Annotated in this window: 62 protein-coding genes, 4 tRNA genes and 1 pseudogene (1 of these 67 running past the window's edge); 48 read left to right on the top strand and 19 right to left on the bottom strand. The window is 65.3% G+C overall.

Annotated features, from left to right (window positions below):
* A protein-coding gene (locus RCF13_RS08330; protein ID WP_134969166.1) for a sulfatase-like hydrolase/transferase crosses the window boundary here: on the bottom strand, positions 1-605 show its beginning. It extends 1,273 nt beyond the left edge of the window; the window shows 605 of its 1,878 coding nt (coding positions 1-605); it begins with the start codon at positions 603-605; the stop codon falls past the left edge of the window.
* A 149-nt stretch (positions 606-754) separates the two neighbouring features.
* On the opposite strand from RCF13_RS08330, the gene RCF13_RS08325 reads away from it, so the two are divergent.
* From RCF13_RS08325 to pnp, 27 genes are all read left to right on the top strand, one after another.
* Positions 755-1,732 (top strand): 2-oxoglutarate and iron-dependent oxygenase domain-containing protein, encoded by a 978-nt coding sequence (locus RCF13_RS08325; RefSeq protein WP_134969167.1) that lies wholly within the window; start codon positions 755-757, stop codon positions 1,730-1,732.
* A gap of 371 nt (positions 1,733-2,103) precedes the next feature.
* The gene (tpiA, locus tag RCF13_RS08320) at positions 2,104-2,859 is read left to right on the top strand and encodes a triose-phosphate isomerase (RefSeq protein WP_019660587.1); all 756 of its coding nucleotides are present in this window, start codon (positions 2,104-2,106) and stop codon (positions 2,857-2,859) included.
* Positions 2,860-2,890: 31 nt separating this feature from the next.
* The gene (gene secG / locus RCF13_RS08315; RefSeq protein WP_049415231.1) at positions 2,891-3,328 is read left to right on the top strand and encodes a preprotein translocase subunit SecG; all 438 of its coding nucleotides are present in this window, start codon (positions 2,891-2,893) and stop codon (positions 3,326-3,328) included.
* 51 nt (positions 3,329-3,379) lie between these two features.
* Positions 3,380-3,464: transfer RNA gene (locus RCF13_RS08310), tRNA-Leu, on the top strand.
* A 111-nt stretch (positions 3,465-3,575) separates the two neighbouring features.
* Positions 3,576-3,932: an NADH-quinone oxidoreductase subunit A gene (locus RCF13_RS08305; RefSeq protein ID WP_005417937.1), complete on the top strand. Its 357-nt coding sequence runs from the start codon at positions 3,576-3,578 to the stop codon at positions 3,930-3,932.
* Positions 3,923-4,477 carry an NADH-quinone oxidoreductase subunit B gene (locus RCF13_RS08300; protein WP_005417936.1) on the top strand — a complete coding sequence of 185 codons (555 nt, stop codon included), beginning with the start codon at positions 3,923-3,925 and terminating at the stop codon, positions 4,475-4,477. Before RCF13_RS08305 ends, RCF13_RS08300 begins: the two co-directional genes overlap by 10 nt.
* Before the next feature lie 33 nt (positions 4,478-4,510).
* On the top strand, positions 4,511-5,260 hold the full coding sequence (locus RCF13_RS08295) for an NADH-quinone oxidoreductase subunit C (protein WP_010486428.1): 750 nt from the start codon (positions 4,511-4,513) through the stop codon (positions 5,258-5,260).
* A complete protein-coding gene (locus tag RCF13_RS08290) occupies positions 5,257-6,564 on the top strand; it encodes an NADH-quinone oxidoreductase subunit D (RefSeq protein ID WP_005417935.1) in 1,308 nt (435 codons plus the stop codon). Before RCF13_RS08295 ends, RCF13_RS08290 begins: the two co-directional genes overlap by 4 nt.
* Positions 6,565-6,661: 97 nt before the next feature.
* Entirely contained in the window at positions 6,662-7,189 is a 528-nt protein-coding gene (gene nuoE / locus RCF13_RS08285; protein ID WP_005410460.1) for an NADH-quinone oxidoreductase subunit NuoE, read from the top strand.
* A 4-nt stretch (positions 7,190-7,193) separates the two neighbouring features.
* Complete coding sequence (nuoF, locus tag RCF13_RS08280) at positions 7,194-8,534, top strand: NADH-quinone oxidoreductase subunit NuoF (protein WP_005417934.1); 1,341 nt, start codon at positions 7,194-7,196, stop codon at positions 8,532-8,534.
* Positions 8,531-10,765, top strand: a complete 2,235-nt coding sequence (gene nuoG, locus RCF13_RS08275; protein WP_231352225.1) for an NADH-quinone oxidoreductase subunit NuoG — start codon at positions 8,531-8,533, stop codon at positions 10,763-10,765. Before nuoF ends, nuoG begins: the two co-directional genes overlap by 4 nt.
* Positions 10,762-11,856: an NADH-quinone oxidoreductase subunit NuoH gene (gene nuoH / locus RCF13_RS08270; protein WP_061478097.1), complete on the top strand. Its 1,095-nt coding sequence runs from the start codon at positions 10,762-10,764 to the stop codon at positions 11,854-11,856. The genes nuoG and nuoH overlap by 4 nt, the downstream gene beginning before the upstream one ends.
* Before the next feature lie 3 nt (positions 11,857-11,859).
* The gene (gene nuoI, locus RCF13_RS08265) at positions 11,860-12,348 is read left to right on the top strand and encodes an NADH-quinone oxidoreductase subunit NuoI (RefSeq protein ID WP_005417924.1); all 489 of its coding nucleotides are present in this window, start codon (positions 11,860-11,862) and stop codon (positions 12,346-12,348) included.
* Positions 12,349-12,357: 9 nt separating this feature from the next.
* On the top strand, positions 12,358-13,014 hold the full coding sequence (locus RCF13_RS08260) for an NADH-quinone oxidoreductase subunit J (RefSeq protein ID WP_005417923.1): 657 nt from the start codon (positions 12,358-12,360) through the stop codon (positions 13,012-13,014).
* On the top strand, positions 13,011-13,316 hold the full coding sequence (gene nuoK, locus RCF13_RS08255) for an NADH-quinone oxidoreductase subunit NuoK (protein WP_005417921.1): 306 nt from the start codon (positions 13,011-13,013) through the stop codon (positions 13,314-13,316). Before RCF13_RS08260 ends, nuoK begins: the two co-directional genes overlap by 4 nt.
* A 7-nt stretch (positions 13,317-13,323) precedes the next feature.
* Positions 13,324-15,489 (top strand): NADH-quinone oxidoreductase subunit L, encoded by a 2,166-nt coding sequence (gene nuoL, locus RCF13_RS08250; protein ID WP_134969020.1) that lies wholly within the window; start codon positions 13,324-13,326, stop codon positions 15,487-15,489.
* A 23-nt stretch (positions 15,490-15,512) separates the two neighbouring features.
* Entirely contained in the window at positions 15,513-17,021 is a 1,509-nt protein-coding gene (locus RCF13_RS08245) for an NADH-quinone oxidoreductase subunit M (RefSeq protein ID WP_005410452.1), read from the top strand.
* A gap of 15 nt (positions 17,022-17,036) precedes the next feature.
* The gene (gene nuoN, locus RCF13_RS08240; RefSeq protein ID WP_049415243.1) at positions 17,037-18,497 is read left to right on the top strand and encodes an NADH-quinone oxidoreductase subunit NuoN; all 1,461 of its coding nucleotides are present in this window, start codon (positions 17,037-17,039) and stop codon (positions 18,495-18,497) included.
* 127 nt (positions 18,498-18,624) lie between these two features.
* A tRNA-Met gene (locus RCF13_RS08235) sits at positions 18,625-18,701 on the top strand.
* An 82-nt stretch (positions 18,702-18,783) separates the two neighbouring features.
* Positions 18,784-18,860 (top strand) — tRNA-Met (locus RCF13_RS08230).
* A 380-nt stretch (positions 18,861-19,240) separates the two neighbouring features.
* Positions 19,241-19,831, top strand: a complete 591-nt coding sequence (rimP, locus tag RCF13_RS08225; protein WP_005417913.1) for a ribosome maturation factor RimP — start codon at positions 19,241-19,243, stop codon at positions 19,829-19,831.
* A 4-nt stretch (positions 19,832-19,835) separates the two neighbouring features.
* Positions 19,836-21,347 (top strand): transcription termination factor NusA, encoded by a 1,512-nt coding sequence (gene nusA / locus RCF13_RS08220; RefSeq protein WP_005417911.1) that lies wholly within the window; start codon positions 19,836-19,838, stop codon positions 21,345-21,347.
* 92 nt (positions 21,348-21,439) lie between these two features.
* Positions 21,440-24,088 carry a translation initiation factor IF-2 gene (gene infB, locus RCF13_RS08215; protein WP_053499259.1) on the top strand — a complete coding sequence of 883 codons (2,649 nt, stop codon included), beginning with the start codon at positions 21,440-21,442 and terminating at the stop codon, positions 24,086-24,088.
* Between the two features lie 132 nt (positions 24,089-24,220).
* On the top strand, positions 24,221-24,604 hold the full coding sequence (gene rbfA / locus RCF13_RS08210; RefSeq protein WP_005410447.1) for a 30S ribosome-binding factor RbfA: 384 nt from the start codon (positions 24,221-24,223) through the stop codon (positions 24,602-24,604).
* A 108-nt stretch (positions 24,605-24,712) separates the two neighbouring features.
* Positions 24,713-25,621, top strand: coding sequence for a tRNA pseudouridine(55) synthase TruB (gene truB / locus RCF13_RS08205; RefSeq protein ID WP_134969082.1), 909 nt, complete (start codon positions 24,713-24,715; stop codon positions 25,619-25,621).
* A gap of 173 nt (positions 25,622-25,794) precedes the next feature.
* A complete protein-coding gene (rpsO, locus tag RCF13_RS08200) occupies positions 25,795-26,055 on the top strand; it encodes a 30S ribosomal protein S15 (protein WP_005417886.1) in 261 nt (86 codons plus the stop codon).
* Positions 26,056-26,206: 151 nt separating this feature from the next.
* A complete protein-coding gene (pnp, locus tag RCF13_RS08195; protein WP_005417884.1) occupies positions 26,207-28,315 on the top strand; it encodes a polyribonucleotide nucleotidyltransferase in 2,109 nt (702 codons plus the stop codon).
* Between the two features lie 121 nt (positions 28,316-28,436).
* Here the strand turns inward: pnp and RCF13_RS08190 are convergent, their stop codons facing one another.
* A complete protein-coding gene (locus tag RCF13_RS08190; protein WP_231352223.1) occupies positions 28,437-29,429 on the bottom strand; it encodes a hypothetical protein in 993 nt (330 codons plus the stop codon).
* A 216-nt stretch (positions 29,430-29,645) separates the two neighbouring features.
* On the opposite strand from RCF13_RS08190, the gene RCF13_RS08185 reads away from it, so the two are divergent.
* Positions 29,646-30,836, top strand: a complete 1,191-nt coding sequence (locus tag RCF13_RS08185) for a glycoside hydrolase family 18 protein (protein WP_134969084.1) — start codon at positions 29,646-29,648, stop codon at positions 30,834-30,836.
* Between the two features lie 36 nt (positions 30,837-30,872).
* On the opposite strand, the gene RCF13_RS08180 is transcribed toward RCF13_RS08185, so the two are convergent.
* From RCF13_RS08180 to RCF13_RS08170, 3 genes are read right to left on the bottom strand one after another with little or no spacing between them, the layout of a single operon-like run.
* Positions 30,873-32,432 (bottom strand): PepSY-associated TM helix domain-containing protein, encoded by a 1,560-nt coding sequence (locus RCF13_RS08180; protein ID WP_231352222.1) that lies wholly within the window; start codon positions 32,430-32,432, stop codon positions 30,873-30,875.
* Positions 32,433-32,442: 10 nt separating this feature from the next.
* The gene (locus RCF13_RS08175; protein WP_061478092.1) at positions 32,443-32,706 is read right to left on the bottom strand and encodes a hypothetical protein; all 264 of its coding nucleotides are present in this window, start codon (positions 32,704-32,706) and stop codon (positions 32,443-32,445) included.
* Positions 32,706-33,002 carry a hypothetical protein gene (locus RCF13_RS08170; protein ID WP_005410439.1) on the bottom strand — a complete coding sequence of 99 codons (297 nt, stop codon included), beginning with the start codon at positions 33,000-33,002 and terminating at the stop codon, positions 32,706-32,708. The genes RCF13_RS08175 and RCF13_RS08170 overlap by 1 nt, the downstream gene beginning before the upstream one ends.
* 427 nt (positions 33,003-33,429) lie before the next feature.
* Here RCF13_RS08170 and thrS point away from each other — a divergent pair, with 427 nt between their 5' ends.
* The 11 genes from thrS to RCF13_RS08115 all read left to right on the top strand — a co-directional run bounded on the left by thrS (position 33,430) and on the right by RCF13_RS08115 (position 41,879).
* Positions 33,430-35,331, top strand: a complete 1,902-nt coding sequence (gene thrS, locus RCF13_RS08165; RefSeq protein WP_134968480.1) for a threonine--tRNA ligase — start codon at positions 33,430-33,432, stop codon at positions 35,329-35,331.
* A gap of 63 nt (positions 35,332-35,394) precedes the next feature.
* A complete protein-coding gene (infC, locus tag RCF13_RS08160; RefSeq protein WP_072169143.1) occupies positions 35,395-35,922 on the top strand; it encodes a translation initiation factor IF-3 in 528 nt (175 codons plus the stop codon).
* A gap of 265 nt (positions 35,923-36,187) precedes the next feature.
* Positions 36,188-36,385: a 50S ribosomal protein L35 gene (gene rpmI / locus RCF13_RS08155; protein WP_005410436.1), complete on the top strand. Its 198-nt coding sequence runs from the start codon at positions 36,188-36,190 to the stop codon at positions 36,383-36,385.
* Positions 36,386-36,396: 11 nt separating this feature from the next.
* Positions 36,397-36,756, top strand: coding sequence for a 50S ribosomal protein L20 (gene rplT / locus RCF13_RS08150; RefSeq protein WP_005410435.1), 360 nt, complete (start codon positions 36,397-36,399; stop codon positions 36,754-36,756).
* Between the two features lie 193 nt (positions 36,757-36,949).
* Complete coding sequence (locus tag RCF13_RS08145; RefSeq protein WP_072169124.1) at positions 36,950-37,945, top strand: phenylalanine--tRNA ligase subunit alpha; 996 nt, start codon at positions 36,950-36,952, stop codon at positions 37,943-37,945.
* Positions 37,946-38,032: 87 nt separating this feature from the next.
* Positions 38,033-40,414 (top strand): phenylalanine--tRNA ligase subunit beta, encoded by a 2,382-nt coding sequence (pheT, locus tag RCF13_RS08140; protein WP_231352221.1) that lies wholly within the window; start codon positions 38,033-38,035, stop codon positions 40,412-40,414.
* A 27-nt stretch (positions 40,415-40,441) separates the two neighbouring features.
* A complete protein-coding gene (locus RCF13_RS08135; RefSeq protein WP_005410432.1) occupies positions 40,442-40,741 on the top strand; it encodes an integration host factor subunit alpha in 300 nt (99 codons plus the stop codon).
* Positions 40,722-41,078 carry a MerR family transcriptional regulator gene (locus RCF13_RS08130; protein WP_053518690.1) on the top strand — a complete coding sequence of 119 codons (357 nt, stop codon included), beginning with the start codon at positions 40,722-40,724 and terminating at the stop codon, positions 41,076-41,078. Before RCF13_RS08135 ends, RCF13_RS08130 begins: the two co-directional genes overlap by 20 nt.
* 68 nt (positions 41,079-41,146) lie before the next feature.
* Positions 41,147-41,223, top strand: a tRNA-Pro gene (locus RCF13_RS08125).
* A gap of 117 nt (positions 41,224-41,340) precedes the next feature.
* Entirely contained in the window at positions 41,341-41,541 is a 201-nt protein-coding gene (locus RCF13_RS08120) for a hypothetical protein (protein ID WP_088496157.1), read from the top strand.
* Complete coding sequence (locus tag RCF13_RS08115; protein ID WP_061478090.1) at positions 41,538-41,879, top strand: phosphotyrosine protein phosphatase; 342 nt, start codon at positions 41,538-41,540, stop codon at positions 41,877-41,879. The genes RCF13_RS08120 and RCF13_RS08115 overlap by 4 nt, the downstream gene beginning before the upstream one ends.
* 201 nt (positions 41,880-42,080) lie before the next feature.
* On the opposite strand, the gene RCF13_RS08110 is transcribed toward RCF13_RS08115, so the two are convergent.
* Positions 42,081-42,596 carry a DUF3011 domain-containing protein gene (locus RCF13_RS08110; RefSeq protein ID WP_134968478.1) on the bottom strand — a complete coding sequence of 172 codons (516 nt, stop codon included), beginning with the start codon at positions 42,594-42,596 and terminating at the stop codon, positions 42,081-42,083.
* Between the two features lie 242 nt (positions 42,597-42,838).
* On the opposite strand from RCF13_RS08110, the gene RCF13_RS08105 reads away from it, so the two are divergent.
* Positions 42,839-43,234 carry a hypothetical protein gene (locus RCF13_RS08105; protein WP_061478088.1) on the top strand — a complete coding sequence of 132 codons (396 nt, stop codon included), beginning with the start codon at positions 42,839-42,841 and terminating at the stop codon, positions 43,232-43,234.
* Between the two features lie 12 nt (positions 43,235-43,246).
* Here RCF13_RS08105 and RCF13_RS08100 read toward each other — a convergent pair whose 3' ends face one another.
* Positions 43,247-43,939: an aspartate/glutamate racemase family protein gene (locus RCF13_RS08100; RefSeq protein ID WP_134968477.1), complete on the bottom strand. Its 693-nt coding sequence runs from the start codon at positions 43,937-43,939 to the stop codon at positions 43,247-43,249.
* An 86-nt stretch (positions 43,940-44,025) separates the two neighbouring features.
* Between RCF13_RS08100 and RCF13_RS08095 the strand changes: the two genes are divergently transcribed.
* The 5 genes from RCF13_RS08095 (at position 44,026) to RCF13_RS08075 (ending at position 46,341) form a co-directional block, all read left to right on the top strand.
* Complete coding sequence (locus tag RCF13_RS08095) at positions 44,026-44,337, top strand: metalloregulator ArsR/SmtB family transcription factor (protein ID WP_005417843.1); 312 nt, start codon at positions 44,026-44,028, stop codon at positions 44,335-44,337.
* Positions 44,337-44,687 (top strand): polyketide cyclase, encoded by a 351-nt coding sequence (locus tag RCF13_RS08090; RefSeq protein ID WP_049413658.1) that lies wholly within the window; start codon positions 44,337-44,339, stop codon positions 44,685-44,687. The genes RCF13_RS08095 and RCF13_RS08090 overlap by 1 nt, the downstream gene beginning before the upstream one ends.
* 37 nt (positions 44,688-44,724) lie before the next feature.
* Positions 44,725-45,333 (top strand): ATP-dependent Clp protease proteolytic subunit, encoded by a 609-nt coding sequence (locus RCF13_RS08085; protein WP_005417839.1) that lies wholly within the window; start codon positions 44,725-44,727, stop codon positions 45,331-45,333.
* A 98-nt stretch (positions 45,334-45,431) separates the two neighbouring features.
* Positions 45,432-46,073 (top strand): LysE family translocator, encoded by a 642-nt coding sequence (locus tag RCF13_RS08080; protein WP_134968476.1) that lies wholly within the window; start codon positions 45,432-45,434, stop codon positions 46,071-46,073.
* Between the two features lie 94 nt (positions 46,074-46,167).
* On the top strand, positions 46,168-46,341 hold the full coding sequence (locus RCF13_RS08075) for a DUF1328 domain-containing protein (RefSeq protein ID WP_005417836.1): 174 nt from the start codon (positions 46,168-46,170) through the stop codon (positions 46,339-46,341).
* Positions 46,342-46,363: 22 nt separating this feature from the next.
* Here RCF13_RS08075 and RCF13_RS08070 read toward each other — a convergent pair whose 3' ends face one another.
* Genes RCF13_RS08070 through RCF13_RS08060 form a run of 3 tightly spaced genes read right to left on the bottom strand, consistent with a single transcriptional unit; the run spans position 46,364 to position 47,260 of the window.
* Complete coding sequence (locus RCF13_RS08070; RefSeq protein ID WP_134968475.1) at positions 46,364-46,696, bottom strand: SMR family transporter; 333 nt, start codon at positions 46,694-46,696, stop codon at positions 46,364-46,366.
* 33 nt (positions 46,697-46,729) lie between these two features.
* Positions 46,730-46,963: a DUF1653 domain-containing protein gene (locus RCF13_RS08065; RefSeq protein WP_134968474.1), complete on the bottom strand. Its 234-nt coding sequence runs from the start codon at positions 46,961-46,963 to the stop codon at positions 46,730-46,732.
* Positions 46,964-46,975: 12 nt separating this feature from the next.
* Positions 46,976-47,260, bottom strand: a complete 285-nt coding sequence (locus RCF13_RS08060; RefSeq protein WP_134968473.1) for a hypothetical protein — start codon at positions 47,258-47,260, stop codon at positions 46,976-46,978.
* 394 nt (positions 47,261-47,654) lie between these two features.
* Between RCF13_RS08060 and RCF13_RS08055 the strand changes: the two genes are divergently transcribed.
* Entirely contained in the window at positions 47,655-47,912 is a 258-nt protein-coding gene (locus RCF13_RS08055; RefSeq protein ID WP_061478083.1) for a hypothetical protein, read from the top strand.
* Here the strand turns inward: RCF13_RS08055 and RCF13_RS08050 are convergent.
* The 8 genes from RCF13_RS08050 to RCF13_RS08015 all read right to left on the bottom strand — a co-directional run bounded on the left by RCF13_RS08050 (position 47,881) and on the right by RCF13_RS08015 (position 52,131).
* Complete coding sequence (locus RCF13_RS08050; protein WP_308141060.1) at positions 47,881-48,129, bottom strand: hypothetical protein; 249 nt, start codon at positions 48,127-48,129, stop codon at positions 47,881-47,883. The two genes, RCF13_RS08055 and RCF13_RS08050, sit on opposite strands and share 32 nt — an antisense overlap.
* 249 nt (positions 48,130-48,378) lie before the next feature.
* Positions 48,379-48,861: a pilin gene (locus RCF13_RS08045; RefSeq protein ID WP_134968471.1), complete on the bottom strand. Its 483-nt coding sequence runs from the start codon at positions 48,859-48,861 to the stop codon at positions 48,379-48,381.
* Between the two features lie 60 nt (positions 48,862-48,921).
* The gene (locus RCF13_RS08040) at positions 48,922-49,377 is read right to left on the bottom strand and encodes a pilin (protein ID WP_134968470.1); all 456 of its coding nucleotides are present in this window, start codon (positions 49,375-49,377) and stop codon (positions 48,922-48,924) included.
* Between the two features lie 153 nt (positions 49,378-49,530).
* A complete protein-coding gene (locus tag RCF13_RS08035; protein ID WP_134968469.1) occupies positions 49,531-49,977 on the bottom strand; it encodes a pilin in 447 nt (148 codons plus the stop codon).
* A gap of 109 nt (positions 49,978-50,086) precedes the next feature.
* Positions 50,087-50,413, bottom strand: coding sequence for a hypothetical protein (locus RCF13_RS08030; RefSeq protein ID WP_197467660.1), 327 nt, complete (start codon positions 50,411-50,413; stop codon positions 50,087-50,089).
* Between the two features lie 98 nt (positions 50,414-50,511).
* Positions 50,512-50,883 (bottom strand): roadblock/LC7 domain-containing protein, encoded by a 372-nt coding sequence (locus RCF13_RS08025; RefSeq protein WP_049413644.1) that lies wholly within the window; start codon positions 50,881-50,883, stop codon positions 50,512-50,514.
* On the bottom strand, positions 50,876-51,427 hold the full coding sequence (locus RCF13_RS08020) for a GTP-binding protein (RefSeq protein WP_134968468.1): 552 nt from the start codon (positions 51,425-51,427) through the stop codon (positions 50,876-50,878). The genes RCF13_RS08025 and RCF13_RS08020 overlap by 8 nt, the downstream gene beginning before the upstream one ends.
* Positions 51,424-52,131: a hypothetical protein gene (locus RCF13_RS08015; RefSeq protein ID WP_134968467.1), complete on the bottom strand. Its 708-nt coding sequence runs from the start codon at positions 52,129-52,131 to the stop codon at positions 51,424-51,426. Before RCF13_RS08015 ends, RCF13_RS08020 begins: the two co-directional genes overlap by 4 nt.
* A 250-nt stretch (positions 52,132-52,381) precedes the next feature.
* Between RCF13_RS08015 and RCF13_RS08010 the strand changes: the two genes are divergently transcribed.
* A complete protein-coding gene (locus RCF13_RS08010; protein WP_049413639.1) occupies positions 52,382-53,053 on the top strand; it encodes a response regulator transcription factor in 672 nt (223 codons plus the stop codon).
* 128 nt (positions 53,054-53,181) lie between these two features.
* Positions 53,182-53,613, top strand: a pseudogene (locus RCF13_RS08005) (DUF3011 domain-containing protein); the annotation flags it as partial.
* Positions 53,614-53,645: 32 nt separating this feature from the next.
* Here the strand turns inward: RCF13_RS08005 and RCF13_RS08000 are convergent.
* Positions 53,646-53,807, bottom strand: a 162-nt coding sequence (locus tag RCF13_RS08000) for an IS3 family transposase (protein WP_308141063.1), incomplete at its 5' end; no start/stop codon positions are given.

Genomic DNA, 53,807 nt, shown 5'->3' with positions numbered 1-53,807 from the left:
CCGCGGGCGTCGTAGTAGGCGGTGGCCACCTGGCCGCCGGCCATCAGAAGCGCGACCGCTGCCCACGCCTGCAGCACCCGTCGCCGGCGCGGCACGGCCGGCAGCAGCTTCCAGCACGCCCAGGCCAGCAGGCCTTCGGCGGCGAAGACCGCGGCGACCAGCAGCGCGACCTGCAGCCAGGTCTTCCAGGACAGGGCGACCTGGTCCTGCAGGGCGCCGCCGAACACCATGTTCACGACCATGGCGTTGAGGTGGAAGCGATACAGGGTGAACACCTTGGCGTCGACCAGCAGCAGGCACAGCCACAGGCCCTGCAGGAGAACGGCGCTGATGCTCAGCGTACGGGCAGTGCGTGGCCACAGCCCCAGCAACAACGGCAGCAGGCCGGCCAGCGCGCCGAACGCGAGCAGGTGGCCGGGCAGGGCGATCGCGAGGTAGGCCAGGCCCGCGCTGCCGCCTGGATTGTCCCGCAGCGGCACGTTGCCCAGTGCGATCGCCGCAGCCAGGACCGCATTGCCGGCGACGAACAGCGACCACCAGGCCAGCCGGCGCCAACGCCGGGTGGAGCCTTCAAGGGCGAGTGCGGCAGGGGCGGCTGCAGACATGGCGAAGCGGATTCAGGGAGCGGGGAAAGGTCGGGCGCCACGTGACGGAAGCGTTAATCCGCGCGCGGGTCGCGCATTGTATCGGTTTGTTTCTTCGTATCGAGTGGCGTCCCCCGGGCGATCTGTCACAATGTTCAGGCGGGCCATGAATGCGCTGGCCCCCCAGACCCAATGACAAGCCAGGAACCGCTGTGAGCCAGATCCCCACCCTCGACATCACCCGTTTCGACAGCGACCGCGAGGCCTTCGTGGCCGAGCTGGGCGCGGCCTATCGCCAATGGGGATTCGCGGGCATCCGCAACCACGGCATCCCGCAGGCCGACATCGACGCGGCCTACGATGCCTTCAAGGCCTTCTTCGCCCTGCCGGAAGAGGTCAAGCGCAAGTACCACGTGCCTGGCAGCGGCGGCGCCCGCGGCTATACCCCCTTCGGCGTGGAGACCGCCAAGGGCTCCAAGCACTTCGACCTGAAGGAGTTCTGGCACATCGGCCGCGAGATCGCCGACGACTCCAAGTACCGTGACGTGATGGCGCCGAACCTGTGGCCGACCGAAGTCGCGGGCTTCCGCGAGCGGGGGTACGGCCTGTACCAGGCGCTGGACAACCTGGGGTCGCGCGTACTGTCGGCGCTCGCCCTGCACATCGGCCTGCCGGAGAATTTCTTCGCCGACAAGACCAACTTCGGCAATTCGATCCTGCGCCCGATCCACTACCCGCCGATCACCACCGACGACATCCCGAACGTGCGTGCCGGCGCTCATGGCGACATCAACTTCATCACCCTGCTGGTGGGTGCCAGTGCCGCGGGCCTGGAAGTGCAGTCGCACGACGGCGAGTGGGTGCCGTTCACCTCGGACGCGGACACCATCGTGGTCAACATCGGCGACATGCTGCAGCGCCTGACCAACCATGTGTATCCGTCGACCATCCACCGCGTGGTCAATCCTCCGGGCGAACTGGCGCGCCAGCCGCGCTACTCGGTACCGTTCTTCCTGCACCCGAACCCGGACTTCCTGATCGACGTGCTGCCCTCGTGCATCACCCCGGAGAACCCGAGCCGGTACCCGGAGCCGATCACCGCCCACGGCTTCCTCGAGGAACGCCTGCGCGAGATCAAGCTGAAGTAAAGAGAAGTGAGGCCGCCGAAAGGCGGCCTTTTTCTTTGCAGGGCTGCACCCTGCACCCGCAGAGGCCAAAGCCAAAGCCAAAGCCAAAGCCAAAGCCAAAGCCAAAGCGGCTCTGGGGTGTTCCGTGGGGAGGCGGGGAGGTGTCGGATGGCGGGGACGCCGTGGACCCATCCATGAGGCGTCCCCCGCCATCCCCACCCGCCCGGCCAAGCCCGCCAATCCAACCGGGCTTTCCGCGACCAACCCAACCAAACTCCCGCCACGAGGGGCTGCGCCGTTGGCTGAAAATCCATGTAACCGCTTACACGGAAACGGATTTTTGCCGTAACGGGTATCATGACCGGCTGACTTCACACAGGAGCCACCCGCTCATGCGCCGCAAGATCGTCGCCGGAAACTGGAAGCTGCACGGCAGCCGTCAATTCGCCAATGAACTGCTGGGGCAGGTGGCCGCCGGGCTGCCACTGGAGGGCGTGGACGTGGTGATCCTTCCCCCGCTGCCGTATCTGGGCGAGCTGGTCGAGGACTTCGGCGCGACCGGCCTGGCCTTTGGTGCACAGGACGTCAGCAGCAACGAGAAGGGTGCCTACACCGGCGAGGTCTGCGCAGCCATGCTGGTCGAGGTCGGGGCCCGCTATGGCCTGGTCGGCCACTCCGAGCGCCGCCAGTATCACCATGAAAGCAGCGAGCTGGTCGCGCGCAAGTTCGCCGCCGCCCAGCATGCCGGCCTGGTCCCGGTGTTGTGCGTGGGTGAGACCCTGGAACAGCGGGAGGCCGGGCAGACCGAAGCGGTCATCGCCAGCCAGCTGGCGCCGGTGCTGGAACTGGTCGGTGCGGCCGGTTTCGCCAACGCCGTGGTCGCCTACGAGCCGGTCTGGGCCATCGGCACCGGCCGTACCGCCAGCAAGGAGCAGGCACAGCAGGTGCACGCGTTCATCCGTGGCGAAGTCGCGCGTATCGATGCTAGAATCGCCGATTCACTGCCCATTGTTTACGGCGGTAGCGTGAAGCCCGACAATGCCGGGGAACTGTTCGCGCAGCCGGATGTCGATGGTGGGCTGGTCGGCGGTGCCTCCCTGGTGGCCGCGGACTTCCTGGCCATCGCACGGGCGGCGGCCGCGAACTAATCCTAGAAGTATTGTCCGAGGGCGGTTTCCAATGCTGATGTTGATCCTCAATGTCGTCTACGTGCTGGTCGCTGTGGCCATGATCGCGCTGATCCTGATGCAGCGTGGCTCGGGTGCGGCGGCAGGTTCGGGCTTTGGTGCCGGTGCCTCGGGCACGGTGTTCGGTGCGCGTGGCGCCTCGAACTTCCTGTCCAAGTCGACCAAGTGGCTGGCTGTCGTGTTCTTTGGCATCAGCCTCTTCATGGCCTGGTATGCCGGTCACGGCACCCGTCCGGCGGCCGACCAGGACCTGGGTCTGATGTCCGCCCCGGCAGCGACCGCTCCGGCGGCTCCGGCGGGCGAGCTGCCGGCCGTCCCGAAGGCCGATGCGGTCCCGGCAGCCCCGGTTCCGGCCGCCAATGTGCCGGCTCAGGCGGAATCTTCGGTTTCTGGTGAAGAAAAGCCTTCGGAAGGCTCCCAGAAAGACTGAAGCCGGTTACAATACGCGGCGCATCGGAAAGATAGTCTGATGTGATCGTTTGCCCAGGTGGCGGAATTGGTAGACGCACTACCTTGAGGTGGTAGCGACGCAAGTCGTAGGGGTTCGAGTCCCCTCTTGGGCACCATTTGTAAGTAAAGCGGGTTCGTCTGGCGCGCAAGGCGCCAGGCAGGTTCCCGTCCACTCCCCCATGCCAAAGCGCCTGCAGGCGCAGCGGCAGAGGCAAGAGAGAATCGCTGTGCTGGCCGAATATTTGCCGTCTCTGCTGTTTCTGATCGTTGCCACCGGTATCGGCGTTACGCTGATGCTGGTTGGTCGATTCCTCGGTCCCCGCCGCCCCGATCTGGAAAAGCTGTCGCCGTATGAGTGCGGCTTCGAAGCCTTCGAAGACGCGCGCATGAAGTTCGACGTGCGCTATTACCTGATCGCGATCCAGTTCATCGTCTTCGACCTGGAAATCATCTTCATCGTGCCGTGGACCCAGGTCTTCATGGAACTGGGCGCCCGTTCGCTGGTCACCATGGGCCTGTTCGTCGGCATGCTGTTCCTCGGTTTCATTTACGTCTGGAAGAAGGGAGCGCTGGAATGGGAGTGATTCAGACTCTCGATGGCCTCATGAACAATCCGTCGCCGGAAGGCCGGGTTGATGACATCCTGCGGCCGGAAGGCGACAACCCGCTGCTGGAAAAGGGCTTCGTCACCACCAGCGTCGACGCACTGCTGAACTGGGCGCGCACCGGCTCGATGTGGCCGATGACCTTTGGCCTGGCCTGCTGCGCCGTCGAGATGATGCACGCCGGCGCCGCGCGCCTGGACCTGGATCGCTACGGCGTAGTGTTCCGCCCTTCGCCGCGTCAGTCCGACGTGATGATCGTGGCCGGTACCCTGGTCAACAAGATGGCCCCGGCGCTGCGCAAGGTCTACGACCAAATGCCGGACCCGAAGTGGGTCATCTCGATGGGTAGCTGCGCCAACGGTGGCGGCTACTACCACTACTCCTATTCTGTGGTGCGCGGCTGTGATCGCGTGGTGCCGGTGGACGTCTACGTCCCGGGCTGCCCGCCGACTGCCGAGGCGCTGGTGTACGGGATCCTGCAGCTGCAGAAGAAGATCTGGCGTACACAGACCATCGCCCGCTGACCCCTTCACCTGACTAGAGCGCGCCAAGCCCCCATGGCAGAGCAAGCATCCTTCATCGACCGACTCTCCGCACGTTTCGCTGGTGCGAAGGTCATCGTGGTCGAACCCCGCGGCGAAGTGACGCTGGAAGTGCCTGCCGCCGAGTGGCACGCCACCGCCCTGGCGCTGCGTGACGAGTTTGGTTTCGAGCAGGCCGTGGATCTGTGCGGCGTCGACTACCTCGGTTATGGCTCCGACGAATGGGACACCGCTGACGTGTCCTCGCAGGGGTTCAGCCGAGGCGTCGAAGGCAAGGCCCAGGGCCGCTTCGCGTGGGGCGAGTTCCCCACCGAGGAAAACGGTGCCGACGGTGCCCGCCCGCAGCACATGCCGACCCAGCGCTTCGCCGTGGTCGCGCAGCTGCGTTCCTACCAGCACAACCTGATGATGCACCTGCGCTGCTTCGCTCCTGACGAAGCGCTGCCGGTGGTGTCCTCGCTGACCAGTATCTGGCCGGGTCTGAACTGGTTCGAGCGCGAGGCGTTCGACCTGTACGGCGTGATCTTCGAAGGCCACCCGGACCTGCGCCGGATCCTGACCGACTACGGTTTCGTCGGCCATCCGTTCCGCAAGGACTTCCCGCTGATCGGCAATGTCGAAGTCCGCTACGACGAAGAGAAGAAGCGCGTGATCTACGAACCGGTCACCTCGGTGGAGCCGCGTGTCGGCGTGCCGCGCGTGATCCGCGACGACGCCCGTCTGCAGACCGCAGAAGGTGAGCGCGCGCAGGAGGCAGTGAAGTGAGCCACGTACACCAGGCCGGCGAAGCATTCGCCAGCAACGCCGCCGAGAGCCGGCAGGAAATCCGCAACTACACCATGAACTTCGGCCCGCAGCATCCGGCCGCTCACGGTGTGCTGCGCCTGATCCTGGAAATGGACGGCGAAACCATCATGCGCGCCGACCCGCACGTGGGTCTGCTGCACCGTGGTACCGAAAAGCTGGCCGAGTCCAAGCCGTTCAACCAGTCGATCGGCTACATGGATCGACTGGACTACGTGTCGATGATGTGCAACGAGCACGCCTACGTGCGCGCGATCGAGACCCTGATGGGCATCGAGGCGCCGGAGCGTGCCCAGTACATCCGCACCATGTACGATGAAATCACCCGCATCCTCAACCACCTGATGTGGCTGGGCTCCAACGCGCTCGACCTGGGCGCGATGGCGGTGATGTTGTACGCCTTCCGCGAACGCGAAGAGCTGATGGACTGCTACGAAGCGGTTTCCGGCGCGCGCATGCACGCGGCGTACTACCGTCCGGGCGGTGTCTACCGCGACCTGCCGGACCACATGCCGAAGTACAAGGAATCGCGCTGGCACAAGGGCAAGGCGCTGAAGCAGCTCAATGCTTCGCGCGAGGGTTCGCTGCTGGACTTCCTGGAGAACTTCACCGTCGAGTTCCCCAAGCGCATCGACGAATACGAAACCCTGCTGACCGACAACCGCATCTGGAAGCAGCGTACCGTCGGCATCGGCGTGGTCACGCCCGAACTGGCCCACCAGTGGGGCATGACCGGCGTGATGCTGCGCGGTTCGGGCATTGCCTGGGACCTGCGCAAGAAGCGTCCGTACGCCAAGTACGATGCCGTCGATTTCGACATCCCGCTGGGCAAGGAAGGCGACTGCTACGACCGCTATCTGGTCCGCGTTGCCGAAATGCGCGAATCCAACCGCATCATCAAGCAGTGCGTGGCGTGGCTGAAGGCCAACCCGGGCCCGGTGATGGTGAAGAACTTCAAGGTCGCTCCGCCCAGGCGCGAGGACATGAAGGACGACATGGAAGCGCTGATCCACCACTTCAAGCTGTTCAGCGAAGGCTACTGCGTGCCGGCCGGCGAGACCTACTCGGCGGTGGAAGCCCCGAAGGGCGAATTCGGCTGCTACCTGGTCTCCGATGGCGCCAACAAGCCGTTCCGCGTGCACCTGCGTGCGCCGGGCTTCGCCCACCTGTCCTCGATCGATTCGGTCGTGCGCGGCCACATGCTGGCTGACGTGGTGGCGATGATCGGCACCTACGACCTGGTGTTCGGCGAGGTTGACCGGTAATGCCGTCCGCCACGCCAACGCCCGCTGCAGGCAGCCGGCGCAAGCCGGCGCCGCAGTTTCTGGAATTTCACGTTATGCATTTCGCTGAGGTCGGCCGATGAAGGCGACAGGTAATTTCGAGGCGGCGCGCGACGTCGACCCGATGGTGGTGCTGAGCGACAAGACCCGCGCTCACATCGATCACTGGCTGTCCAAGTTCCCGCCGGACCGCAAGCGCTCTGCCGTGCTGCAGGGCCTGCATGCGGCCCAGGAGCAGAACCAGGGCTGGCTGACCGACGAACTGATCGCCGGCGTGGCCAAGTACCTGGACCTGCCGCCGGTGTGGGCCTACGAGGTCGCCAGCTTCTACTCGATGTTCGAGACCGAGAAGGTGGGCCGCAACAACGTGGCCATCTGCACCAACATCAGCTGCTGGCTCAATGGCGCCGAGGACATCGTGCGCCATTGCGAGAAGAAGCTGGGCATCAAGCACGGTGAATCGACCCCTGACGGCCGCGTCTACCTCAAGCGCGAGGAAGAGTGCCTGGCCGGCTGCGGTGGCGCGCCGATGATGGTCATCAACGGTCACTACCATGAGCGTCTGACCCTGGAAAAGGTCGACGAGCTGCTGGACGGGCTGGAGTAAGGGCATGGCACATCACCACGAATCCAAGGGTCCGGTCGGCCCCGCGCCGCTGCCGCACCAGGTGGTCTATACCACCTTGCATTACGACACCCCGTGGTCGTACGAAAGCTACCTGAAGACCGGTGGCTACGCTGCCCTGCGCAAGATCCTCGAAGAGAAGATCCCGCCGGAGCAGGTCATCGAGATGGTCAAGGCCTCGGGCCTGCGCGGCCGCGGTGGCGCAGGCTTCCCGACCGGCCTGAAGTGGTCCTTCATGCCCAAGGGCAACATGCAGAAGTACATCCTCTGCAACTCGGACGAATCCGAGCCGGGCACCTGCAAGGATCGCGACATCCTGCGCTACAACCCGCATTCGGTGGTGGAAGGCATGGCGATCGCCTGCTACGCCACCGGTTCGACCGTGGGCTACAACTACCTGCGCGGTGAATTCCACCACGAGCCGTTCGAGCACTTCGAGCAGGCCCTGGCCGACGCCTATGCGAACGGCTGGCTGGGCAAGAACATCCTCGGCAGCGGCGTGGACATCGACATCTACGGCGCGCTGGGCGCCGGCGCGTACATCTGCGGCGAAGAAACCGCGCTGATGGAATCGCTGGAAGGCAAGAAGGGCCAGCCGCGTTACAAGCCGCCATTCCCGGCCAACTTCGGCCTGTACGGCAAGCCGTCGACGATCAACAACACCGAAACCTACGGTTCGGTGCCGGCGATCATCCGCAACGGCCCGGAGTGGTTCAAGGGCCTGAGCCTGACCGCCAACGGCGGCCCGAAGTGCTTCTCGGTGTCCGGCTGCGTGCAGAACGGCGGCAACTTCGAAGTACCGCTGGGCACCACCTTCGACGACCTGCTGGAAATGGCCGGTGGCCTGCGTCCGGGCCGCAAGCTCAAGGGCGCGATCCCGGGCGGCGTGTCGATGCCGGTGCTGACCGCGGCCGAGCTGAAGGGCCTGCCGATGGACTACGACACCATCCGTGCGCTGGGCTCCGGCCTGGGCTCGGGTGCGATCGTCGTGCTCGACGACAGCGTCTGCTGCGTCAAGTTCGCCTGCCGCATCAGCCAGTTCTTCCACAAGGAATCCTGCGGCCAGTGCACCCCGTGCCGTGAAGGCACCGGCTGGATGCACCGCGTGCTGGAGCGCATCGTCGCCGGCAAGGCCACGATGGAAGACCTGCACCAGCTGAAGGCAGTGGCCGGGCAGATCGAAGGCCACACCATCTGTGCGTTCGGCGAAGCGGCTGCATGGCCCATCCAGGGCTTCCTGCGCCAGTTCTGGGACGAGTTCGAGTACTACATCGTCAACGGTCATTCGATGGTTGACGGCAAGAAGGTGGAGGCAGCCGCTGCATGAGCGCGCAACCCGTAAATCCGAGCGTCCCACCCGATCACGTCACCATCGAGATCGATGGCAAGTCGCTGGTCGTGCCCAAGGGCTCGATGATCATCCAGGCGGCCGACAAGGCCGGCATTCCGATTCCGCGCTTCTGCTATCACGAGAAGCTGCCGATCGCCGCCAACTGCCGCATGTGCCTGGTGGACGTGGAGAAGTCGCCGAAGCCGGCGCCGGCCTGTGCCACCCCGGTGATGGACGGCATGAAGGTCGCCACCCGCAGCGAGAAGGCGCTGAAGTTCCAGCGCTCGGTGATGGAGTTCCTGCTCATCAACCACCCGCTGGACTGCCCGATCTGCGATCAGGGCGGCGAGTGCGAGCTGCAGGACGTGTCGCTGGGCTATGGCCGTTCGGTCAGCCGCTTCAACGAGCGCAAGCGCGTGGTGCCTGACGAGGACATGGGGCCGCTGGTCGCCACCGAGATGACCCGCTGCATCCAGTGCACCCGCTGCGTCCGCTTCACCGCCGACGTTGCCGGTACCTACGAACTGGGTGGCATGTACCGCGGTGAGAACCTGCAGATCGGTACCTTCGACGGCAAGCCGCTGACCACCGAGCTGTCCGGCAACGTCGTCGACGTCTGCCCGGTCGGCGCGCTGACCAACAAGGTGTTCCAGTTCCGCGCCCGCCCGTGGGAACTGACCGCGCGCGAGTCGCTGGGCTATCACGACGCGATGGGTTCGAACCTGTTCCTGCACGTGCGTCGCGGCGAAGTGCTGCGCACCGTGCCGCGCGACAACGAAGCCGTGAACGAGTGCTGGCTGTCCGACCGTGACCGCTACTCGCACCAGGGCCTGTACAGCGAAGACCGTGCGGTCAAGCCGCTGCGCAAGGTCAACGGCGAGTGGAAGGAAGTGAGCTGGGCCGAAGGCCTGGCCGCGGCCGCCGAAATCCTCAAGGCCAACGAGGGCGACAACCTGGGCGTGCTGGTGCACCCGTCGACCTCGAACGAGGAAGGCGCGCTGCTGGCCCGCCTGGCCAAGGGCCTGGGCTCGAGCAACATCGATCACCGCATCAACAACCGCGATTTCTCCGACGCCGCAACCGCCGAAGTGTTCGGCCTGCCGCTGGCCGAGATCGAAGGCGCCGACCGCATCGTGGTTCTGGGCAGCAACATCCGCCACGAACTGCCGCTGCTGCACGCCCGCCTGCGCAAGGCGCAGACCACCAAGGGCGCGAAGATCCACGTCGTCAACCCGGTGGACTTCGACTTCGCCTTCAGTGTCGCCGGCAAGCAGATCGTTGCCCCGTCGAAGTTCGTCGACGCGCTGGCCAACGCCGAGCTGCGTTCGGCCGTGCAGGGCGGCAACAACACCGTGCTGATCGTTGGTGGCATCGCCGAGAACCACCCGCAGGCTGCCGCGATCCGCGCTGCCGCGCGTGACTTCGCTGCCGCTACCGGTGCCAAGCTGTGCCGCATCCCGCAGGGCGCCAACGCCGTTGGCCTGACCCGCGCCGGCGTGCTGCCGGCCGGCAAGGACGTCGCCGCGATGCTGGCGCAGCCGCGCCAGGCCTACGTGGTGTACGGCCTCGAGCCGGGCCTGGACTTCGCCGACGCCCCGGCCGCCCGCAAGGCGCTGGCCGGTGCCCAGGTGGTGGCCTTCAGCCAGTTCGCCTGCGCCTCGACCCGCGACGTTGCCGACGTGATCCTGCCGATCGGTGCGCTGCCGGAAATCGATGCCACCCTGACCAACCTCGATGGTCGCGAGCAGTCGGCCCGTGCCGGCGGCAAGCTGCCGGGCGAGGCCCGCGAAGGCTGGCGCGTGCTGCGCGCACTGGGCGGCGACATGGCGCTGGCCGGCTTCGACTTCACCGACCTGGCCGGCCTGCGTGCCAGCCTGGCCCCGGTGTCGGTCACCGTCGCTGCTTCGGCGCAGCCGGCGGTTGCCGGCGAAGGCCTGGAAGTGGCTTCGACCGCCGCGATCTACCGCACCGATGCGGTGGTCCGTCGCGCGCCGGCGCTGCAGTCGCATCCGCTCAACAACGCCCCGCGCATCGTGCTGAACGCTGAAGATGCCGCTCGCCTGCAACTGCAGGAAGGGCAGATGGCCAAGGTCGGCACCGATGCCGGCAAGGCCACCCTGCCGGTGGTGGTCGACGCCCGCGTCGCTGCGGGTTCGGTCTGGATTGAATCGGGCCACGGCGCGACCGCGCCGCTGGGTGCCGCTCGCGTATCGGTGGTGGCTGCATGAACGAATTGCTGTTGAACGCGGTCGACCCGCTGCACCAGTGGCTGCTGGGCCTCGGTGACATCGGCGCACTGATCTGGATCATCCTGAAGATCCTGGTGATCACCGTGCCGGTGATCATCTCGGTGGCCTTCTATGTGGTCTGGGAACGCAAGCTGATCGGCTGGATGCACGTCCGCCACGGCCCGATGTACGTGGGCATGGGCATCTTCCAGGCCTTCGCCGACGTCTTCAAGCTGCTGTTCAAGGAAGTGGTCCAGCCGAGCAGCGCCAACAAGGCGATCTATCTGCTGGCACCGCTGATCACCCTGGCCCCGGCCTTCGCGGCCTGGTCGGTGGTCCCCTTCGATTCGCAGATCGTACTGTCCAACGCCAACGCCGGCCTGCTGTACCTGCTGGCGATGACCTCGCTGGGCATCTACGGCATCATCCTGGCCGGTTGGGCATCGAACTCTAAGTACGCGTTCCTGGGTGCCATGCGCGCCTCGGCGCAGATGATCAGCTACGAAATCGCCATGGGCTTCGCCCTGGTCGGCGTGATGATCGCCTCGGGCAGCCTGAACCTGAGCAACATCGTCGCTGCGCAGGCCGGCAGCTCCGGTTTCTTCGACTGGTTCCTGCTCCCGCTGTTCCCGCTGTTCGTCATCTACTGGGTGTCGGGCGTGGCCGAAACCAACCGCGCGCCGTTCGACGTGGTGGAAGGCGAGTCGGAAATCGTTGCCGGCCACATGGTCGAGTACTCCGGCGGTGCGTTCGCCCTGTTCTTCCTGGCCGAATACGCGAACATGATCCTGATCAGCTTCCTGATCTCGATCTTCTTCCTCGGCGGCTGGCTGAGCCCGGTCCAGGGCTGGGTTGATCTGGGTAACGTCTCGCCGCTGGTCGACTGGATCTGGAAGGGCGGTGCACCGTGGCTGTTCGTCAAGGTGTTCTTCTTCGCCAGTGCCTACATCTGGTTCCGTGCCAGCTTCCCGCGCTTCCGCTATGACCAGATCATGCGCCTGGGCTGGAAGGTCTTCATCCCGCTGGCCATTCTGTGGATCGCGGTTACCGCCGTCATGGTGTTCTTCGGCGTGATTCAAAAGGGCGTCTAAGTGATGAACAGGATTACCCATTACTTCAAGAGCCTGCTGCTGCTCGAACTGCTGGCCGGCCTCTGGCTGACGCTGAAGTACAGCTTCAAGCCGAAGTACACGATGATGTACCCGATGGAGAAGTTCCCGCAGTCGCCGCGCTTCCGTGGCCTGCACGCCCTGCGCCGTTATCCCAACGGCGAAGAGCGCTGCATTGCCTGCAAGCTGTGTGAAGCGGTGTGCCCGGCGCTGGCCATCACCATCGACTCGGCCAAGCGCGAGGACGGCACCCGCCGCACCACCCGCTACGACATCGACCTGTTCAAGTGCATCTTCTGCGGCTTCTGCGAAGAAAGCTGCCCGGTGGACTCGATCGTCGAAACCCACATCCTCGAGTACCACTTCGAGAACCGTGGCGAAAACATCGTTACCAAGCCGCAGCTGCTGGCCCTTGGCGACCGTCTCGAGTCCGAGATCGCCGAGCGTCGTGCCGCCGATGCCGCTTACCGCTGAGGTCGAGAGATGGATTGGGTAAATATCGCTTTCTGGGTGTTCGCCATCGCGGCAACGGTTTCGGCCGGTGCGGTGATCAGCGTGCGCAACCCGGTTCACGCCGTGCTCTGCCTGGTGCTGACCTTCTTCTCCATTGCCTGCGTGTGGCTGCTGGTGGGTGCCGAGTTCCTCGGCGTGGCCCTGGTGCTGGTCTATGTCGGCGCGGTGATGGTGCTGTTCCTGTTCGTGGTGATGATGCTGGACATCGACCCCACCAAGCTGCGTGAGGGCTGGGTGCGCTACCTGCCGGTCGGCCTCATCGTCGCGGTGGCGATGCTGGCGCAGATGCTGATCCTGATCGGCGTCAAGGCACGCTCGGTCACGCCGTTCCCGGCCGACAACGCCGCTGCGGTCGCCGCCGACAGTTCCAACATCACCTGGCTGGCACGCACGCTGTTCACCGAGTACCTGCTGCCGTTCGAGTTCGCCGCCGTCATCCTGACTGTGGCCGTGGTTGCCGCCGTCATGCTGACCCTGCGCCGCCGTACCGGCGTCAAGAGCCAGAACCCGGGCGAGCAGACCATGGTCAAGGCCGGCCAGCGCCTGCGCATGGTCAAGATGGGTGCCGAAGCACCGGTCGTGCACAGCAACAGCAAGCCGGCCACCGGCGAGGAGACCCAGCCGTGATTACCCTTGGCCACATCCTTGCGCTTGGCGCGGTGCTGTTCGCCATCAGCCTGGCCGGCATCTTCCTCAACCGGAAGAACGTCATCGTCCTGCTGATGTCGATCGAACTGATGCTGCTGTCGGTGAACATCAACTTCGTCGGCTTCTCGCGCCAGCTGGGCGATCCGTCCGGCCAGCTGTTCGTGTTCTTCATCCTGACCGTCGCCGCCGCGGAAGCCGCCATCGGCCTGGCGATCCTGGTGACCCTGTTCCGTACCCGCCGCACGATCAATGTCGGCGAAGTCGATTCGTTGAAGGGCTGATCCACAGATGGAAATCACTCTCTCCAAGAGTCTGTTGATCGCAGTGGTGCTCGCACCGCTGTTCGGCAGCATCATCGCCGGCCTGTTCGGTCGCCAGGTCAAGCGCTTCGGCGCGCAGACCATCACCATCCTCGGCGTCGCGGTGGCCTGCGGCCTGTCGATGTACACGTTCTACCAGTTGATGTGGGGCGGCGCGCAGCCGTTCAACCAGAACATCTATACGTTCTTCGAAGTCGGCCAGTACTCGGCCCACGTCGGCTTCATGGTCGACAAGCTGACCGCGATGATGATGGTGGTGGTGACCTTCGTGTCGCTGCTGGTCCACATCTACACGATCGGCTACATGCAGGACGATCCGGGTTACCAGCGGTTCTTCAGCTATATCTCGCTGTTCACCTTCTCGATGCTCACCCTGGTGATGAGCAACAACTTCCTGCAGCTGTTCTTCGGCTGGGAAGCGGTGGGCCTGGTGTCGTACCTGCTGATCGGCTTCTGGTTCAAGCGCCCGACCGCGATCTTCGCCAACATGAAGGCGTTCCTGGTCAACCGCGTCGGTGACTTCGGCTTCCTGCTCGGCATCGCCGGCGTGCTTTGGGTGTTCGGCACCCTGGACTACTCGCAGGTGTTCTCGCAGGCCGGCATGCTGGCCGACCCGCGCGCCCAGCTGCAGATCTGGGACGGCACCCTCCTGGGCATGCAGCTGCTGAACGAGCCGGTGATCTGGTCGATCGCCACCGTCATCTGCATCTGCCTGTTCATCGGTGCCATGGGCAAGTCGGCCCAGGTCCCGCTGCACGTGTGGCTGCCCGACTCGATGGAAGGCCCGACCCCGATCTCGGCACTGATCCACGCTGCGACGATGGTGACCGCCGGTATCTTCATGGTCACCCGCATGTCGCCGCTGTTCGAGCTGTCGCAGACCGCGCTGAACTTCGTGCTGTTCATCGGTGCCACCACCGCGTTCTTCACCGGCCTGATCGGCATCGTGCAGAACGACATCAAGCGCGTCGTCGCGTACTCCACGCTGTCGCAGCTGGGGTACATGACGGTTGCACTGGGCGTGTCGGCCTACTCGGCAGCCGTGTTCCACCTGATGACCCACGCCTTCTTCAAGGCGCTGCTGTTCCTGGGTGCTGGTTCGGTCATCATTGCCATGCACCACGAGCAGGACATGCGCAAGATGGGTGGCCTGCGCAAGTACATGCCGATCACCTTCATCACCATGTGGATCGGTACGCTGGCACTGGTGGGTACGCCGTTCTTCTCCGGCTTCTACTCGAAGGACACCATCATCGAGGCCGCCGAGCTGCACGCGCACCTGTCCAACAACTGGGTGGCCACCTACGGCTACTGGGCAGTGCTGGGTGGCGTGATCGTCACCAGCTTCTACAGCTTCCGCCTGCTGTTCCTGACCTTCCACGGCAAGGAGCGTTTCCGCGACGTGCATCATGACGATCATGGTCACGGCCATGACGATCACCAGGCCGCCGACGCCCACCACGGCGATGCGCATCACGATGACCACGGCCATGGCCACGGTCCGCATGAACCGCACGAAACCCCGTGGGTGGTGACCCTGCCGCTGATCCTGCTGGCCATCCCGTCGATCGCCATCGGTTTCTTCAGCATCGGTCCGATGCTGTACGGCACCGACTGGGCCGGCCACCATGCCCACGATGCCATCAAGGGCCAGGCGCATACGTTCTTCACCGGCATCGTCGACTTCTACGATCCGGCCAAGAACACCATCGGCTTCCTGGGTGAGGAGTTCCACGGCCCGGTCGCCTTCGCGCTGCACGGCATGATGGCTCCGGCGTTCATGCTGACCGTCGCGGGCTTCCTGCTGGCCGCACTGTTCTACCTGTGGAAGCCGGGCCTGTCGGGCAAGGCGCGCAAGGCCTTCGCTCCGCTGGTGTCGGTGCTGGAAAACAAGTACGGCTTCGACAAGCTGTGGATCGATGGCTTTGCCGGTGGCAGCGTCAAGCTGGGCAAGGTCTCGCGCTGGATCGACAGCAACATCGTCGACGGCGTGGTCAATCTCTCGGCACGTGTTGTGGACGTCGCAGCCGGCGTGCTGCGTCGTACCCAATCCGGTTTCCTCTATCACTACGCCTTCGCGATGATCATCGGCCTGATTGCCCTGCTGGGCGTGCTGATGCATTACCTGCGTTGATGACCTGTACGGAATAAGAAGACGTGTCGAACTGGCCTCTACTCAGTGTCCTCATCTGGCTGCCGATCATCGGTGGTGCCCTGATCCTTGCGATCCGTGATGCGCAGACCGCCCGCTGGGCGTCGCTGGGCGTCGCGGTGCTCACCTTCGTTGCAAGCCTCTCGCTGCTGAGCGGCTACAACGCGGGCATCGACGGCCTGCAGTTCGTCGAGACCCATGCGTGGATCCCGGCGTACAAGATCGGCTACAACCTGGGCGTGGACGGCATTGCCGTGGCGCTGATCCTGCTGACCACCCTGGTCAGCGTGCTTGCCCTGATCGGCGCCTGGAGCGCCATCGACAAGCGCGTGAACCAGTACGTGGCGGCCTTCCTGATCCTGGAAGGCGTCACGGTCGGTATCTTCGCGGCGACGGACGCGATGCTGTTCTACGTGTTCTTCGAAGCCATGCTGATCCCGATGTTCCTGATCATCGGTGTCTGGGGCGGCCCGCGCCGCATCTACGCTGCGCTGAAGTTCTTCCTGTACACCTTCCTCGGCTCGGTGCTGATGCTGGTGGCGTTGATCTACCTGTACATGAAGGGCGGCAGCTTCCAGCTGGCCGACCTGTATGCACTGCCGCTGTCGGCCAAGGAACAGACCTGGATCTTCTTCGCGTTCCTGATCGCCTTCGCGGTCAAGGTGCCGATGTTCCCGGTCCATACCTGGTTGCCGGACGCCCACGTGGAAGCGCCGACCGCCGGTTCGGTGATCCTGGCCGCCATCGCCCTGAAGATCGGTGGCTATGGCTTCCTGCGCTTCAACCTGCCGATCGTCCCGGACGCTTCGCAGGAATGGGCCTGGCTGGTGATCGCGCTGTCGTTGATCGCGGTGATCTACGTTGGCCTGGTCGCCCTGGTGCAGGACGACATGAAGAAGCTGATCGCCTATTCGTCGATCGCGCATATGGGCTTCGTCACCCTGGGCACCTTCATCGCCCTGTGGCTGGTGCGTGAAGCCGGCAACGCCGATGCCGCCCGCCTGGGCCTGCAGGGCGCCATGGTGCAGATGATCTCGCACGGCTTCGTGTCCGGCGCGATGTTCTCCTGCGTCGGCGTGCTGTACGACCGCATGCACAGCCGCCGCATCGCCGATTACGGCGGCGTGGTCAACGTGATGCCGTGGTTCGCCACCTTCGCCATGCTGTTCTTCATGGCCAACGCGGGCCTGCCCGGTACCAGCGGTTTCGTCGGCGAGTTCATGGTCATCCTCTCGGCCTTCCAGCGTAATCCGTGGATCGCGCTGGGCGCGGCCACCACCCTGATCATCGGCGCCGCCTACACCCTGTGGCTGTACAAGCGCATCTTCTTCGGTGAAGTGGCCAACAGCCATGTTGCCGAACTGAAGGACATCAACGGCCGCGAATGGCTGGTGCTGGGCGTGTTCGCCATCGGCGTGCTGGCCCTGGGCATCTATCCCAAGCCGCTGACCGACCTGATGGAGCCCTCGATCGCGAAGCTGGCGATGCAGATCGCATCCAGCAAGCTGCTGTAATTCCAGGATTTGATGATGACCACCTCGCCGCTGCTGCCATTGACCGCCGCTGACCTGCCACCGCTCGCTCCCGAGCTGGTGCTGATCGGCAGCGCCTTCGCCCTGATGATCCTCGACCTGTTCGTCAGCAACCGGAACAAGATCGTCACCCACCTGTTCTCGCTCGCTGCGCTGGCCGTGGTGCTGTTCATGCTGGCCACCGGCGTGGGCGGGCAGGGCGAGGTCTTCCATGGCATGTTCGTGCGCGATACCGCCGCGGACGTGATGAAGACCGGGATCGTGCTGCTCAGCGGCCTGACCCTGGTCTATGGCTGGCGTTATCTGCGTGACCGCAACCTGTTCCAGGGCGAGATCCCGGTGCTGATCCTGTTCGGCACCGCCGGCATGATGATCCTGGTGTCGGCCGGCAGCCTGCTGATGGTCTACCTGGGCCTGGAACTGCTGGCGCTGTGCTCCTACGCCCTGGTCGCCAGCAACCGCGAAAACGGCCTGGCCTCGGAAGCGGCGATGAAGTACATCGTGCTCGGCTCGCTGGCCTCGGGCCTGCTGCTGTACGGCATGTCGCTGATCTACGGCGCCACCGGCAGCCTGCACCTGGACGTCATCCGTGACGCCATCCCGCACTCGGAAGAGCGCGTGCTGCTGATCACCGGTGCGGTGTTCATGATCGCCGGCGTCGCCTTCAAGCTGGGTGCGGCACCGTTCCACATGTGGCTGCCGGACGTGTACCAGGGTGCCCCGGCACCGATCGCGCTGTTCATCAGCTCGGCGCCGAAGCTGGCCGCCTTCGGCATGGCCTACCGCCTGCTGGAAATGGGCGTGGGCCCGCTGTCGACGGAACTGCAGCTGCTGATCGCCGGCCTGGCCGCAGTCTCGTTGGTCATCGGCAACCTGATGGCCATCGCGCAGAGCAATCTCAAGCGCATGCTGGCGTTCTCCACCGTCTCGCACATCGGCTTCCTGCTGATGGGCATCGCCGGTGGTGGCGCGCAGGGCTATGCCGCTGCGCTGTTCTACGCACTGGCCTACGCCATCATGTCGACCGCCGCCTTTGGCGCGATCATCGCGCTGTCGCGTGCCGGCTTTGAAGCCGAGAACATCGAGGACTTCAAGGGCCTCAATGCCCGCAACCCGTGGATGGCAGGCCTGGTGCTGTGCATCATGGCGTCGCTGGCCGGCATCCCGCCGTTCCTGGGCTTCTGGACCAAGCTGGCGGTGCTGGGCGCGGCCGTCAACGGCGGCCTGCTGTGGCTGGCCATCCTGGGCGTGCTGTGCGCCGTGGTCGGCTGCTTCTACTACCTGCGCGTCATCAAGGTCATGTACTTCGATGAGCCGGTGGGCGAGGCCATGCCGCGCAACAACGACCGCGTGCTGGGTGTGGTGCTGGGCGTCAATGCCCTGGCGCTGCTGGCCCTGGGCCTGGCCTGGAACCCGATCATGGTCTGGTGCCAGCAGGCATTTGCGCATCTTGCATAAAAGTTGACACAAAGCTGCGCGATTCGTGTAATATGCGCAGCCTGAGTTGTCACTGCAGCGGTTCAGCCAGAACATCGTTGCGGTAGCCCTCCTCGAAAGAGCAGGGCAGCAGTTCAAACACTTCCGGTGCGGGGTGGAGCAGTCTGGCAGCTCGTCGGGCTCATAACCCGAAGGTCGCAGGTTCAAATCCTGCCCCCGCTACCAACTTCCGATCGGCGCCAACCGGTTTGATGAATGAGGGAAGGCTTGCAGTTTTTGGAGCCATCGCTCATAATTCCGCTTCTGATGCGGGGTGGAGCAGTCTGGCAGCTCGTCGGGCTCATAACCCGAAGGTCGCAGGTTCAAATCCTGCCCCCGCTACCAAGTAAGAAGATCGCCTTCGAAGTCCTGCTTCGAGGGCGTTTTTCTTTGGGCTGGCCCGGCGCTACCCGTACGCCGCACGGTGGTAGCGCCGGGCCATGCCCGGCGAGCGCAGCGGACGCTTCGGGGTAGCCCCGCACCTTGCACCAGCGCGGTGCAGCCGCTATCATCAGCGGCCTAGCAGTACCCCTGAAGGCGGCCTCCCAGCGGGAGTCCGGACCCGGAAGGAGGGCCGCAACCGGCAGGCGATGCAGGTTGCAACCGGAATCCAGTCACCGGAGTCTTTCCGGAAAAGGGGCCCAACGGGCCCTTTGTCGTTTCCGGGGCGTCATGTTTCCACGCCGGCCAAGGCCGGCACCCAACCATAGAGATCAAGGCAGGCTGTGAGCGACAAGGCAACCGACATCGCGAATCTGCTCGCCCCGACCGTTGTGTCGCTGGGCCTGGAGCTGCTGGGCGTTGAGTATCTGCCGGCCCCCGGCGGTGCGACCCTGCGCCTTTACATCGACGTGCCGCTGGCTGAACAGCCTGAGCGCATCATCAATGTCGACGACTGCGAGCGGGTCAGCCGCGAAGTCTCGGCGCAGCTGGACGTCGAAGACCCGATCAGCGGCAATTACACGCTGGAAGTGTCCTCGCCGGGCGTGGACCGCCCGCTGTTCAACCTGGAGCAGTTCGGCCGCCACCAGGGTGAATCAGCCAAGGTCACGCTGAAGCTGCCGCAGGACAACCGTCGTCGCCTGCAGGGCCGCATCGAAGCGATCGACGAGGCCGCGGGCACCATCACCTTCATCGTCGACAAGGCTGAAGTGGTCGTGTCGGCCGACAACATCGACAAGGCACGGATCATGCCCGACTGGGTGGCGCTGGGGCTGGCCCCGAGCAAGCCGACCGGTCCGGCGCCGAAGCGTCCGAAGCCGAACACGAATTCTTCTTCCAACGAGCCGGCGGCAAAGAAGCCGCGCGCGGAGTGAGCCAATGAGCAAGGAACTGTTGCTGGTAGTCGACGCAGTCGCCAACGAGAAGGGCGTGCCGCGTGAAGTGATCTTCGATGCCATCGAGGCCGCCCTGGCCTCGGCAGCGAAGAAGCGCTATCCCGAGGAGGAAGTGCTGACCCGCGTGGTCATCGACCACAAGGATGGCAGCTACGAAACCTTCCGCCGCTGGGAAGTGGTGGCTGATGACGTGGTCATGGAATCCCCGGATCGCCAGATCCGCCTGATGGACGCCGTCGACGAGGCCGAAGGCGTCGAGGTCGGCGACTACATCGAAGAGCAGATCGAGAACCCGGACTTCGGCCGCATCGCTGCCCAGGCCGCCAAGCAGGTCATCGTCCAGCGCGTGCGCGAAGCCGAGCGCCAGCAGGTCGTGGATGCATGGAAGGATCGCGTGGGTGAGCTGATCACCGGTGTGGTCAAGCGCGCCGAGCGCGGCAACATCTACGTCGACCTCGGTGGCAATGCCGAAGGCTTCATTCCGAAGGACAAGGGCATTCCGCGCGACGTGCTGCGTGCCGGCGACCGCGTGCGCGGCTACCTGGCCGAAGTGCGCTCGGAGCCGCGTGGCCCGCAGCTGTTCATCAGCCGCGCCGCGCCGGAGTTCATGATCGAGCTGTTCAAGCTGGAAGTGCCGGAAGTCGGCCAGGGCCTGGTGGAAATCAAGGCCTGCGCCCGCGATCCGGGCGACCGCGCCAAGATCGCCGTGCTGGCCCACGACCAGCGCACCGATCCGATCGGTGCCTGCATCGGCATGCGCGGTTCGCGCGTGCAGGCCGTGTCCAACGAGCTCAATGGCGAGCGCGTGGACATCGTGCTGTGGAACGACAACCCGGCCAACTTCGTCATCAACGCGATGGCGCCGGCCGAAGTGCAGTCGATCATCGTCGATGAGGACAAGCACTCGATGGACCTGGCCGTTGCCGAAGACCGCCTGGCCCAGGCGATCGGCAAGGGCGGCCAGAACGTGCGCCTGGCCAGCCGCCTGACCGGCTGGCAGCTCAACGTGATGACCCAGGACCAGGTCACTGCCAAGTCGGAGGCCGAACAGGCTGCCGCCCGCCAGCTGTTCATGGACAAGCTGGAAGTGGACGAGGAAATCGCCGGCATCCTGGTCAGCGAAGGCTTCGGCACCGTCGAGGAAATCGCATATGTCCCGGTCGGCGAACTGCTGGCCGTGGAAGGTTTCGACGAGGACATCGTCGAAGAGCTGCGCGCTCGTGCCCGCGATGCGCTGCTCAATGAGGCCCTGGCAGTCGAGGAAGGCCTTGAAGACGGCCAGCCGGCGCAGGACCTGCTGTCCCTGAAGGGCATGGACGAAGCCACCGCATATGCGCTGGCCGGCCACGGCGTGCGTACCAGCGAGGACCTGTCCGACCTGGCCGCCGACGAGGTCATGGACTTCGGCATCGAAGGACTGGATCAGGCGCGCGCCGCTGCGCTGATCCTGGCCGCCCGTGCCGAGGAGATCGCCCGACTGGAACGCGGCGAATGAGCCGGCAATGAACAGGGCCCTGAGCCGCTCAGGGCGTAGAATCCGCGCCACCTCCAGATGCGGGGGGGCGCCCACAAGATCATAGGATCCGAATGTCGCAGCAAACCACCATCCGCAAGCTTGCCGAACTGGTCAACACGCCGGTCGAAAAACTGCTGGAACAGCTGGCCGGTGCCGGCATGAAGTTCAGCGGTCCCGACCAGGTCGTGACCAGCTCCGAGAAGGTAAAGCTCCTGGGCTTCCTTCGTCGTTCGCACGGCAAGCCCGAGCAGGCCCCGGAAGAGACCGATCAGTCTGCGAAGAAGATCACGCTCAACCGCCGGAAGCAGCAGGAAGTGACGGTCAATTCCGGTCGCAGCAAGACGACCGTGAATGTCGAGGTGCGCCAGAAGCGTACCTACGTCAAGGATGGTGCTCGCGCCATGACGCCGGACGAAGAGCGCGCCGACATCCTGCGCAAGCTGGAAGAGTCGCGTGCGCGCAACCTCGCCGAACAGCAGGCCCTGGCCGAGAAGGATCGTCTGCGCGACGAGGCCATCGTCCGTGCCCGTGAGGAAGAGGCCGCCGCCAAGGAGCGCGCCGAAGCCGAGAAGAAGGCTGCCGAGGAAGCTGCGGCTGCGGCCAAGGCGGCCGAGGCACTGGCCGCCAGCAAGCCCAAGCGTGCTCCGATCGACGAAACCGCGCCGCGCCCGCCGCGCGCCCCGGCCGCCGCCCCGGCTGCGCCGCGTGGTGCTCCGCCGCCGCCGCCGCGCAACGACGAGCGCAACAACCGCAGCGCGCCGCGCAACGAGCGTGGCCCGGGCGACCGCTTTGCCGGCCAGATGCACCTGTCGGCCGCCGACCGCGCGCGTCGCGGCAACAGCAACAACAGCAATTCGCGTGGACGTCCGGGTGGCCGCAACCAGTCCGGTGGCCGTCGCGACATGTCGCGTGGTGGCAACAATGCCGGTCCGCACGCGTTCGAACGCCCGACCGCCCCGGTCGTGCGTGAAGTCGCGATCGGCGAGACCATCACCGTGGCCGACCTGGCGCAGAAGCTCGCGCTGAAGGGCGGCGAGGTGGTGAAGGCGCTGTTCAAGATGGGCGTGATGGCGACCATCACCCAGTCCATCGACCACGACACCGCTGCGCTGGTGACCGAAGAACTCGGCCACAAGGCGATCCGTGCCAACGACAACGATGCCGAAGACGCGCTGCTTGCTTCGACCGGTGAAAACCAAGGCGAAGCCGTGCAGCGCCCGCCGGTGGTCACCATCATGGGTCACGTCGACCACGGCAAGACCTCGCTGCTGGACTACATCCGCCGCACCAAGGTTGCCCACGGCGAAGCCGGCGGCATCACCCAGCATATCGGTGCCTATCACGTCGAAACGCCCAAGGGCGTCATCAGCTTCCTGGATACCCCGGGCCACGCCGCGTTCACCTCGATGCGTGCCCGCGGTGCCAAGCTGACCGACATCGTGGTGCTGGTGGTTGCTGCCGACGACGGCGTCATGCCGCAGACCAAGGAAGCGATCCAGCACGCCCGTTCGGCGGGTGTGCCGCTGATCGTGGCGATCAACAAGATCGACAAGTCCGGTGCCGACCCGATGCGGGTCAAGAACGAGCTGCTCTCCGAGCAGGTCGTGGCCGAAGAGTTCGGTGGTGACATCCAGATGGTGGAGATCTCGGCCAAGACCGGCCTGGGCATCGACGACCTGCTGGACGCGGTGTCGGTGCAGGCCGAACTGCTGGAACTGAAGGCCGTCGACGAAGGCCGCGCCTCGGGCGTGGTGATCGAATCGTCGCTGGACAAGGGCCGCGGCCCGGTCGCTACGGTGCTGGTGCAGCAGGGCCGCCTGAAGAAGGGCGACTACCTGGTGTGCGGTATCCAGTACGGCCGCGTGCGTGCGCTGTTCGACGAAACCGGCAAGCAGCCGGAGTTCGCCGGCCCGTCGATCCCGGTGCAGGTCCTGGGCCTGTCCGGTGTGCCGGAAGCCGGAGACGACTTCGTGGTGGTCGAGGACGAGCGCCTGGCCAAGGATGTTGCGCAGCAGCGTGAGACCAAGCGCCGTGAGTCGCGCCTGGTCGCCACCGCTGGCAGCCGCATGGAAGACATCATGGCGACCCTGGGCAAGGGCGAGGGCCAGCAGGTTCTCAACCTGGTCATCAAGGCCGACGTGCAGGGTTCGGTGCAGGCCCTGAGCCAGGCACTGGTCGCGCTGTCCAACGAAGACATCCGCATCAACGTGATCCACTCCGGCGTCGGCGGCATCACCGAATCGGACGCCAACTCGGCGGCTGCTTCGAAGGCCACCGTCATCGGCTTCAACGTGCGTGCGGATGCTTCGGCCCGTCGCATCATTGAATCCAACGGCGTCGACCTGCGTTACTTCTCGATCATCTATGACGTGATCGATCAGGTGAAGCAGGTGGCATCCGGTCTGCTGGGCGTGGAGATCCGCGAAGAGATCATCGGTATCGCCGAGGTCCGCGACGTCTTCCGCAGCTCCAAGCTGGGCGCCGTTGCCGGCTCGATGGTCATCGAGGGCGTGGTCAAGCGCAACAAGCCGATCCGCGTGCTGCGCGACAGCGTGGTGATCTTCGAGGGCGAGCTGGAATCGCTGCGTCGCTTCAAGGAAAACGTCGAGGAAGTCCGCAACGGTACCGAATGCGGTATCGCGGTGAAGGCCTACAACGACGTCAAGCCAGGCGACCAGATCGAGTGCTTCGAGCGTATCGAAGTGCCGCGCACCCTGTAATGCTGCAAGGTGGCCCGACCAACGGTCGGGCCCTACCATGTACCTGTAGCGCCCGACCGTTGGTCGGGCGACAATCGAATCAAAGGTAGCGCCCGACCGTTGGTCGGGCGACAACTGAACCAAGAGCTGCTCGTGCCCAAGACTTTCCATCGAACCGACCGTGTCTCCGCCCAGCTGCGCCGTGAACTCGGCACCCTGGTGCACAACGCCGTGCGCGAGCACGGGTTGCCCTCGGTGAGCGTGTCCGACGTGGAAATCACCCGCGACATGGCCCATGCCAAGGTGTTCGTCACCGCCCTGATGCCGGAACGCTCGGCTGAAGCCGTGGCCGGCCTGAAGGAGCTGGGCTACCGCCTGCGCATGGACCTGGCCCGTGCGATGAAGCTGCGCCACGTGCCGGAGCTGCATTTCCACTACGACGATTCGGTCGACCGTGGTGAGCACATCGACAACATCCTGCGCGACCTGCCCGATACGCTGGCCGCGGAGAAGCGTCGCGAGAGCGACGAAGAATAAGCTAGCGCCGGGCCCATGCCCGGCGTCTTTTCATTCTGACCGTGCGAGGCCGGACGCTGGCCGCGCTTCGCGCTCGCCGGGCATGGCCCGGCGCTACCCGTATCTGTCATGACCCGAATTCAGTTCCGCCGCCTGGATGGCATCCTGCTGCTCGACAAGTCGACCGGCATGAGCTCCAACGCCGCCCTGCAGGTGGCGCGCCGCCTGTTCCGTGCCGAGAAGGGTGGCCACACCGGCAGCCTCGACCCGTTGGCCACCGGCCTGCTGCCGCTATGCTTCGGCGAGGCGACCAAGATCGCCGGCCTGCTGCTGGGTTCGGCCAAGGCGTACGATGCCGAGATCGTGCTCGGCCAGACCACGGATACCGATGATGCCGAGGGCCAGGTGCTGCTGCAGCGTCCGGTGCCGGCGATCAGCGCCGAGGCCCTGCAGGCTGCGCTGGCACCACTGACGGGGAACATCCGCCAGCGGGCGCCGATCTATTCGGCGCTGAAGCAGGGCGGTGAACCGCTGTATGTGAAGGCCCGCCGCGGCGAGGCCATCGAGGCCCCGGAGCGCGAGGTGCAGGTGCACGCCATCGAGGTACTCGAGCAGCAGCCGGAACGGCTGCGGCTGCGCGTGACCTGTGGCTCCGGCACCTACATCCGCAGCCTGGCACGCGACCTCGGCGAACGCCTGGGCTGCGGCGCCCATATCAGTGCGCTGCGCCGGCTATGGGTCGAGCCGTTCCGTGAACCGGTGATGGTCACCCTGGACCAGCTGCGGGTGATGGCCAAGGCCGGCGACGAGGCGGGCATGGACGCGCTGCTGCTGCCGCTGGCGGCCGGCCTGGCCGAGTATCCGCGGGTCGACCTCGACGCCGCCCAGGCTCACCGTTTCTGCGTCGGCCAGCGCCAGCGTGACATGACCTGGCCGCATGGCCTGGTGGCCGTGTTCGGTCCGGACGATGCTGTCCAGGGCCTGGGCCAGGTCGACGACAGTGGCCTGCTGGCCCCGCAGCGCCGTTTCAACCTCTGACCGGGGCAGGGTGGTTCAGCCCCGGTCCTTGTCCCGGAAGCCCCTGGCCGTTACAATTTCGCGGCCGTTTTCCGGCAACCTGCCTCCCGCAGGTTTCATCCTCGTAGTCCACGGCGAGCCTGGCGGTGCGCGAAGCGCGTTCCTGCCGGCCACGCATCACAGAGAAAAAAGAAATGTCGATCGACACCCAGAAGGTCATTGAAGACAACAAGCGCAGCGCCGCTGACACCGGCTCCCCGGAAGTCCAGGTTGCCCTGCTGACCGCCCGCATCGAACTGCTGACCGGCCACTTCAAGACCCACAAGAAGGATCACCACAGCCGCCGCGGCCTGCTGCAGATGGTCAACCGCCGTCGCAGCCTGCTCGACTACCTGAAGAAGAAGGACGTCGAGCGTTACAAGGCCCTGATCGAAAAGCTTGGCCTGCGTCGCTAAGCAACGAATCCCCCGCGGCGCAGCGATGCGCCGCGGTTTTGTTTTGTAGCACCGCAATCCCCGATTCAGGCCGGAACGATCCGGCCACCCGCTGGCGGCAAGGGTCGCCGACGGTCCAAATTCGCAGACAGCATCCCCAAGGACACCCTCCGTGGCAAAAATCACCAAAACCTTCCAGTACGGCAAGCACACCGTCACGCTTGAGACCGGCGAAGTCGCCCGCCAGGCCAGCGGTGCGGTCATCGTCAAGATGGACGACACCGTACTGCTGGTCACCGCCGTCGCCGCCAAGAGCGCGCGCGAAGGCCAGGACTTCTTCCCGCTGACCGTCGATTATCAGGAAAAGTTCTACGCCGGCGGCCGCATCCCGGGTGGTTTCTTCAAGCGTGAAGGCCGTGCAACCGAGAAGGAAACGCTGATCTCGCGTCTGATCGACCGTCCGATCCGTCCGCTGTTCCCGGAAGACTACAAGAACGAAGTGCAGATCATCGCCACGGTCATGTCGCTGAACCCGGACGTGGACGGCGACATCCCGGCCCTGATCGGCGCCTCGGCTGCGCTGGCCCTGGCCGGCACCCCGTTCATGGGCCCGATCGGCGCTGCCAAGGTCGGCTACAAGAACGGCGAGTACATCCTGAACCCGACCGTCAGCGAACTGGCTGACTCGCAGCTGGAACTGGTCGTTGCCGGTACCTCCAACGCCGTGCTGATGGTCGAATCCGAAGCCGCGCTGCTGTCCGAAGAAGTGATGCTGGGTGCCGTGACCTTCGGTCACCGCGAAATGCAGAAGGTCATCAACGCGATCAACGAGCTGACCGTCGAAGCCGGCACCAAGCCGTCGACCTGGGAAGCCCCGGCCAAGAACGACGCGCTGATCTCCGCCCTGAAGGAAGCCATCGGCCCGCGCCTGGGCGAAGCCTTCCAGGTGCGTGACAAGCTGCAGCGCCGTGACGCCATCTCGGCGATCAAGAAGGACGTGTTCGAAGCCCTGGCCGGTCGTGTGGCCGCCGAAGGCTGGAACCCGGCCGAGCTGTCGAAGGAATTCGGCGAACTGGAATACCGCACCATGCGTGACTCGGTGCTGGACACCAAGGTCCGCATCGACGGCCGTGCGCTGGACACCGTCCGCCCGATCACCGTGAAGACCGGCGTGCTGCCGCGTACCCACGGTTCCTCGCTGTTCACCCGTGGCGAAACCCAGGCCATCGTGACCATCACGCTGGGCACCGCCCGTGACGGCCAGGTCATCGACGCCGTTGCCGGTGAGTACAAGGAAAACTTCCTGTTCCACTACAACTTCCCTCCGTTCTCGGTGGGTGAGTGCGGCCGCATGATGGGCCCGAAGCGCCGCGAAATCGGCCACGGTCGTCTGGCCAAGCGCGGCGTGCTGGCTGTCATGCCGTCGCTGGAAGCCTTCCCGTACACTATCCGCGTCGTTTCGGAAATCACCGAGTCGAACGGTTCCTCGTCGATGGCCTCGGTCTGCGGCTCGTCGCTGGCGCTGATGGACGCCGGCGTGCCGGTGAAGGCCCCGGTGGCCGGCATCGCCATGGGTCTGGTCAAGGAAGGCGACCGTTTCGTGGTCCTGTCCGACATCCTGGGTGACGAAGATCACCTGGGCGACATGGACTTCAAGGTGGCCGGTACCGCTGAGGGCATCTCCGCCCTGCAGATGGACATCAAGATCGAAGGCATCACCGAAGAGATCATGAAGCAGGCCCTGCAGCAGGCCAAGGCTGGCCGTCTGCACATCCTGGGTGAAATGGCCCACGGCCTGACCGCTCCGCGTGAGGAGCTGTCGGACTACGCGCCGCGCCTGCTGACCATCAAGATCCACCCGGACAAGATCCGCGAAGTGATCGGCAAGGGTGGCTCGACCATCCAGGCCATCACCAAGGAAACCGGCACCCAGATCGACATCCAGGACGATGGCACCATCGTCATCGCGTCGGTCAACGCCATCGCTGCCCAGGCTGCCAAGGCCCGCATCGAGCAGATCACCTCGGACGTCGAGCCGGGCCGCATCTACGAAGGCAAGGTCGCCAAGATCATGGACTTCGGTGCGTTCGTCACCATCCTGCCGGGCAAGGACGGCCTGGTCCACGTGTCGCAGATCTCCAGCGAGCGCGTCGAGAAGGTCGGCGACAAGCTGAAGGAAGGCGATGTGGTCAAGGTCAAGGTGCTGGAAGTCGACAAGCAGGGCCGTATCCGCCTGTCGATGAAGGCCGTCGAAGAAGGCGAAGGCGCCAGCGCCGAATAATCGGTACTGCTGATCGTGCGGTGGGTGAGGACCGTTGGTCCTCACGCTTTCGCAAATGAGAAAGCGGGCTTCGGCCCGCTTTTTCTTTGCCTGGAATCCTGTGGGCGAGGATCGTTGGGCCCTACACCTGCGCGCCTTCTTCCTCCTCTCCCAGCCACCACACCTGGCCCGGCTCGGGGTCACTCAGCGGGTGCTCGCGCTGTTCGATGGCCTCCAGCACGCGGCCGGGGGCTGCAGCAACCCACATCGCCATGAGCTTTTCCACCGCGGCCCGGCCCTGTGCGGCCACGCCGAGGTCACGTTCGCGTCTCCATTGGTCTTCACCTGGTGCCTCATCGCCATGATGGTGAGGCGTGCCGTAGCTGCAGCGGCGGCACAGCCGGCGCACGGTGGCCGTCCAGTCCTCGACCATGCCGATGCCGGGCAGCATGATGGCCTCCAGGGCAGCGATGTCATCGGCCGAGTCGCACTGCACGAACACGGTGAAGGTCGCCATGTCCGAAGGCTGCAGGCGCTGCATGGCATTGAACACCGGCACCTGGCGCTCGTCATAGGCACGTTGGCCGGTCGAGGCCCCGTCGTGCAGCACGATGTCGCCGAAGCGGAAGCCGCTTTCAGGCAGCGGTACGTTGTCGATGCGTGCACGCACCGGATCAATGCGGCTCATAAACACCACTTCGGCGTCGGACCACGGTGCCAAGCGCACGCAGGCCACGCCGAAGTTGCCCTCGATCGGGCCTTCGCCCTCGGGCAGGGTGATGCCACAGCGGGACCATTGGCGGCGTGCTTCGGCCCAGTCACCGACGCCGGTGGCGGCGATACCGGCATTCCACGCGGTGGCTTCATCGAACTCGCCGCGCAGCTGTTCTGATTGCAGGTTGTCCTGCAGTGAGGAGGCCCAGTCGCGCAGGTACTTGTGTGCCAATCCGCGCATGTAATGCAGGTACGGCACTTCGGCAGCGAGTGCGATCAGCTCGCCGAACAGCGCCACCGCCTGCTGCAGGTCGCCTTCGCGGAAGGCGGCGTAGGCGCGCGCCTCCAGTGCCTCGCGGTCGTCGAGGGTTTCGTCGCCAAGCAGGTCGCCGTCGTCGATACTGTCGTAGTCGGTGCTCATGTCCATGCGCGATTGAAGGTCTGCGGCTACCTTAGCCGATGCATGGGGCGGCGGCGTCGGTGCGTGTCCTGCTGCAGTGCATGACGGCAATCGCGTGTCTGCCCCGCTGTCGTCACGGGATGCGGTGTGCCTGTCCGCGGGACGACATGCCGCGACATCCGTACCGCAGCCCCATCGGTTTGCTAACGTGGCGGCGCCTTTGAACCGGGAGATCCCATGTTCCGCCAGACCGTGGCCGTCCTTGCCGTGCTGATTGCCGGTGCCTTGCCCATTGCCGCGCACGCAGCGCCCGCACAGCAGCCGATCTTCGGCGCCTATTACCCTGGTGGATCGGCCGAGCGCTATCCGGTGTCGAGCATTCCGGCCGAGCGCCTGACCCACCTGTTCTACGCGTTCTCCACCATCGAGGACGGCCGCTGCACGGTCGGTGCGGAAGCGCCGAAGAATTTCGCCGCACTGGCCGAACTCAAGAAGGCGCACCCGCACCTGCGCACGCTGATCTCCATTGGCGGCTGGGGCGCAGGCGGCTTCTCCGATGCGGCACTGACCGAAACCAGCCGCAAGCGCCTGGTCGACTCATGCATGGCGCTGTTCTTCGAGCGCCATGCAGGCAGCTTCGATGGTGTGGACATCGACTGGGAATTCCCGGTCAGTGGTGGGCCGAAGGAGCTGGCACACCGCCCGCAGGATCGCGCCAACCTGACCCGGCTTGCGCAGGCCTTCCGCCAGGCACTCGATGCGCGCGGTCGCAAGGTTGGCCAGCCGATGCTGCTGACCGCCGCGTTGGCCGCCGGTCGCCTGCAGACCGATGGCCCCTATGATCCGGCGGCGAGCTACGACCTGCCGGCGCTGGCCAGGGTGTTCGATTTCATCAACCTGATGAGCTACGACATGGGCACCGGCTTCTCGTCGGTGTCGACCTTCAATGCGCCCTTGCATGAGGTGCCGGCCGATCCGCTGGCGCCGGAGCTGCGCCGCTGGAACAACGTGGCCGGCGCCGTGCAGTACTACCGTGAACATGGCGTGCCGGCCGACAAGCTGGTGCTGGGCGTGCCGTTCTACGGGCGCGGCTTCAAGGTCACCGGCGATGCACCGGATGGCCTGTATCAGCCTTACAGCGCACCGGCCGACGCCGGCGACTGGCGGGTGATCAAGGCGCGCTATCTCGACCAGCCGGGCTGGACCAGGCACTGGCAGCCGCAGGCGCAGAGCCCGTGGCTGTACAACGCCGAACAGAAGGTCTTCATCAGCTATGAAGACCCGCGCTCGATCGGGCTGCGTGCGCAGTTCGCCCGCGAGCAGGGCCTGGCCGGGGTGTTCATGTGGGAGCTGACCGGCGACGACGAGCAGGCCAGCCTGCTCAACGCCATGCTCGGCCCGTGGCAGAAGGCGCGTATCGGCGATTGACTCGCCTGCTGGCGCCGGGCCATGCCCGGCGACGCTTCAGTTCGCCCAGACGCTGTTCGGATCGCCGTTGCGGGCGCGGCGCTGGCTGGCGACGGCCAGGCGGGCGAAGCCGAAGGCCATGGCCAGCGCGATGGCATCGACCCAGAACAGCGGCCACTGGCCACGCCCGGCGGCGCGCCACAGCCAGTCACCATTGAGTGCACCGTGCAGGACCGGCACCAGTGCAGTGCTGATCGCTGCGGCCCACAGCAGTTCGCGCGCGGCCTGCGCGGGACGGCGCAGTGCAGCCCACAGCGCACAGGCTGCCCAGCTGCCGAAGCAGGCCCAGCGGATGCCGTGGCCGACCGCCGACGGTGCCAGCCGCTCCAGCACCAGTGCGGTGACGAACGCGATCGAGATCGCCACGCACAGGCCGATGCACACGCCGACCGTGGCCCGCGCCATGTTCACACCGGCACGTGGCTGTTGCGGCTGGCGACGCTTGCGCCGCGACTCGATCCACAACAGGTTGCCGGAGTAGAACAGGAACGCACCGCCGAGGCCGAGCAGGAAGTACAGCCAGACCACCACGCCGTTGCCGAACTCACCGAAGTGCAGCGCGTAGGCGGCGCTGAGCGTGGCGTGGTTGGCGTCGCGCTGGCCCGGCAGCTGGGAGGCCAGCAGGTCGCCACTGGCCACGTCCAATGCCACGGCACCAAGCGGGCCGAGGGTGCCACTGGCCTCGCCGGTGATCTCGATCGTGGCGTTGGCATCGCCGCCATTGGCCAGCTTCAGGTAGGCCGGTTCAAAGTTGGCCACGCCCTGCGCGCGGGCCACTTCAAGTGCGCGCGCATGCAGCACGCGCAGGCTGCCCGGTGGCGCCGGAATTCCGCTGGCATCGCGCACCGGCGCAGTGTCCATCGCGGTCGGTACCGCCTGCAGCGCCTTGCCATCGTAGATCAGCGGATTGAGCAGGGCCATCTGCACGAACACCAGGCACAGCAGGGCGCCCGTGACCGCGAACATCAGGTGGAAGGGCAGGCTGAGCACGCCGATCACGTTGTGCGCGTCCTGCCACAGCTGCTTCAGGTTGCGACCCGGGCGCAGCGCGAACAGGTCGCCGAACAGCCTAGGCAGGTGGATCACCAGGCCGCTCAGCAGCGCCATGCCATACAGCAGGCTGACGACGCCCATCACATAGATGCCGGCCACCGGCAGGCCGAGGCTGTAGTGCAATTCGTTGACGAGTTCGGCCAGTCCGGTCTGCGGCGGCGCGGGGCTGCCGGCGATCTGGCCCGGCCAGGCGTAGCGCCAGCTGCCGTCGTCGGCCTGCCAGTACGCCAGGGGCTGCGGGTGTTCGGTACCGGGGAAGGTCATGCCAACGTGGCGGCGGGCCTCCGGGTGTGTCGCCAGTACGTCTTCCAGCAGATACTGCGCATCGTCCAGGCCCGCCGGCAAGGCGGTGGCGGCGCCCGGGGTCTGCCACAGCGGCAGGTCGTGATGGAACAGGGTCAGCGCACCCGCATAGAAGGCCACGAAAAGGCCGAAGCCGGCGACCAGGCCGACCCAGGTGTGCAGGGTGGTGAATGTGCGCAGCGTCTGCGAACTGAACTTCATGGGGGAGCTCTCATTGCACCGCGCCGGCCAGGCGCAGCAGCCCGAGCACGGCGAAGCCGGCTGCGGCGCTGCCCCCCAGAACCAGCCAGGCGCGCAGTGCGCTGCGGAAGCTGAACGCCCACAGGGCGGCCAGCATCCATAACGGGATGAAGGCGATCAGGGTCGGCACCAGTGCGCGCTGCCACGGGCCGGGCGGCAGCCAGGCCAGCAGGCCGGTCGCGGCGGCCGCAAGCAGGAAGCCAGCGATGATGCCGGCGATGGCGCGCGACCACATCACGGCGACTCCGTGCCCGGGCGATGCCAGGCGGCCAGCGCCGGCAGCAGCATCGCGGCGAGCATCCAGGTGCACAGCATCGCCACCAGACCGGCAGCGAAGCCGAGTTCGGCCATCCACAGCCACAATGCGGCAGCCGCGGCGACCAGGCCGATCTGGCGACCGAGGCGACCGGCGCGGCGCAGGCGCGGCCAACGGCAGTGCGGCGAGGCGGCATAGAAGGCCAGTGCCGAAAACATCGCTGCCAGCATGCCCAGGCTGCAGAAGCCCAGGGTGGAAAGGCCGACGGTGATCATTGCGGGCGGGCGCCGCGGCAGTGGGCCGGCGAACGCGGGGCACGGGCGGGGCCGGCGGGAGCCGGTCGGAGCGGGTGGCGCATCACGAGGTCCTGGGGGAAGCGGGCAGGCTGGCACGGGGCGGGCTGCGCGGACATGGTAATCATTGCGTTTTCACGCCGCCAGCGCCGGCCATTCAGCGGACCGTACGGCAGCCCTTGGGCTTTCCGGTGCGCTGGTTTAAGATCGTCGCAGACTCCTGACTGGAACAAGGTGGCCCGCGCCCAGCGCCGGCCGAGCGTGCGACATGAGCACTACCACCGCCCACTGTTGACCTGCCCCCGAAGGCCCTGTGTTCCAGGCGCCCTCGCGGCGCTTTTTTATTGCCCGGGCCGCGGCCCGGGAACGCTTTCCAGCCCGCCCCGCGGGCCCGCACGAAGCCAATGCGATGATCAACATTACCCTTCCCGACGGCAGCCGCCGCGAGTTCGAAAATCCCGTCAGCGTCATGGACGTCGCCCAGTCGATCGGTGCCGGCCTGGCCAAGGCCACCATCGCCGGTTCCGTCGATGGCGTGCTGGTCGATGCCAGCGACGTCATCGACCACGATGCCAGCCTGCGCATCATCACCGCCAAGGACGAGGAGGGCGTGGAGATCATCCGCCACTCCTGCGCCCACCTGGTCGGCCACGCCGTCAAGCAGCTGTACCCGGACGTGAAGATGGTGATCGGCCCGGTGATCGCCGAGGGCTTCTACTACGACATCTATTCCGAGCGCCCGTTCACGCCGGACGACATGGCCGCGATCGAGAAGCGCATGGGTGAACTGATCGCCCAGGACTACGACGTCATCAAGAAGATGACGCCGCGCGCCGAGGTGATCGAGATCTTCAAGGCCCGTGGCGAGGACTACAAGCTGCGCCTGATCGAAGACATGTCCGACGACATCCAGGCGATGGGCATGTACTACCATCAGGAGTACGTGGACATGTGCCGCGGCCCGCACGTGCCGAACACGCGCTTCCTGAAGGCCTTCAAGCTGACCCGCATCTCCGGCGCCTACTGGCGCGGCGACGCGCAGAACGAGCAGCTGCAGCGCATCTACGGCACCGCCTGGGCCGACAAGAAGCAGCTGGAGGCGTACATCAAGCGCATCGAGGAAGCCGAGATGCGCGACCACCGCCGCATCGGCAAGCAGCAGGACCTGTTCCACCTGCAGGAAGAAGCCCCGGGCCTGGTGTTCTGGCACCCGAAGGGCTGGGCACTGTGGCAGGTGGTCGAGCAGTACATGCGCAAGGTCTACCGCAACAGCGGCTACGGCGAAGTGCGCTGCCCGCAGATCCTGGACGTGAGCCTGTGGAAGAAGTCCGGCCACTGGGACAACTACCAGGACAACATGTTCTTCACCGAATCGGAGAAGCGCACCTACGCGGTCAAGCCGATGAACTGCCCGGGCCACATCCAGGTGTTCAACCAGGGCCTGCACAGCTACCGCGACCTGCCGATCCGCTACGGCGAGTTCGGTTCCTGCCACCGCAACGAGCCGTCCGGCGCGCTGCACGGCATCCTGCGCGTGCGTGGCTTCACCCAGGACGACGGCCACGTGTTCTGCACGGAAAACCAGATCGAGTCGGAAGTGACGGCCTTCCACCAGCAGGCGCTGGCGGTTTACCGGCACTTCGGCTTCGACGAGATCCAGATCAAGATCGCGCTGCGTCCGGAATCGCGCCTGGGTGACGACGCCACCTGGGACAAGGCCGAAGGCGCGCTGCGCTCGGCACTGACCGCCTGTGGTGTGGAATGGCAGGAGCTGCCGGGCGAGGGTGCCTTCTACGGCCCGAAGATCGAGTACCACCTGAAGGACGCGATCGGCCGTACCTGGCAGCTGGGCACCATGCAGGTCGACTTCATGATGCCGGGTCGCCTCGGCGCCGAGTACGTGGACGAGAACAGCCAGAAGAAGCACCCGGTCATGCTGCACCGCGCCATCGTCGGCTCGATGGAGCGCTTCCTGGGCATCCTGATCGAGCACCATGCCGGCCAGTTCCCGGCCTGGCTGGCGCCGACACAGGTGGTGGTGGCCAACATCACCGACGCCCAGGCCGACTACGTCTCGGGCGTGACCAAAACCCTTGCGGAGCAAGGCTTCCGCGTCAGCTCGGATTTGCGTAACGAGAAGATCGGCTATAAAATCCGCGAGCATACGTTGCAGCGCGTGCCCTACCTGCTGGTCATTGGTGACCGCGAGAAGGAAAATGGGGCTGTGGCGGTGCGTACGCGTTCTGGCGAAGATCTGGGCAGCATGAGCCTGCAGGCCTTCATCGAGCGGCTCCACGCCGAGGGCGCGTAAGCAAAGGTCCGGTCCGGGCGCACAGGCACCCGGACCGGTTCGATACCCTTGGGAGAACGTAATATCAGCACCCCTGACAACAAACAGAACCGCAAGAATCAGGAAATCCGTGTGCCGCGCGTCCGCGTGATCGGCAGTGACGGAGAAATGATCGGCGTGTTGTCGCGCGACGAAGCGCTGTCCATGGCCGAAGATGAAGGCCTGGACCTGGTCGAGATCCAGCCGCAGGCCGATCCGCCGGTCTGCAAGATCATGGACTTCGGCAAGTTCAAGTTCGAAGCGCAGAAGAAGGCCAGCGAGGCCAAGAAGAAGACCAAGCAGGTCGAGATCAAGGAAGTGAAGTTCCGTCCGGTCACGGACGAGGGCGACTACCAGATCAAGCTGCGCAAGATGCGCGGGTTCCTTGAAGAAGGCGACAAGATCAAGGTCAACATCCGCTTCCGTGGCCGTGAAATGAGCCACCAGGAACTGGGTCGTGAAATGGCCAACCGGATCGAGGCCGATCTGGGCGAGGACATCGTCATTGAATCCCGTCCGCGCCTGGAAGGGCGTCAGATGGTCATGATGATCGCGCCGAAGAAGAAGACCTGAGGCCTGACGGGCCGCCTTGCGGGGCGCCTGGCTGAATGGTTCAGGGTAAGGGGGCGCCGCTGGCGTCCCTTTGCTTTTGCAGGATGCCGTGAAGTGCCGGCGAAAGGGTTGCAGGGGCTGGTGGCAGGGCGGTTTTGCCTGTATCATGCCCGGCTCGACCCACCCAGGACGGGTCGTACGCCGATCATGGCAGGACGGAAAGAGCGGCCCAGGCCGCCGCCAGATCAGTCAGAAACCAGGGTCATATCCCATCAAGGACATTGCAATGCCCAAGATCAAGACCAACCGGGCAGCGGCCAAGCGTTTCCGCAAGACCGCCTCGGGCAAGTACAAGTGCGGCCACGCCAACCGTAGCCACATCCTCACGAAGAAAGCGACCAAGCGTAAGCGTAATCTGCGTCAGACGGGCCATGTCCGTGCAGAAGACGCAGGCCGTCTGGACCGCATGCTCCCTTACCTCTGAGGAACTGAAAAATGGCACGAGTTAAGCGTGGCGTACAGGCGCGTCGCCGCCACAAGAAGATTCTGGATCTCGCCAAGGGCTATTACAACGCCCGTCGCAAGGTCTTCCGCGTCGCCAAGCAGGCGGTCATCAAGGCACAGCAGTACGCCTACATCGGCCGTAAGCAGAAGAAGCGCAACTTCCGTTCGCTGTGGATCACCCGCATCAACGCGGCTGCCCGCATCAACGGCCTGAGCTACAGCCGCTTCATGAACGGCCTGCTGAAGGCCGGCATCACCCTGGATCGCAAGGTCCTGGCTGACATCGCCGTGCACGACGCAGCCGGTTTTGCTGCGCTGGCCGAAAAGGCCAAGGGCGCGCTGGCGGCATAAGTCCTTCCCGATGCCGTAACCGTTCACTCGGAACGGTGTCAGGTCAAGGCAATGCATGGGGAAGGGCGCAAGTCCTTCCCCATTCTTTTTTGGGTCCCGGCGAGGCCATGGCGGCAGCGCGGGGACGGCGGTGGCGACAGGGGTCGGCCCTTCGCGCATCGCGATGGCAGATCGACTGGAGTTCCGGCCCCCCATGAGCGACATCCAATCCCTCACCACCCAGGCGCTGGCCGATGTGGCCGCCGCACAGAGCCCCGACGTGCTGGAACAGCTGCGCGTGGCCCTGCTTGGCAAGAGTGGCAGCATCACCTCGCAGCTCAAGCAGCTCGGTGCCCTGCCGGCGGACGAGCGCAAGGCCGCTGGTGAAGCGATCAACCAGGCCCGCGACGCGCTGACCCGCGCGCTGGGCGAGCGCAAGGCGCTGCTGGAAGACGCGGCGCTGGATGCGCGCCTGGCCGCCGAAGCCATCGACATCACCCTGCCGGGCCGCAACGGCGAGCGTGCCGGCCTGCACCCGATCACCCGCACCCTGGAGCGCATCACCGGCATCTTCGGCCGGCTGGGCTACGAGCTGTCGGAAGGGCCGGAGATCGAGGACGACTGGCACAATTTCGAGGCGCTGAACTTCCCGCCGCACCATCCGGCGCGCGCCATGCACGACACCTTCTACTTCGGCGACGGCCGCCTGCTGCGCACGCACACCTCCGGCGTGCAGGTGCGCTACATGGGCGACCACGCGCCGCCACTGCGCATGATCGCCGCCGGCAAGGTGTACCGAAGCGACAGCGACCAGACCCACTCGCCGATGTTCCACCAGGTCGAAGGCCTGCTGGTCGACGAGCATTCGACCTTCGCCGACCTGAAGGGCACGCTGGCCGAGTTCGTGCGCGCGTTCTTCGAGCGCGACTTCGAGATGCGCTTCCGCCCCAGCTACTTCCCGTTCGTTGAACCGGGCGCGGAAGTGGACATCGCCTGGCAGCAGCCCGATGGCAGCACCCGCTGGCTGGAAGTGCTGGGCTGCGGCATGGTCCATCCGAACGTGCTGCGCAACGTCGGCATCGATCCGGAGCGCTACACCGGCTTCGCCTTCGGCATGGGCGTGGAGCGCTTCGCGATGCTGCGTTACGGCGTCAACGATCTGCGCGCGTTCTTCGAGAACGACGTGCGATTCCTGAAACAGTTCGCGTAAGCCGCAACCATGTAGAGCCGAGCGATGCTCGGCTGCTCCTAAATTCGCAGGCCCAGGCGCATGCGCCGGGCCCACCAGGGTGACACCATGAAATTCTCCGAAAACTGGCTGCGCAGCCATGTCCCGACCGGCGCCTCGCGCGATGAACTGAGTGCAGTGCTGACCGCCATCGGCCTGGAAGTGGAAGACGTGACCGCGCTGGGCGAAGGCCTCGATCACGTGGTCGTGGCACGCATCGTCGAGGCCGTGCGCCATCCCGAAGCCGACCGCCTGCAGGTGTGCAGGGTCGATGCCGGGCAGGGCGAGCTGCTGCAGATCGTCTGTGGTGCGCCGAACGCCCGCCCGGGCCTGGTCGCGCCACTGGCGATGGTCGGTGCGCAGATCGGCGAGTTGAAGATCAAGCCGGCCAAGCTGCGCGGCGTGGAGTCCAACGGCATGCTGTGCTCTGCCAAGGAACTGGGCCTGGACAACGATGCCTCCGGCCTGCTGGAACTGCCCGATGACGCACCGGTCGGCCAGGCCCTGGTCGAGTACCTGGGCCTGCCGGACGCCAGCATCGAGATCAAGCTGACCCCGAACCGCGCCGACTGCTTCAGCCTGCGCGGCATCGCCTACGACGTCGCCGCCGCCACCCGCAGCGAAGTGCTGGACTTCGCTGCCGACGCCATTCCGGCAGTCGGCAGCCGTGAGCTGGGCATCCAGCTCGACGCCGGCGCCGAAGCGCCGCGTTACCTGGGCCGTGTCATCGAAGGCGTCAACGCTGCCGCCAAGACTCCGTTGTGGATGGCCGAGCGCCTGCGCCGCAGTGGCGTGCGTCCGGTCTCGCTGCTGGTCGACATCACCCAGTACGTGATGCTGGAGCTGGGCCAGCCGATGCATGCCTACGACCTCGGCACCCTGCAGGGCAGCATTGCCGTGCGCCGTTCGCGCGCGGGCGAGACGCTGAAGCTGCTGGACGGCCGCGATGCCGCGCTGGACGACAGCTTCCTGGTGGTCACCGACGCCGATCGTGCGATCGGCCTGGCCGGCCTGATGGGCGGCTTCGACACCCGCGTCACCGACGCGACGACTGCCGTGTTCCTGGAAGCCGCGCACTTCGCGCCGGCTGCGATCATGGGCCGTGGCCGCAAGCTGGGCCTGCACACCGATGCCGGCCACCGCTTCGAGCGTGGCGTAGATCCGGCACTGCCGCGCACCGCCATCGAATACGCCACCCGCCTGGTGCTGGACCTGGCCGGCGGTACCCCGGCGCCGGTCACCGAGGCCGTGCGCGCCGATGACCTGCCGCAGCCGGCGACGATCGTACTGCGCCGCGCACGCATCACCCGCGTGCTGGGCATCACCATCGACGACGCCGAAGTCGAGCGCATCCTGCGCGCGCTGGGCATGGACGTGGCTGCCACGGCCGAGGGCTGGCAGGTCGCCGCGCCGAGCCGCCGCTTCGACATCGCCATTGAAGAAGACCTGATCGAAGAGCTGGCCCGCATCCACGGTTACGAGCAGATCCCGACCACGCTGCCGGGCGGTGCCTCGCGCGTGGCGATGCCGAGCGAGACCCAGTTGGACGCGCTGAGCGTGCGCCGCCAGCTGATCGCCCGCGACCTGCAGGAAACCGTCAATTTCGCCTTCGTCGACGACGCACTGCTGGCCCAGTGGCAGCTGCGCGACGGCCTGGTGCCACTGGCCAACCCACTGTCGGCCGAACTGGCGGTGATGCGTCCGTCGCTGCTGCCGGGCCTGGTCGCCACCCTGGGCCGCAACGCCGCCCGCCAGCTCGGCCGCGTGCGCCTGTTCGAGCTCGGCCGCGTGTTCGCCCAGCAGGCCGGAGATGGCCAACCGGCACCGCTGGAAACCCTGCGCGTGGCGGCAGCTGTCTGCGGTGAGGCCCAGGCGGTGCAGTGGGGCCTGCCGACCCGCAAGGTCGATTTCCATGACCTGAAGGGCGACCTGGAATCGCTGGCGGCTGCCAGTGGTGCGGTACTGGAGTTCCGCCTGTCGTCCCGTGCCTACGGCCACCCGGCGCGGTCGGCCGAGGTGTTCCGCGATGGCGTGGCGATCGGCTGGATCGGCCAGATCCACCCGCGCCTGGCCAAGGCGATGGATATCGAGGCCGATGTCTACGCCTTCGAGCTGGATCTGGAACCGCTGACCGCCCGCCGCCTGCCGCGTGCCGGCGAGCTGTCGCGATTCCCGGCGGTGCGTCGCGACCTGGCGTTCCTGGTGCCTGAACAGGTGGCCTGGACCGATCTGGCGGCCACCGTCCGCCAGGCCGCCGGCCCGCTGCTGCGCGACCTGAACCTGTTCGACCGTTACGTCGGCCAGGGCGTCGAGCCGGGATTCAAGAGTCTCGCTATGGGCTTGATTTTGCAGGACAAGTCGCGCACTCTGACGGACCGCGACGTGGATGCGGTGGTGGCCGAGGCGGTCACTGCCATCGAGCGTGAACACCACGCCCGGATCCGCGGCTGAGCGGGCAGCACTCGGGGGTAGCAGGCAATGGCATTGACCAAGGCGGAGATGGCGGAAAAGCTGTTCGACGAAGTCGGTCTGAACAAGCGGGAAGCCAAGGAATTCGTCGACGCGTTTTTCGATGTGCTGCGTGAAGCATTGGAACAGGGACGTCAGGTGAAGCTGTCGGGCTTCGGTAATTTCGATCTGCGGCGCAAGAACCAGCGCCCGGGTCGCAACCCCAAGACCGGCGAGGAAATTCCGATTTCCGCCCGTACGGTGGTCACCTTCCGGCCGGGCCAGAAGCTCAAGGAGAGGGTGGAAGCTTATGCTGGATCCGGGCAGTAACCGCGAACTACCGCCGATCCCGGCCAAGCGCTACTTCACCATCGGTGAAGTCAGCGAGCTGTGCGACGTCAAGCCGCACGTCCTGCGCTACTGGGAAACCGAGTTTCCCAGCCTTGAGCCGGCCAAGCGCCGAGGCAACCGCCGCTACTACCAGCGCCATGACGTGCTGATGGTGCGGCAGATCCGCAGCCTGCTGTACGAACAGGGCTACACCATCGGTGGTGCACGCCTGCGCCTGGAGGGTCCCGATGCCCGCGAGGAATCGGCGCTGAGCAACCAGATCATCAAGCAGGTGCGCATGGAACTGGAAGAAGTGCTGCAGTTGCTGCGCCGCTGATCCTATTTCCATCGTAATCCGCTATACTTCACGGCCCGCCGCACTGGCGGGCACATCGCAGCATCAGTCGGGGCGTAGCGCAGCCTGGTAGCGCATCTGCCTGGGGGGCAGAGGGTCGTCGGTTCGAATCCGGCCGTCCCGACCACTGTGATGAATCAAGAAGCCCGCGCAGCGATGCGTGGGCTTTTTTGTGCGTGCGGTGTATGCTGCGCGCCACTCGTACTACCGCGGCTGCTGAACCCGGTACTCACGAGAACACATCATGGAATCTGCAAGAAACCGTGCCTGGCGTCGTAGCCAGGCCCGCAACCGTGGTGGCGACCGCGCCACGACGGCCTACCGCTACAAGCCCGAGAAGAACTGGAAGCTGTTGTATACGCGCGATGCCAAGCTCGCGCGTGCACGCCAGCTGGGCTTCACCTATCCGGTCCTCAGCGCCCGCCAACTGCAGGAACAGGAATGATCAACCTGCTGTTCGTCTGCAGCCGCAACCAGCTGCGGAGCCCGACCGCCGAAGCCATGTGGCGACGGCGGCCCGGCTTCAACGCGAAGTCGGCCGGCACCAGCCCGCACGCACGACGCCCCATCGGCCCGGCGGATATCCGCTGGGCCGATGTCATCTTCGTGATGGAGGCCAAGCACCAGCATCGCCTGCAGGCCGCGTACGCGCGCCTGCTGGAACACAAGCGCCTGCATTGCCTGGATATCCCCGACGACTATCGCTGCATGGATCCGGTATTGATGGACCTGCTGGACGCAAAGGTGACCATGTATCTCGATCAGCTGCCGGAAAAGCGGTAGATCAGCTCCGGATCGCCTTCGTCCAATCCATGCACGATGCCGCTGTCGATGAAACCCGAGGCGGGCATCACCTCGCGGATATGCAGCATCGTCGAGGAAAGATCGGCTGTGCCATCGCAGGCTCCTGGACTGGATGCGCCCAGCCCATCGATCACCTCGGCCGTGTCTGCGTATCCGCCACAGCCAGCGTGTGGTCGGCAGTCAATACACGCGGAACTCGGCACGGCAGCCGTCGCTGACCCACACCCCCCGGCGGTCCCAGCCCCAGTTGCGGTCCTCGACGCACGGCGTCACCGACTTCTGCTTGACCAGGCGCACTCCATGGCGCACCCGGATGCGGCATTCCTTGTCCTTCTGTTCGTAGGACTCGCAGACCAGGCGCTCGCCGTCGTCATCCTGGTCACGGTCCCGGCCGCGCCCCGGCCAGCGGCCGCGTCCCTGTTCGTCGGCCACGAACTCAGCGCGGCAGCCTTCGGTGACCCAGAGCATTCGGCGGCTCTGGCCCCAGTTCTGGTCCTCGACGCAGCGGGTGACCGACAGCTGCCTGGCCATGCGCATGCGGCCTTCGATCGGGCACTGCTGGGTCTTGTTGAACTGCGACTCGCAACGCAGCGGCGGAATGTGATCGCTGACGTAGTCCTGGGCGGCCACCGTGGTGGCCCCCAGCAACAGGGCCAGGGCGGAGGTGGAAATCGGCAGCAACAGGCGATGGGTCATGGAGAGCCTAGGCAGAGGGAATGGGCCGCAAGAATGGACCAGCCCGAGGCCGTCGGAACGGATCGTTCCGGCGCTGGCTCAGTGGGGATTTAGTAGTGCGCACCGGCCCATGCAGAGCCTTACATCCCTTATCATCGCGGCACATCCGATCGCATCGGCTTACACCTTCTTACATGTCTCCCACGCATGCCGGCGCAGCCTGTGGCTGCCGTCACTGGCGTGCAGCCGGCTTGCGGAGGAGGATGCGCGGACCACGACGACCACAGGGGGTTGCGTTGATCAGCAGTACCGTCATTCATCGCTCGGCTGGCGCAGAGGCCGGGCAGGTGCGTGTCCTGGACACCACGTTCAAGGGCAAGCATGTGTTCATTGCGTGGGGCCTGCGCGGGCCGGAACTGACCCGCAGCGCAGACCCGCCCGCCACCGTGGCTGCGCGCAAGGCGTTGCACGCCGTGGCTGGCCACAGCGAAGGGCCGCGCAGCCCGGAGGTGTTCATCGCCAACCAGTCGGCGGTGGCGATTACCGTCTATCGACTGCTGACCGAGGCGCGTTCGGGTGATGCCATCTTCTTCCTGTGTGATTCGCAGGCCGTGGTCGACTGGCTGATCACCGCCCTGGAAGTCCAGGGCGAAGGCTGACGCTGCGCGCGGTCAGGCCAGCGCAGCGTCCACCGCCGCAAGCGCGTGCAGGGTGGTGGTGTCGAACAACGGCACCGCACTGTCTTCTGGGCGCACCAGCAGCATGATCTCGGTACAGCCGAGGATGATCGCTTCGGCGCCGCGCGCGACCAGGCGCGCGATCACGCCGGCGTAGGCCTGCCGTGAGTGCTCGCTGACCACGCCGGCGATCAGCTCCTGGTAGATGATGTCGTGCACGCAGCGGCGATCATCAGCCTCCGGAACCAGTACCTGCAGCCCGAAGCGGTCCTGCAGCCGGTCGCGGTAGAACGCCTGCTCCATGGTGAAGGCGGTGCCGAGCAGTCCCACCTTGCGGATGCCTGCCTGCAGGATCGCCGTGGCGGTCGGGTCGGCGATATGCAGCAGGGGCAACCGGCACTCGGCTTCGATCCGGTCGGCCAGCGTGTGCATGGTGTTGGTGCAGATCACCAGCAGCTCGGCGCCACCGGCCTGCAGTCGCCGCGCGGCATCGAGCATGTGGTTGCCCAGCACATCCCACCGACCATCGTGCTGCAACTGCTTGATGCCGGCGAAATCCACCGACCACAGGAGCAGTTGCGCCGAATGCGCGCCACCGAGGCGATGCCGCACCGCCTCGTTGATGAGCCGGTAGTACTGCGCTGAGCTTTCCCAGCTCATGCCGCCGATCAGGCCAAGGGTCTTCATGCTCAGCTCCATGCCAGGGAGTCGTCATTGCAGCACAGCAGGTGTGGCAGTTGCACCATACATTAGTGACTGCTAATGTGTTGATCATGATCGAGAACGCCCTGTTCAAGGCGCTGGCTGACCCCACCCGCCGCCACATCTTCGAAAAGCTGGCCGATGGCGGGCGGCATGCCAGCGCGCTACGCGAGGGCATTGCGATCAGCCAGTCTGCGATGTCCCAGCACCTGGCAGTGCTGCGCGATGCAGGGCTGGTGCGTGAGCAGCGCCAGGGGCGCTTCGTCCACTATGAAGTCGATCCGCGCGGGCTGGCCCACATCGGACGCTGGCTGCAGCGATACCGTGCCTACTGGCCGGCGCGGATGTCCGCACTGCAGAACCTGCTGGAGGAGATGGACTGATGGACGATGTACTGAAGGAAGCGGCTCCCGCGCTGGTGATGGAGCAGCGGTTGCCTGCGCCGCCGGAACGGGTCTGGCGCGCACTGTTCGATCCGGCACTGCGTGAGCGCTGGTTGCCTGCCGCCGATCTTGCCGATCCACAGCCCTGCCTGTGCGAGGAGGGGCGGGAGCTGGGATTCCGCTTGCGCGATGCACAGCCCCCACATCTGCACAGCCTTGTGTGTTTTCGGCTGCGCGCTGATGAGGATGGGGGAACGGTGCTGACCATCGTGCATCGGCTCACCGACCGGCGCGCGCTGATACCGCCGGCGTCCAACGATGACCATCGCACGGTGATGCGCGCGGCTTGAGCCGGCGCCTGGATCGAACGCTACAGGGAGCAGGCACATGCGGGACAGAATGCAGCTGGTACCGATGGTGGTGGAACGCAGCGAGCGCGGTGAGCGCTCCTATGACATCTACTCGCGGCTCCTGCGCGAGCGCATCATCTTTCTCAACGGCGAAGTCGATGACACCGTATCGGCGCTGGTCTGCGCGCAACTGCTGTTCCTTGAATCTGAAAATCCGGAGAAGCCGATCCATCTGTACATCAATTCGCCGGGTGGGGTGATCTCCAGCGGCCTGGCGATGTACGACACGATGCAATACATCTCGGCCCCGGTGCATACGCTGTGCATGGGCACCGCGCGGTCGATGGGTTCGTTCCTGCTGATGGCCGGCGAGCCGGGTCACCGCGCGGCGCTGGCCAATGCCAGCCTGCATGTGCACCAGCCGCTGGGCGGGGTGCAGGGCCAGGCTTCGGACATCTTCATCCACGCCGAGGAGATGCAGCGCACCAAGCAGCGCATCACCCAACTGTATGCGCGGCATTGCGGACGCAGTTTCGAGGAGGTCGAACAGACCCTGGACCGTGATCGGTTCATGAGCGCCGAGCAGGCATGCGAATGGGGCCTGATCGACCAGGTACTGGTACGGCGCGACGCGCTCGCGGCCTGAGCCTGCCTCTGTAACCACCGCATCCATGCTGCACTGTGTGTGCCGCGCCAGGCCGGCGCGCTCTATGCTGGTTAGATGTTCTGAAGTGGACGCCCGATATGGCTCTGCATACCTGGTGGTGGTTCGTGGCCACGGTCTTCGTGCTGTGCGGGACGCCCGGGCCCAACATGCTGCACATCCTTGGGCGCAGCGTCGGGCTGGGATTTCGCGGCAGTGTGCCGGCCATGGCCGGCTGCCTGCTGGCGATGCTGCTTGTGCTGGCGGCTTCCGCAGCGGGCCTGAGTGCGCTGCTGCATTCTTCGCCGATGCTGTTCGAGGTGCTGCGCTATCTCGGTGTGGCCTACCTGGCCTGGCTCGGCATCAAGGCCTGGCGTGACAGCTGCCGGACCGCACCCGCAGTGGTCGATGCTGCCGAGGTCACACTGGCGCCGGTACATGGCGCAGGAACGGTGTTCCGCGGCGGCCTGTGGGTTGGCCTGAGCAATCCCAAACTACTGCTGTTCGCCGCAGCGTTCCTGCCACAGTTCGTCGATCCGTCGCGCAGCCAGGCCGTGCAGTACAGCGTGCTGGTGGCGACCTTCGCGGCCTGCGAACTGTTCTGGTACGTGATGTATGCGGCCGGTGGCCACGGCCTGCGCCGTTGGCTTGCAAAGCCATTCGCACGGCGCTGGTTCGAGCGGCTGGTGGGAAGCGTGTTCCTGGCCTTCGCCGTGGCGCTGCTGCGCTTCCGGCCGCGTTGATTCACGCCGCACACGCGGCCCGTTCACGAGCGCCGCATCGGTGGCGGCCTAGCCTGATCGCACCGTTTGCATTCCCTGCGGGGAAAGGACTGACATGATCAAGTGGGCCATCATCTTCGCCATCATCGGCATCATCGCGGGCGTGCTTGGCTTCGGCGGCATCGCTGGCGCCGCCGTAGGCATCGCCAAGTTCCTGTTCTGGGCAGGCATCATCATCGCCGTAGTGCTGTTCCTGATCGGCATGAGCGTGGCGAAGAAGGTCAGCTAGCGCCGGTCGCGCAGCAGCGTCTTCAGTGCGCGCTGCTGCGCGAGAACAGATTGATCACCAGTACGCCGGCGCAGATCAGGCCGATCCCGATCAATGCCGGTGCATCCAGCCGCTGCTTGAACACCACCAGGCCGATCAGCGAGATCAGCACGATGCCGACGCCGGACCAGATTGCATAGGCGATGCCGGTCGGCACCGACTTCATGGTGACCGACAGCAGGTAGAAGCACAGCCCATAGCCAACCAGCGCGCCCACTGTCGGCCACAGCCGGCTCATGCCGTAGGAGGCTTTCAGCAGTGACGTGGCGATCACTTCCAGCACGATGGCGGCGGCCAGGTAGATATAGGGGCTCATCGCGGGCTCCGGGTCACTGCGGGTCGCACCGGATCAATCGTCGATGCGAGCGAAGCGCGCCTGCGGGCCGTGTTCGCCCGGAACCTGCTCGATGAACATCGGGTAGGGGCGTACCCACAGGCCGCCTTCGCCATAGCGTGCGCGATAAAGCACCATCGGTTCCAACGTCTCGCTGCTGCGGACGATATCGATCACCTCGTATTCGCCGCCCTTGAAGTGGCGATACCGGCCACGGGCGAGATCGGGCAGGGGAGTCAGCTCAGCCATGGCAGGGCGTGCTCACTTGCGCGTCGGGCTGGCGGGCTTGGCGCAGTACGCGTCGATGGCCTCGGCCGTGTTGGCCAGGCCCTGCGCCTGCGCCAGTTCCCAGGGGCGCTCGCAGCGCTGGCTGTGTTCGCACCACTGATAGCCGGCCGAGCCGATACAGCCGTGCGCATCACGGTCGCCCCCCACCACCGGCGTCGCTGGCGACGCCTCAGCGGCATGAGCGCGCGCGGTCGCCGTGTCCTGGCTGGCACAGCCGGCCAGAACCAGCAGCGCTGGAATCAGAAGAAGCACCTTCATGCGCGAGCTCCGTGCGTAAAGCGACATTTTCTGTCGCAAATAGCCCGTCAGCAAGCGCTCAATGCACGGCGGCGCGGATCAACTCTTCGATCAGGATCAGATAGCTGGCCACGAAGTAGAACTTCAGCAACGTCGAACGCTGGTGCGAGAAGAAGGTGCGCATGTGGAAGGGGCCCCTGTTGATGACGGTAGTGTGAAGCCAGCCTGACTCCGTGACAAGGATCACGGAATGAACGGGCTAAACGGACTCAGGGATGTGATGAGGGTGGGGTTCTGACGCACTGGCGCGGACTTTTCGTACTTTTCTGATGGGACCACCCTGATGGCATGGCTAGGGTGACGGCATCAGCAGAGGGTCTAGTGCCCCCTGCGCCTTTCCCAGAAGGAGCGTCCCATGGTCATTACCGTCAAGTGCAGTGCCGCGCAGTGGTCCCTGTTGGATCCGGCCGCAGGCGTCGCCGAAGCATTCAACTCCGGGGCCGCAGCGTTCGATGCCGCGGTTGGCCTGGCCAGCGCCCACCATCGCCGGACCGGCCAGGGCAGCACGGTGCGCGTGGAGGCGCTGGGTAGCAGCGTGGATGCCGTGCATTTCGAGGCGATGGCAACCGCCTCGGGGCCGGTTACCGGCCTGCGTCCTGCGCCGGTGGCGTAACGCCGGAGGATTCCCCGTGCAGTGCCTGGCTTACGACATGGCACAGCCACGATGGATTCACCGTTTTGGCATAGACATGACCGATCTGTGCCGGCAGGGCGCGATCCTGCAGTACGCGCAAGGGCTGTTGGGCCAGCACGAGGATGAGCAGATCCCTGCGCAGGCAGCAGATGCGGCGCAGCAGTGGCATGCCGTCAGCCTGGCCCACAGTCGGCATGCAGGGATCGATGATCAGTGCGTTGCAGCGCGGGCTGGCGATCTGGGTCAGAACCTCTGCGGGCGAACGCGCTTCGCCGAGGGTTCTGCCGTCCAGATGGGGCTGGAGTCTGCGTATCAGTTCGCGTCGGATCCAGGGGTTTGCATCGGCGATGACGAGGGAGGGGAGGGGGGACGGCCGGCTTTCGCAGGCGCCACTGCCTGACTGGAGTGGCAAAGCGTGAACAGCTTGAAGTATCTGCATAGCAGGCTATGGATTGTCGGGGCCACAGCCTTTGGGCAGGAGGTCGTAATAGGGGATGGCAGTCCAGCAGCGCCATTCACGGCTGCGCGTGTCCATGATCAGCACCAGATTGCGCCGCCATGTCCCCACGTTGTAGCCAGCATCGAATCGCAGCAGGCAATCGATCTCGAAGCCGCCATCTGCACGATACTTTGCCGTGATGGTTTCACAGCGCTCACTGCTCTCCGGTACTCCCAGCTTGCGGTTGTCCGAGCCATAGAAATCCCCCCGTTCGGCCAGCCACGCCTCCACTCCAGCCTTCCCGCCGGCCAGCTCGGCCAGGGCCGCCGCCAGCTTGGCTTTGGTAGAGAACTTCTTGTATTGCGGGACTGCGATCAGCGAGAGAATCATGATGATGGCCAGGACCACCATGAGTTCGATCAGAGAGAACCCGCGCTGGTGGTGTGCGTGGTTCGATGCGCAGCCAGCCTTTGATATTTTCATTTTCATCGGTTCCTTCGTCAGGAAATCAACGTTCCTGGCAATCTGTGTAGTGGCATGCGCGTGCGATCAGCCCTGGCAACCGTGGGGAAGGAGGCTCTGGTCTGGAATGTCGCTCCTGCAGAGCCAGACTCCCTGCGAGTCGCGATCCAGGGTCAGGCTGCCACTGCCGATTGCAGCGTCGCTCTTGAGCTCGCAGTTGATGCTCGTAGCTCCATTCGTGACATCGCTTGTCACCGTAATCCAGGTACAGCGGGAGCTTGACTCGGGCAGGCCAATCGATGCCGGCGTGGTGACCTCGCTGCCCTCGGCGAGGAGTGATTCAACGCCAACTTTTCCACCGGCAACTTCTGCGAGGGCGCCCGCCAACTTTGCCTTGGCCGCGAACCGCTGATACTGCGGCAGGGCAATCATCCCCAGAATCCCGATGATCGCCACCACCACCATGAGTTCAATAAGGGAAAAGCCCTTCTGCCGGGATGCGCTTTTGCCTGCGTGGCGTGTACGGCCGATTGCGGTGTTCATGATAATCCTCTGTGGCGTGGTGGTTTCATTGGTCTGGCCCGGAAACAAGCATTCGTGGCGCAGTCATAGGAAATCACGTGCACGGCAGTGGGTATATTCAAGAACTGGTAAAGTCGAGCGTGTTGAATGGCCGCGCGACTGTTTTGCGAATAATCAGAAAGTGCGCCGCAATTGCGTTGGGCATGGCCCAGGCACTGCCTGCACATCGGCCTTGCCCGCATTGCATCGCCATTCTCCGGCAGGGGTTCGCCACCATTGCAGGCGGCCGTCCTGGCGCAGATCGCAGGTCAGCACCGCGCGGCCGGTGTCGGGGAGCGAGGCGCGCAGGTGCGCGCAATGCGCGGCGCTGGCAGGCAGTCCCAGGTGCTGGTCGGTCACGGTGAGATCACCTTCGGCGTAACTGCTTTCCACGGCGGCGATGGCGCCGCCCAGCACGCTGGCCGCGTCGCGCGGCCGGGTGCGGCCGGTAGCGTCATCTGCCGAGGGCGCACACAACAGTAGCGCGTAGACGGCTGTCAGTCCGGCGACGATGCAGACCGACGCCCAGGGCCGGTAGTGGCGTCGGCGAGGTGCCGCCTGTGTGGTTGATCGAGGGCGCATGGAGGGCGGCTCCCGTTGTCGAGATGGGCGCGCGGTGCAACCACAGGCCGGGGCCGCTCTCCCCAGAGCAGCCCCGGCATTCGCATCCCCTGGCTATCGTTGTCGTGCGCTACAGCGCCAGCGAGCTTTCCACGTCCAGCACCATGCGCCGGGCGAGAGCTAGATTGGCCTTCTGCCGATCCAGTACCACATAGAAGAACAGGCCCTTCTTGGCCGACACCGGGCGCAGCACGTGGTACGCGCGACCCAGAGTGATCAGCACGTCCTCGATGCTGTCGTTGAGCTTCAGCGCTTCAGCCGCTTTCATCTTGGCGCGCAGCACCTCGGTGTTTCCTGCGGCCGCCAGTTCCATGTCCACGCCTGAGCCGGCTTCACCCAGCAGCATGCCGCTTTCGTAGTCGACCAGGGCAACGGCTTGTGCGCCGTTGATCTGCATGAGCGTGTCCAGGCATTTGTTGATGGCGATGTTCATTTCAGTGGTCCGTTGCGGGTGTGAGGAGTTGAAGAGCCGTCTGATCAGTGAGAGGGCATGCATCAGTTCGGGTTGTCGGTCAGGGCCCGTACGCACTGCTTGGCATGCCACAGCACGTTGCCGATGACACAGCTGTGGTCGCATGCGGTCATCAGTAGGCGGGGCTGTGTTCCGGGAATGGCAAGCATCAAAACCTTGCCGTTGGCGGCATCGAGGATGAGTGTGTCGAGTTCACCAAAGTGCAGTTCGCGACCCAGCGCACTGGCCAGGCCGAGCATCGAGCTGGTCATCGCGGCCAGGCGATCGGCGACATGGCCCTTCGGGCCGGCCTGGGCCAGTGCGAAACCATCAGTGCTGGCAACGACGAGCGCCTGGATGCCGGTGACATCGTGTACCAGCGCGTCGAGTGCCGATGTGCGGTCGATGTCATTCATGGGCGGCCGCCGTGGCATTGCATTCGATCTGACTCATCAGCAGGTCCATCGCCATGATGGCCTGCGCCATGTCGCGTGGGTCCAGCGGCAATGCCGGCAGGTGTGGCGCATGGTCCTGCAACCAGTCCTGCCAGCGCGGCTGTACCGGATCATCGGTGCTACCGCATCGGGTGAAGCCGATGACGACGGGCAGCCCCGGTGCGCTTTCGGCGATAGCTCGCAGATGCCGCCCGGCCAGCGTGGCGCCCACGCTGGCGCTGCCATCGATCAGAACGATGGCACCTTCTGCACCGGCCAGCAGGATCGGCCAGATGTAGGAGAAACGTTCCTGCCCCGGCGATCCGTACAGGCGCAGGCGGTCGCCGCCTGGCAGGTCGATGTCGCCATAGTCCATGGCCACGGTGGTGTATTGCTTGCCCACGGAAGGGTCGGTATTGCGGGCTTCCGTCACCACCGCCGTGCCCTGGGTCAGGGTCTGCACGAGGGTGGACTTGCCCGCGCCGAGTGGGCCCATCACTACGATCTTGTGCTCACGCACGGTCATGCACTCCAGCGGATGCGAAGTTGTCGCCACAGATTGACGAGGCCGTCGGCGGGCGAGGGGCGCACAGGTGCGTCCTCGCCCACGACGGGAAAGGCATAGGCGGTGAGGAACGCTGCGTTGAAGAACGACTGCACGGTTTGGCGTGGCAGATCCAGGATGTCGCAGCATGCGCGCACGGACGCGCCCTGCTTGATCAGCAGCGCGCACAGTCGGAAGTGATCGGGACGATGGGCCAGGATGCGGAAGTCTGGCCAACGCCGCAGGCGCAACTTCGTGCAGTCTTGCAGGGGCGGGATCGGCACGCCGGGCCCGTCCGTGACCAGGGCAACGTTCCACAGCGTCAGGCGCAGCGGCACATTGCTGCACACCGTCGCACGCTGCACGAAGACCTCCTGTGTCACCGGTACTAGGCTCAGTCGAGAGTCTGCGTCGCCCAGTAGTCTCTGCAGCAGTGTCAGCGTGATCGGCGCGGGTGCGGTGGTCATCATCCGGTCGTTCCTGGCGTCCAGCCAGCACACGGTGGCCCCGTCGTGAATGATCGCGGCATGGGCCGGCCGCCGCGACGGCGTGCTGTCGCTCGCCAGATGCAGTCGCAACTGCTGTACGAACGGCAATGCGGCAGTTGGCAATGCGGCCGGCGCCAGTGGCTCTGCTTCAAAGGGCTCTTGCAGATCCTCAAACGATTGACGACGGAATCGGACCATGGGGTGTCCAGTGCGGCGAGTGATCGGAGGTGACTTTGTAAGCGGCCCCGCTGGCTTTCTGGAATGAAACTATTGGGAAAACTGCTGTGTCATTCGTATTTTTGATGCTCTCTGCAATTAATGGAATTGGCCGGAAGTTGCTGCTGCAATGACATCAATTGCAGTGAGCGATTATTAAGTTGACGTAACCTGGAATGATTACTAGCGTCTCCACTGCGCACTGCGGCGTGACTATTGACGGGTAATCAGCATGCTCACTCGAATTGCCATTGCGGATGATCATCCACTGGTCTTGCTAGGCACGCGCATCGTGATCGAGGCCGGTGGGCAGCATCGCGTGGTGGCGGAGGCGCGATGTGCAGAAAGCCTGCTGGCCATCCTGGCCGAAGAGCCGGTGGATCTGGTGGTGACTGATTTTTCGATGCCGGATGTCGGCCGCTCGGACGGTCAGGCGATGCTGCAGGCGCTGAGTCGCAATTACCCCAAGGTGCCGGTGATCCTGGTCACGATGGTCACCAACGCCACCACCTTGAACATGGCAATGCGTACCGGTGTGCGCGGACTGGTGTGGAAGTGCAGTTGCGTGGATGGCACCCGCAAGGCGGTCGATACCGTGTTGAGCGGGGGGATCTACCTGGACCCCCAGTTGGCGCACTGCCTGCAGGAGGGTGGGCGTGAGCGATCGCTTTCGGTGTTGTCGCCCAAGGAGCTGGAGGTTCTGCGGCTGTATGTGTCGGGACCTTCGATCACAGAGATCGCCGGGAAGCTGCGGCGCACCGTCAGTACCATCAGCCGGCAACGCATTTCGGCGATGAGGAAACTGGGCATCAGCAATGATGCCGAGCTGTTCGCCTATGCGTTCGAGGAACGCCTGGGCAATGCCGGTGGCATGGCCAGTGGGGCAGCAAACGGGGGCCCATGAGTTCACGGCGGTCCAGTCAGGTCCGGTTGAGTTGTTTGAATGGGGGAACAACTGCCATCGCGCCTCCCTCTGTGCGCCGCGCCGTGAATCCCGGATGCTTGCGCCATCGTATTCATCTGGAGATCTCGATGGGCAAGGCACTCACCTGGCGCACCCTGGCCTGCACCCTGTTGCCGATGCTGGCGGCCGCCGGCGGCGCCCACGCGCAGAGCTATGGCTACGGCTACGACGACGACCGCTACGGCGGCCGCGATGGCAGTGGCATCGTGCGCTGCGAGTCGGTCAAGAACCGCAGCAATGAGTGCCGCCTGGATGGCCGCGCGCGGTTGATCCGCCAATTGTCCGGTTCGCCCTGTGTGGAAGGTGAGACCTGGGGCCAGTCGCGCAACGGCGTCTGGGTCACACAGGGGTGCCGTGCCGAATTCGTCGGTGAATACCGCCGCGGCGGCGGCTGGGGCGGCAATGGCGGCGGCTGGGGCAACGGCAATGGATGGGGTGGTGGCGATGTGGTCACCTGCCATTCCAATGGCCACCGGCAGGAGTACTGCGATGCCCGCATCCTGAAGTGACCCCCGAGACTTGGACGGTGGGGTCAGGCGGCTGCTTGGGCCTGTTCCCGGTACTTTACCGGGCTTAGCCCCTTCAATTTCAATCTGATTCGCTCTTGGTTGTAGTACTTGATGTACTCCACCAGCCCGGCCTCCAGGCTTTCGATGCTGTCAAAGCTGTTCAGGTAGAAGAACTCCGACTTCAG

Origin of the sequence: Stenotrophomonas maltophilia group sp. RNC7, assembly GCF_030910085.1 — a bacterium.
Classification (GTDB): domain Bacteria; phylum Pseudomonadota; class Gammaproteobacteria; order Xanthomonadales; family Xanthomonadaceae; genus Stenotrophomonas; species Stenotrophomonas sepilia.
The sequence above is the reverse complement of the archived record's forward strand: the minus strand, read 5'-3'. Positions and strand labels throughout refer to the sequence as shown.

Excerpts from the sequence above, each read along its gene's own strand:
- RCF13_RS08110 (WP_134968478.1), bottom strand. The coding sequence starts at position 42,596 with ATGACCCATCGCCTGTTGCTGCCGATTTCCACCTCCGCCCTGGCCCTG.
- nuoH (WP_061478097.1), top strand. The coding sequence starts at position 10,762 with ATGAACGAATTGCTGTTGAACGCGGTCGACCCGCTGCACCAGTGGCTG.
- nuoI (WP_005417924.1), top strand. The coding sequence starts at position 11,860 with ATGAACAGGATTACCCATTACTTCAAGAGCCTGCTGCTGCTCGAACTG.
- RCF13_RS08170 (WP_005410439.1), bottom strand. The coding sequence starts at position 33,002 with ATGATCACCGTCGGCCTTTCCACCCTGGGCTTCTGCAGCCTGGGCATG.
- RCF13_RS08080 (WP_134968476.1), top strand. The coding sequence starts at position 45,432 with ATGGCTCTGCATACCTGGTGGTGGTTCGTGGCCACGGTCTTCGTGCTG.
- RCF13_RS08100 (WP_134968477.1), bottom strand. The coding sequence starts at position 43,939 with ATGAAGACCCTTGGCCTGATCGGCGGCATGAGCTGGGAAAGCTCAGCG.
- nuoL (WP_134969020.1), top strand. The coding sequence starts at position 13,324 with ATGGAAATCACTCTCTCCAAGAGTCTGTTGATCGCAGTGGTGCTCGCA.
- nuoN (WP_049415243.1), top strand. The coding sequence starts at position 17,037 with ATGACCACCTCGCCGCTGCTGCCATTGACCGCCGCTGACCTGCCACCG.
- RCF13_RS08060 (WP_134968473.1), bottom strand. The coding sequence starts at position 47,260 with ATGAAGGTGCTTCTTCTGATTCCAGCGCTGCTGGTTCTGGCCGGCTGT.
- infB (WP_053499259.1), top strand. The coding sequence starts at position 21,440 with ATGTCGCAGCAAACCACCATCCGCAAGCTTGCCGAACTGGTCAACACG.
- RCF13_RS08120 (WP_088496157.1), top strand. The coding sequence starts at position 41,341 with ATGGAATCTGCAAGAAACCGTGCCTGGCGTCGTAGCCAGGCCCGCAAC.
- secG (WP_049415231.1), top strand. The coding sequence starts at position 2,891 with ATGCTGATGTTGATCCTCAATGTCGTCTACGTGCTGGTCGCTGTGGCC.
- RCF13_RS08135 (WP_005410432.1), top strand. The coding sequence starts at position 40,442 with ATGGCATTGACCAAGGCGGAGATGGCGGAAAAGCTGTTCGACGAAGTC.
- RCF13_RS08095 (WP_005417843.1), top strand. The coding sequence starts at position 44,026 with ATGATCGAGAACGCCCTGTTCAAGGCGCTGGCTGACCCCACCCGCCGC.
- RCF13_RS08090 (WP_049413658.1), top strand. The coding sequence starts at position 44,337 with ATGGACGATGTACTGAAGGAAGCGGCTCCCGCGCTGGTGATGGAGCAG.
- tpiA (WP_019660587.1), top strand. The coding sequence starts at position 2,104 with ATGCGCCGCAAGATCGTCGCCGGAAACTGGAAGCTGCACGGCAGCCGT.
- RCF13_RS08040 (WP_134968470.1), bottom strand. The coding sequence starts at position 49,377 with ATGAACACCGCAATCGGCCGTACACGCCACGCAGGCAAAAGCGCATCC.
- RCF13_RS08190 (WP_231352223.1), bottom strand. The coding sequence starts at position 29,429 with ATGAGCACCGACTACGACAGTATCGACGACGGCGACCTGCTTGGCGAC.
- RCF13_RS08035 (WP_134968469.1), bottom strand. The coding sequence starts at position 49,977 with ATGCGCCCTCGATCAACCACACAGGCGGCACCTCGCCGACGCCACTAC.
- nuoE (WP_005410460.1), top strand. The coding sequence starts at position 6,662 with ATGAAGGCGACAGGTAATTTCGAGGCGGCGCGCGACGTCGACCCGATG.
- RCF13_RS08295 (WP_010486428.1), top strand. The coding sequence starts at position 4,511 with ATGGCAGAGCAAGCATCCTTCATCGACCGACTCTCCGCACGTTTCGCT.
- truB (WP_134969082.1), top strand. The coding sequence starts at position 24,713 with ATGACCCGAATTCAGTTCCGCCGCCTGGATGGCATCCTGCTGCTCGAC.
- pheT (WP_231352221.1), top strand. The coding sequence starts at position 38,033 with ATGAAATTCTCCGAAAACTGGCTGCGCAGCCATGTCCCGACCGGCGCC.
- thrS (WP_134968480.1), top strand. The coding sequence starts at position 33,430 with ATGATCAACATTACCCTTCCCGACGGCAGCCGCCGCGAGTTCGAAAAT.
- RCF13_RS08260 (WP_005417923.1), top strand. The coding sequence starts at position 12,358 with ATGGATTGGGTAAATATCGCTTTCTGGGTGTTCGCCATCGCGGCAACG.
- RCF13_RS08055 (WP_061478083.1), top strand. The coding sequence starts at position 47,655 with ATGGTCATTACCGTCAAGTGCAGTGCCGCGCAGTGGTCCCTGTTGGAT.
- RCF13_RS08045 (WP_134968471.1), bottom strand. The coding sequence starts at position 48,861 with ATGAAAATGAAAATATCAAAGGCTGGCTGCGCATCGAACCACGCACAC.
- RCF13_RS08175 (WP_061478092.1), bottom strand. The coding sequence starts at position 32,706 with ATGTGGTCGCGCGCCATCGCCGGCATCATCGCTGGCTTCCTGCTTGCG.
- nuoG (WP_231352225.1), top strand. The coding sequence starts at position 8,531 with ATGAGCGCGCAACCCGTAAATCCGAGCGTCCCACCCGATCACGTCACC.
- RCF13_RS08010 (WP_049413639.1), top strand. The coding sequence starts at position 52,382 with ATGCTCACTCGAATTGCCATTGCGGATGATCATCCACTGGTCTTGCTA.
- RCF13_RS08325 (WP_134969167.1), top strand. The coding sequence starts at position 755 with ATGCGCTGGCCCCCCAGACCCAATGACAAGCCAGGAACCGCTGTGAGC.
- RCF13_RS08180 (WP_231352222.1), bottom strand. The coding sequence starts at position 32,432 with ATGAAGTTCAGTTCGCAGACGCTGCGCACATTCACCACCCTGCACACC.
- RCF13_RS08065 (WP_134968474.1), bottom strand. The coding sequence starts at position 46,963 with ATGGCTGAGCTGACTCCCCTGCCCGATCTCGCCCGTGGCCGGTATCGC.
- RCF13_RS08050 (WP_308141060.1), bottom strand. The coding sequence starts at position 48,129 with ATGCCGACTGTGGGCCAGGCTGACGGCATGCCACTGCTGCGCCGCATC.
- RCF13_RS08145 (WP_072169124.1), top strand. The coding sequence starts at position 36,950 with ATGAGCGACATCCAATCCCTCACCACCCAGGCGCTGGCCGATGTGGCC.
- RCF13_RS08030 (WP_197467660.1), bottom strand. The coding sequence starts at position 50,413 with ATGCAGATCAACGGCGCACAAGCCGTTGCCCTGGTCGACTACGAAAGC.
- RCF13_RS08075 (WP_005417836.1), top strand. The coding sequence starts at position 46,168 with ATGATCAAGTGGGCCATCATCTTCGCCATCATCGGCATCATCGCGGGC.
- rpmI (WP_005410436.1), top strand. The coding sequence starts at position 36,188 with ATGCCCAAGATCAAGACCAACCGGGCAGCGGCCAAGCGTTTCCGCAAG.
- RCF13_RS08025 (WP_049413644.1), bottom strand. The coding sequence starts at position 50,883 with ATGAATGACATCGACCGCACATCGGCACTCGACGCGCTGGTACACGAT.
- RCF13_RS08130 (WP_053518690.1), top strand. The coding sequence starts at position 40,722 with ATGCTGGATCCGGGCAGTAACCGCGAACTACCGCCGATCCCGGCCAAG.
- nuoF (WP_005417934.1), top strand. The coding sequence starts at position 7,194 with ATGGCACATCACCACGAATCCAAGGGTCCGGTCGGCCCCGCGCCGCTG.
- rplT (WP_005410435.1), top strand. The coding sequence starts at position 36,397 with ATGGCACGAGTTAAGCGTGGCGTACAGGCGCGTCGCCGCCACAAGAAG.
- RCF13_RS08020 (WP_134968468.1), bottom strand. The coding sequence starts at position 51,427 with ATGACCGTGCGTGAGCACAAGATCGTAGTGATGGGCCCACTCGGCGCG.
- RCF13_RS08115 (WP_061478090.1), top strand. The coding sequence starts at position 41,538 with ATGATCAACCTGCTGTTCGTCTGCAGCCGCAACCAGCTGCGGAGCCCG.
- nusA (WP_005417911.1), top strand. The coding sequence starts at position 19,836 with ATGAGCAAGGAACTGTTGCTGGTAGTCGACGCAGTCGCCAACGAGAAG.
- RCF13_RS08085 (WP_005417839.1), top strand. The coding sequence starts at position 44,725 with ATGCGGGACAGAATGCAGCTGGTACCGATGGTGGTGGAACGCAGCGAG.
- RCF13_RS08105 (WP_061478088.1), top strand. The coding sequence starts at position 42,839 with ATGCGCGGACCACGACGACCACAGGGGGTTGCGTTGATCAGCAGTACC.
- RCF13_RS08300 (WP_005417936.1), top strand. The coding sequence starts at position 3,923 with ATGGGAGTGATTCAGACTCTCGATGGCCTCATGAACAATCCGTCGCCG.
- RCF13_RS08185 (WP_134969084.1), top strand. The coding sequence starts at position 29,646 with ATGTTCCGCCAGACCGTGGCCGTCCTTGCCGTGCTGATTGCCGGTGCC.
- rpsO (WP_005417886.1), top strand. The coding sequence starts at position 25,795 with ATGTCGATCGACACCCAGAAGGTCATTGAAGACAACAAGCGCAGCGCC.
- RCF13_RS08015 (WP_134968467.1), bottom strand. The coding sequence starts at position 52,131 with ATGGTCCGATTCCGTCGTCAATCGTTTGAGGATCTGCAAGAGCCCTTT.
- RCF13_RS08070 (WP_134968475.1), bottom strand. The coding sequence starts at position 46,696 with ATGAGCCCCTATATCTACCTGGCCGCCGCCATCGTGCTGGAAGTGATC.